The following is a 57,671-nucleotide window of genomic DNA, read 5'->3' as shown; positions in this document are numbered from 1 at the left end:
ATCCCGACCGGGACATCTCGATCTACATCAACTCGCCGGGTGGGTCGTTCACGTCGTTGACGGCGATCTACGACACGATGCAGTTCGTGCGGCCGGACATCTCGACGATCTGCATGGGGCAGGCGGCGTCGGCGGCGGCGGTGCTGCTCGCGGCGGGTACGCCGGGCAAGCGGTTCGCGCTGGAGAACAGCCGGATCCTGATCCACCAGCCGTCCGCGCAGGGCGAGGGCCAGTCCAGCGACATCGAGATCCAGGCGCGCGAGATCCTGCGGATGCGCTCGCTGCTGGAGCGGATGCTGGCCGCGCACACCGGCAAGAAGGAAGAGGAGATCCGCAAGGACACCGAGCGAGACAAGATCTTCAGCGCCGACGAGGCCAAGGCATACGGCCTCATCGACGAGGTCATCAAGACCCGGAAGTCCTCCCGGCTGGCCACCACGAGCTGAGGTGGGTCCCGTCGGTCGCGCGGCCCGCGCCGGGGCGATTGCTGCCCATGTATCTGCTCCGGCGCGGATACCACGCACGGCGCGCCGACGGGATTGAATCCGGCCAGCAGGTTCGACGTGTGACGCGTTGGCCTAAGGGGACGGCGTGGGCGCGCGGGGACGGCCACGGTGACCGTAGGCTGACCGGTATGAGCCGAGCGATAGGGCACTCACCGGGTCGCTTGGCGGGGTACCGTCCCCACGGGGATGGTTGCAGGCAGACACGCGACGACCGGGCGGTGTCAACCGCCCCTGACATGCAGGCGACACCATCGTCTGGGCGAAGGGACTGAGTCCTCGGTGGCACGCATCGGTGATGGCGGTGACCTGCTCAAGTGCTCGTTCTGCGGTAAATCGCAGAAGCAGGTGAAAAAGCTCATCGCCGGCCCTGGCGTCTACATCTGCGACGAGTGCATCGATCTGTGTAACGAGATCATCGAGGAGGAGCTCTCCGAGTCCTCCGAGCTCAAGTGGGACGAGCTTCCCAAGCCTCGGGAGATCTACGAGTTCCTCGACGGCTACGTCGTCGGCCAGGAGACAGCGAAGAAGACCCTCTCCGTCGCCGTCTACAACCACTACAAGCGGGTGCAGGCCGGTGGCTCCGGCAGCGGCGAGGGCGGTAAGGGCGAGGTCGAGCTCGCCAAGAGCAACATTCTGCTGCTCGGCCCGACCGGCTGTGGCAAGACGCTGCTCGCCCAGACGCTTGCCCGGATGCTGAACGTCCCGTTCGCCATCGCCGACGCGACCGCGCTCACCGAGGCCGGCTATGTGGGCGAGGATGTCGAGAACATCCTGCTCAAGCTCATTCAGGCCGCCGATTATGACGTCAAAAAGGCCGAAACGGGCATTATCTATATCGACGAGGTCGACAAGATAGCCCGTAAGTCGGAAAACCCCAGCATTACTCGGGATGTGTCGGGCGAGGGCGTGCAGCAGGCCCTGCTGAAGATCCTCGAGGGCACCACCGCGAGCGTGCCGCCGCAGGGTGGCCGTAAGCACCCGCACCAGGAGTTCATCCAGATTGACACGACGAACGTCCTGTTCATCGTGGGTGGCGCCTTCGCCGGGCTGGACCGGATCATCGAGTCCCGGATCGGCAAGAAGTCGCTGGGCTTCCGCGCCGTCCTGCACGGCAAGGACGACCCGGACGCCACCGACGTCTTTGGCGACATCATGCCGGAGGACCTGCTCAAGTACGGGATGATTCCCGAGTTCATCGGCCGGCTGCCGGTCATCACCAGCGTGTCGAACCTTGACCGCGAAGCGCTGATCCGCATCCTCACCGAGCCGAAGAACGCGCTCGTCCGCCAGTACAAGCGGCTGTTCGAGCTGGACAGCGTGGATCTCGACTTCACCTCCGACGCGCTGGAGGCCATCGCCGACCAGGCGATCCTGCGCGGCACCGGCGCCCGCGGCCTGCGGGCGATCATGGAGGAGGTGCTCCTGTCGGTGATGTACGACATCCCGAGCCGCAAGGACGTCGCGCGGGTGGTCGTGACCCGCGAGGTCGTCCTCGAACACGTCAATCCGACGCTCGTGCCCCGGGACGTCGCCTCGAAGCGGGCGCCCCGTCAGGAGAAGTCGGCCTGAGACCGGCCATCGTCCGCAGCGCCCGCCGCGGGCCGGCGGTCCGCCGGCACCTGAGCGGCGGGCTGCCCTCACTGGCGCATGTCGGCCAGCCCGCGGCGCGCCTCGGTGAGGTGGTAGAAGGACCCGGTCACCAGGATCGCCCCGTCCGCTCCGGCCCGCTCCACAGCGAGCGCCGCCGCGGCCGCCACGGTGGGCGCCTCGACGGCCGGGTGCCCCAGCCGGCGGGCGGCAGCCAGGAGCTGGTCCACCGGGATCGCCCGTAGCGAAGCGGGCTCGCAGCAGACCAGCGCCTCGATCCGATCGCCGGGTAGCTCCGCGAGGGTTCCCTCGAAGTCGTGCCCGCGCAGCGCGCCGTAGACGACCGTCCAGCGCCGCCCGGGAAACTCCTCGGTGAGCGACGTGGCCAGCGCCGCTGCGGCGGCGGGATTGTGCGCGCCGTCCAGCACCCGCAACGGCCCGCGACCGAGGATCTCCAGCCGGCCGGGTGCCCGCACGGCGCCGAGCCCGGCGCGGACGACCGCGGCCGGCAGCGGGCCGTCGAGAAACGCCTCCACCGCCGCCAGCGCGCACGCGGCGTTGGCGTCCTGATAGGTCCCGTGCAGCGCCAGCAGCACATCGTCATAACGGGCCCGCGGCGTGCGCAGGTCGACCCGGCGCCCCGCCGGGTCGGGCCGCCCGCCCGCCGTCCCGAAGTCCGGGCCCAGCCGCAGCACCGTCGCGGCCGGGGTCGCGGTGAACACGTCGTCGAAACGGTCCTCGACGTCGCCGAGGACGAGCCGCGCGCCGGGCTTGACGATGCCGGCCTTTTCCCGGGCCACGCCGGCCATGCTGCCGGCATAGTCGAGGTGATCGGCGCCGATGCCGGTGACGACTGCGACCCGGCCGTCGGCGATGTTGGTGGCGTCCCAGCGGCCGAGCAGGCCGACCTCGACGACCGCGACGTCCACGGCCCGCTCGGCGAACCAGTGGTACGCCGCCGCGGTCAGCAGTTCGAAGAAGGTGGGGCGGGACGTCATCGGCGCGGCGGCGTCCACCGCGGCACCGACGGCGTGGGCGAACTCGTCGTCGTCGATCGGCCGGCCGCTCACGGCGAGCCGCTCGTTCGTTCGTTCCAGGTGTGGACTGGTGTAGAGGCCGACCCGCAGGCCAGCCGCGTCGAGCAGCGCGGCGGCGATCCGGGCCGTCGAGGTCTTGCCGTTCGTGCCGGTCAGATGGATGACGGGGATCCGGCGCTGGGGGTCGCCGAGCCGGCTCGCGAGCTCCCGCATCCGGTCCAGGCTGGGCACCGGCGGCTCAGCGGTGATCGCCTGCTTCTCCAGGTCCACCGATTCGGCCAGTGCGGCGCTCGCCGCCTCGTAGGTCCATGTCACCAGTCACTCCCACCCTCGCTGTCTGGGCTTGACAGTAGCGACCGGCACAACCCGGACGAGCCGAGCTTCCTGCTGACGGAAACGGACGGCCAGGGCGGCGGCTCGGGTGGACGTCGGCCGTCACCGGTGCTCCGAACTCGTAGGATCAACGCCGTGACAGGCACCGCGGCAAACGCCGGAACCACCGCAGGTCCCGGGGAACCCACCGGGGCCGGGCCGCCCTCCTTCGCCGCCGCGTACGCGCAGCGCGCGGGCGTGCGCCCGGGGCCGGGGCTGCCCGGGCTGCGCCGGCTGCTCGACGTGCTCGGCCAGCCGCAACGGACCTTTCCCAGCATCGTCGTCGCCGGCTCGGTGGGGAAGAGTTCCACGGTCTCCATGATCACCGCGCTGCTCGACGAGTTCGGCATCCGGACCGGCTCGCTGAGTTCGCCCGACTGGCTCGGCGCCGTCGCCCAGATCGGGCTGACCGGCGCGGTGATCGAGGCCGACGCGCTCGGTCGGGCCCACGAGGATGTCGCTCCCTACCTGCCGCTGGTGGAGGACGACGGGCCGCTGAGCGCCTTCGAGCTGCTCGCCGCGGTGGCCTTCGCCGCGTTCGCCGACGCCCCGGTCGACCTGGCGGTCATCGAGTCCGGCTGGGACGGCTCCGCGGAACTCGGTGACCTGGCGGACCTGCTCGTCGCCCCGGTGGCCGCGGTGACCCCGGTCTCCGTTCCCGGGGAAGGCGAAGAGGACACCGTCCTCGGCAATGCGGTCCTCGGCAATGCGGTCCCCGGCTGTCCGGACGCCGCTGACGTCATCCCCGGCGCCGAGCACGATCCGGGGAAGGGCCCGGGCGCCGCGGACGGGGAGGCGGCCGCACTCGACCGGATCGCGGCGCGGGTCGGCGCGGCGATCCACGCGGACGCCCTGGTCGTCCTCGCCCAGCAGGCGCTGCCGGCCGCGCGGGCGCTGCTGCGGCGGGCGGCCGGCGTCGGCGCGACCGTCGCCCGGGAGGGCATGGAGTTCGGCGTGGTCGGGCGGCGGATCGCCGTCGGCGGCCAGATGGTCGTGCTCAAGGGTCTCGGTGGCACCTACGACGAGCTGTTCCTGCCGCTGCACGGCGCCCATCAGGCGCACAACGCCGCCGTCGCGCTCGCCACCGTCGAGGCATTCCTCGGCGGTGGCCAGAACCAGCTCGACCTGGACGCCGTCCGCGCCGGCCTCGCCCGGGTGGACGGGCGGGGCCGCCTGGAGATCGTGCGCACCTCGCCGTCGATCGTGCTGGACGTCGCCCGGGACCCGGCCGCCGCGGCGGCGCTCGTGAGCGCCCTGGACGAGGCGTTCACGTTCGAGGTGCTGATCGGCGTCGTCGCCATCGACGGTGACGAGGCGCTCGCCGCCCGCGTTCTGGCCGCCCTGGAACCGGTTCTCACCGCCGTGGTCATCACCTCGGGGGCGGGCCCGGCCGGGCTTCCCGTGGACGACCTCGCGGCCGTCGCCACCGGCGTGTTCGGCGTGGACCGGGTCGAGGTGGCCCCGCGCCTGGACGACGCGATCGACGACGCCGTCCGGCTGGCCGAGCAGGACGCCGACCTGGGCGGCGCGGGCGTGCTGGTCACTGGTTCGGCGCCGGTCGTGGGCCGGGCGAGGGTCCTGCTCGGTTCCTGAGGCGGGAGCCGGTGCGCCCCGAGGTGGCCCGGTCCGGCCATGAACGTGTCGCGGGCACCCTGTAAGTTGACGAGGGGCCCACGGGTTCCCGACTAAGACGACGATGTCGATGATCGTGAAGGAGAACCGTGTCCGCCGAGCGCACCCTCATCCTGGTCAAGCCGGACGGCGTCAGCCGTGGCCTCGTCGGTGAGGTGGTCGGCCGGCTGGAACGCAAGGGACTCACCCTGATCGCTCTCGAACTGCGCACGCTGGAGCGTTCCGTCGCCGAGACGCACTACGGCGAGCACTCCGCCAAGCCCTTCTTCGGCGAGCTCGTCGACTTCATCGTGTCGGGCCCCCTGGTCGCCCTGGTCGCCGAGGGGCCGCGCGCCGTCGAGGCCGCCCGCGGGCTGATCGGTGCCACCGACCCGGTGAAGTCCGCCCCCGGCTCGATCCGCGGTGACTACGCGCTGGAGATCGGTCAGAACCTCGTGCACGGCTCGGACTCGCCGGAGTCCGCGAAGCGCGAGATCGACCTGTTCTTCCCCGGCCTGAGCTGACGTCCGGGCCGGCTGCGTGACGGCTGGCGGGCGTCCGGCGGGGGTGAGTCGATCGAGGTCGGCCACGCTCCGGTAGGAGGCACGGCCGATGCTGGGCGTATCGGCTTCGTGGTTCATCCACCCCCAGTCGAGGTCGATCCCGACCAAGGGTGACACGAGCGTCCCCACCGTCGGTGGGGCCGGCGGTGGGCCGCTCGGCGGTCTACCCTTCAAGTACCTGCCCGGAGCGTGCACGGTGCGTCGCGGCGGTCGACGAGGTCGGTCACCGCGATGCAACCTGGTGGGCGCACCGGGTGACCCCGCCCGAACCACGACCCCTGTCCGTGTTCCACGCGCTTCCCCTGGTTACCTGGTGACTCCGCTTACCGGGTGACTCCGCTACCTGGTGACTCCAGCCAACTCCCGTCGCCGTGCCGGAGGCGGCCAGGACCGCATCCCCCGGGAAGGTCGGTACCCGACGATGTCCAGTTCGCTGTCGTTCCTCGGTCGTGACATGGCCGTCGATCTCGGTACTGCCAACACGCTGGTCTATGTGCGTGGCCGCGGGATTGTGCTCAACGAGCCGAGTGTCGTGGCGATCAACACCACGACCTCGGGCATCCTGGCCGTCGGCACCGACGCCAAGCGGATGATCGGCCGCACTCCCGGCAACGTGGTGGCGGTCCGGCCGCTGAAGGACGGCGTCATCGCCGACTTCGAGACGACCGAGCGGATGCTGCGGTACTTCATCCAGAAGGTGCACCGCCGTCGCCACTTCGCCAAGCCCAGGCTGGTCGTGTGCGTGCCGTCGGGAATCACCGGGGTCGAGCAGCGGGCCGTCAAGGACGCCGGCTACCAGGCCGGCGCCCGCAAGGTCTACATCATCGAGGAGCCGATGGCCGCCGCCATCGGTGCCGGCCTCCCGGTCCACGAGCCGACCGGCAACATGGTCGTCGACATCGGTGGCGGCACCACCGAGGTCGCCGTGATCTCGTTGGGCGGCATCGTCACCAGCCAGTCGATCCGCACCGCCGGTGACGAGCTGGACGTCGCGATCATCTCCTACGTGAAGAAGGAGTACTCGCTGATGCTCGGCGAGCGCACCGCCGAGGAGATCAAGATGGCGATCGGCTCGGCGTACAAGGTCCCGGACGAGCCCAGCGCGGAGATCCGCGGCCGCGACCTCGTCACCGGCCTGCCGAAGACGATCGTGGTGACCGCCGAGGAGATCCGCAAGGCCATCGAGGAACCGGTCAACGCGGTGATCGACGCGGTGAAGGTGACGCTCGACCGCTGCCCGCCGGAGCTGTCCGGTGACATCATGGACCGGGGGATCGTGCTGACCGGCGGCGGCGCGCTGCTGCGCGGGCTCGACGAGCGGCTGCGTCACGAGACCGGCATGCCGATCCACATCGCCGAGAACCCGTTGCACTCCGTGGCGATGGGGTCGGGCAAGTGCGTCGAGGAGTTCGAGGCGCTCCAGCAGGTGCTCATCTCCGAACCGCGGCGGTAGTACGCCGAGCCGGACTCCCCGGCCCACCTGGGGGCTCTCCGGCTGGCATCGCCGCAACGGGGAGTTCGTGTCAGATCCGGGAACGTCGCGGCGACACCGATCGTCCGACCGAAGCGACGGGCCGCGGGCCGTGCCCGGGCCATCGGCCTGTCGTGACCCGGCCATCGTCAGCCCGTCGTGTGCGCGGGCCGTCGTCCCGTGCTGTCCGGCGCCCACCTCCCGGCAGCCCGGGACCTGAGATCATTTTCGGAGGCCGTTGTGGGGCGTGACACGAGGCGAACCCGCCTGGTGATCGCCGCTCTGCTCGTCGTCGCGTTCGCGCTGATCACGCTCGACTACCGCACGGGCCACTCGGCGACCGGGGTCCGCGGCGCCATGCACTCCGCGTTCGGCGGCATCGAGGACGGGGTGACCGCGGTGGTCCGCCCGATCGGCCGCACGGCCTCCTCGCTGACCCATCCCAACCGCTACCACGACCGCGCGGACCGCCTCGCCCAGGACAACGCGCAGCTCCGCCGGCAGCTCGCCGACGACAAGGAGATCACCAGGCTGGCGGGGGAGCTGTCCAGCCTGCGCCTGCTCGCCGACAAAGGCCAGTACTCGATCATTCCGGCGAAGGTCATCGCGATCGGCGACGTCACCGGCACCGACTGGACGGTCACGGTCAACGCGGGGCGCGCCGACGGCGTCGCTGTCGACAAGACCGTGCTGAACGCCGACGGCCTGGTCGGCACGGTCTCGTCGGTGACCGCGCACACCGCGGTGATCCGGCTGGCCTGCGACCCGAACAGCCGGATCGGCGCCCGGCTCGAACGCACCCAGCTGCTCGGGGCGGTGGCCGGTGGCCAGGGCCCGAGCTCGCTCGTGTTCACCCTGTACGACGCGTCGTACCGGGTGCAGAAGGGTGACCGCCTGGTGACCTTCGGCAGCTCCGACTACGTCGCCGGGGTGCCCATCGGCGAGGTCACGAAGGTGACGGACGTCGGCGGCCTGTCCCGCACCGCGGAGGTCAAGCCGTACGTGTCGGTCGGCTCCCTGGACCTCGTCGGGGTGGTGGTCGGCCGGCCGCCGGCCGATCCGGGTGATCGGCTGCTGACGCCCCGCCCGGTCGCGGCCCAGCCGCCGCCCGCCGCCAGCTCCGCGCCGTCAACGGCCGCGCAGCCGTCGGCCGCGCCGGGCGCCGCTCAGGGTGGGGTGGGCTGAGCCGGCATGCTGGACATGTTCGAGTCCGCCGACACCATTCGGCCGCGTACGTTCGCCGCCGCGATCGGGCTGCTCGTGGTGGCCCTGGTGGTGCAGGTCTCCGTCATCGCCCGGCTGGACCTGCCCGGCGGGCGACTCGACCTCGTCCTTGCCCTGCTGGCGGCGATCGCGCTGATCGAGGGGCCGCTCGTCGGGTCGATCAGCGGCTTTGTGGTAGGGCTGTTGGCCGATCTGGCGTCGAGTCACGTCCTCGGTCAGTCTGCTCTCGTTCTGTGCCTGATCGGCTACGCTGTTGGCCTGGTGATGGATGAGGCGCAGCGGTCGGTGGCGGTTCCCCTGGTGGTGATCGGCGGGGCCAGCGTGCTGGGCACCCTGGCCTACGTGGCGATCACCTCGATCCTCGGTGAAGCGGCGCTGACCGGCGGCGAGGCGATCAGCCGGGCGCTGGTCACCGGCGTCTACGCGGCCCTGGTGACCCCGTTCCTGTATCCGGCGTTACTCCTCGGCTCGCGCCGGCTGGCCGGGAAACACCGGCGAGGCGGGCGATGAACGACCGGATGCGGATCCGCGTCCTGCTGCTCCGGGTCCTGGTGCTGTCGCTGCTGGTCACGCTCGGTGCCCGCCTGTGGGTGCTGCAGATCCTCGACGGCGACCACTACCGGCAGGTGGCCGAGACGAACCGGGTCCGCGAGGTGGTGACCCCCGCGACCCGCGGGATGATCCTCGACGACCGCGGCCAGCCGCTTGTGCGCAACCGCACCTCCCTGGTCATCTCGGTGAACCGGTCGACGACGGACCGGCAGCCCGACCACGGCAGGGCGGTGCTGGCCCGGCTCGCCTCGGTGATCGGCAGCCCGGCCGACGATCTGACCAAGCGCATCCGGTTCTGCGCGGCCCAGATCAAGCCGCCCTGCTGGAACGGCTCGCCCTACCAGCCCGTGCCGGTCGCCAAGGACGTCTCCCCGCAGCAGGCACTGGCCGTCATCGAGCATCCCGACCGCTTCCCCGGCGTCTCCGCGGACCTGCAGGCCGTGCGCGAGTACCCGCACGGCTCGCTCGCCGCCCACGAGCTGGGCTACCTCGCCCCGGTGACCCAGGACCAGCTCGACAAACAGGGCGACGAGAAGGGCTACCACCTCAACAGCCTCATCGGCGTCGCCGGGCTGGAGAACACCTACGACGACGAGCTGCGCGGCACCGACGGCGTGGAACGCCTCGAGGTCGACCGGTTCGGCCGGGTGGCCGGGACCGCCTCCACCACCGCCCCGGTCAGCGGCGACCACCTCGTGCTCAACCTCGACCTCGACGTCCAGCAGGCAGCCGAGCAGGCACTGCAGGACACGATCAACTCCCTCGGCGGGGGAGCGCGGACCGCCTCGGCCGTCGTCCTCAACGTGCGCACCGGCGGCGTGGTGGCGATGGCGAGCCTGCCGTCCTACGACCCGTCGGTGTTCGTCGGCGGCGTGTCCGAGCAGGACTACCGGGCGCTGTCCGACCCGGCGAACGGCATCCCGCTGCTCTCGCGGGCGTACCAGGGCTCGGGCGCGGCCGGGTCGACCTTCAAGGCGGTGTCCACCGCCGTCGCCATGCAGAACCTCGGGGCGAAGCCGGACCAGAAGTTCCCCTGCTCGCAGACCCTGCAGATCGGCGACCAGACCTTCCACAACTTCGACGGGGAGTCCGCCGGGCCGATCACCCTGCACCAGGCGCTGGTCATCTCCTGTGACGTCATCTTCGACCAGTTCGCCTATGACGCGTGGCTCGCCGACGGCGGCCTGCGCAACGGCCGCGGCCCCTACGCGCCCCCCGAGGAGTACTTCGCCCGGATGGCCGAGGCGATGGGCTTCGGCAAGGCCACCGGGATCGACCTGCCCGGGGAGACGAAGGGATCGGTCGTCGACCGGGCCGGGGCGAAGGCGATCTGGGAGGAACTGAAGGACTCCTACTGCCGGCGGGCGAAGAACGGCTACCCGGAGGAGCCCGATCCGACGAAGGCGGAGCGGTTCCGCAAGTACGCCGCCGAGGCCTGCGTCGACGGATACCTGTACAACGGCGGTGCGGCAGCCCAGTTCGCCATCGGCCAGGGCCAGTACCTGGCGGTGAGTCCGCTGCAGCTGGCCAGCGCCTACGCGGCCATCGCCAACGGCGGCACACTGTGGAAGCCCACGCTGGCCAAGGCGGCGGTCTCGCCCGACGGCAAGGTCGTGCGGACCTACCCGCCGACGAAGACCGGCACCCTACCGGTGTCCCAGGACGTCCTCGCGTACCTCCGCGACGGCCTGCACGGCGTGGCCAGTGAACCGGGCGGCACCGCCACCGGCGTCTTCGCCGACTGGCCGAACGACCAGATCCCGATCGCGGCGAAGACCGGCACCGCCGAGGTCGAGGGCAAGGGCGACACCTCCTGGTTCGCGTCGTTCGCCCCGGCGAACAACCCACAGTTCGCCGTCGTGGTCACGATCCCGGACTCCGGCCAGGGTGCCCAGTACGCCGGCCCGGTCGTCAAACGGATCTACCAGGCCATCTACGGGATCGGCCAGCAGGCGGCGATGCCCGGCGGCAAACCGCCGGCGGCGTTGCCGCGGATCAACGCCGACGGCACGATCGCCGCGTCCCCGGCCGTCGGCGCGCTGACCCCGGCCGCGCCGACCTCCCCGGGCGCGCCGATCACCGCGACCCCGGCCTCGACGATCACCACCGCGACGACACCCACCGTGGCGGCGCTGGGATCCGGGGCGGCCACCCCGGTGTCCGCGGTGGCGACGTCGCCGCGGGTGATGCCGCCGGTGTCGACGTCACCCATGGCGACGTCACCCACGGCGGGTGCGCTGGCGCCGAGCCGCGCGCCGCCCTGAGCCGGCCCCGGCGAGCCGCCGGGCCGTTGCCCAGGCCCCGTCCCGGGTGGTGCGTCGCGCACCACCCGGGACGGGGCGCCGGTTGGAGGAGGAGACGGCGTGACCCAGGAGGCGGGACCGACCGCGCTGCGCTCGTCCCCGGTGCCGATCCGGGGACGGATCGGGCAGTTGCGGGACCGGGCGTCCGGGCGGCACTCGCCGCTGCGGCGCCTCGACTGGACGCTGCAGCTGTGTGTGATCGCCCTGTCCGTCATCGGCGCGCTCCTGGTCTGGTCGGCGACCAGACAGCGTCTCGACGAGGCCGGCGGCGACCCGCAGACGTTCCTCAAGCGCCATCTGCTGAACCTGGCCATCGGACTGGTGCTCGGCGCCGTCGCCACGGTGGTCGACTACCGGGTGCTGCGCGCCTACGCGCCGTTCGTCTACCTGGGCTCGCTCGTCGGACTCGTCGCGGTGCTCGTGCTGGGCTCGACGATCAACGGCGCGCACTCGTGGATCGTGCTGCCCGCGGGCTTCCAGCTGCAGCCGTCGGAGTTCGCCAAGGTGGCGCTGGTCGTCGGCGCGGCGATGATCCTGGGGGAGAAGGGCGAGAACCGCAACACCGGCATCCGGCGCAGCGCGCCCGGGCATGGTGACGTCCTGCTCGTCCTCGGCCTGACGGTGGTGCCGATCGGGCTGATCATGCTGCAGCCGGACTTCGGCACGGTCATGGTGCTGGTCTTCACGATCCTCGGCATGCTGGCGATCAGCGGCGCGCCGCGGCGCTGGGTGCTGGGACTGGTTCTCTGTGGGGTGCTGTTCGGCGGCGCGATCCTCGAGTTCCACCTGCTCCAGCCATACCAGGAGGCCCGGCTCACCTCGTTCGCCTCGGGCAACAAGGCATCGTCCGGGACCGGCTACAACGTCTCCCAGGCGATGATCGCGATTGCGAACGGCGGGTTCACCGGCCGGGGCCTGCTGCACGGTCAGCAGACCCAGGGGCAGTTCGTCCCGGAACAGCAGACCGACTTCGTGTTCAGCGTCGCGGGGGAGGAGCTGGGGTACCTCGGCGCCGGCGGGATCGTCGTGCTGCTCGGTGTGGTGCTGTGGCGGGCGCTGTCGATCGGCTTCGACTCCCAGGACTCCTTCGGCGCGCTCATCGCGACCGGGGTGGTCTGCTGGTTCACCTTCCAGTCCTTCGTCAACATCGGAATGTGCCTCGGGATCATGCCGGTGACCGGGTTGCCGCTGCCGTTCCTGTCCTACGGCGGATCGTCGATGTTCGCGAACATGATCGCGGTCGGACTGCTGCAGAACGTGCGGCTGCGGTCCCGGTCCGACCCCTACGCCATGTAGCTTCGTCGTAGCTTCGTCGGGTTTTGCCCCGGTTCCGTCCCCGGCCGGAGACGGACGGCGGCGGAGTACCCGCGTGCCGTGCCGTAGGCTCGCGTGCATGTCCGGACAGTCGCTGTTCGCTCGCCTGGAGCCGCTGCTCCCGCGGGTGCGAAGGCCCGTGCAGTACGTCGGTGGCGAGGGGAACTCCATCGTCAAACCCTGGGACGCCGCCGTCGTCCGCTGGTGCCTGATGTATCCGGACGCCTACGAGGTCGGCCTGCCGAACCAGGGGCTGCAGATCCTCTACGAGATCCTCAACGAGCAGCCCGACGTGCTCGCCGAACGTACCTACTCGGTGTGGCCCGATCTCGAGGCGTTGCTGCGCGAGCACGACCTGCCCCAGTTCACCGTGGACGCCCACCGCGCCGTCGGCGACTTCGACCTGTTCGGCGTCAGCTTCTCCACCGAGCTGGGCTACACCAACCTGCTCACCGCGCTCGACCTCGCCGGCATCCCGCTGCACGCCGATCAGCGCACCGATGCCCACCCGCTGGTCATCGCGGGCGGCCACGCCGCGTTCAACCCCGAGCCGATCGCCGCGTTCGTCGACGCGGTCGTGCTCGGCGACGGAGAACAGGCCGTCCTCGGTATCTCCGACGTCGTGCGGGCCTGGAAGTCCGAGGGTGCGCCCGGTGGGCGCACCGAGCTGCTCGCCCGCCTCGCCCGTCGCCAGCTGGTCTACGTCCCGGCGTTCTTTGACGTCTCCTACCGCGCCGACGCGCGGATCGAGGCGGTCCGGCCGAACCGGTCCGACATCCCGGCCCGGCCGAGCAAGCACACCCTGTCCGACCTCGACTCCTGGCCCTATCCGAAGGCGCCGCTCGTCCCGCTCGCCGAGACCGTGCACGAGCGGATGAGCGTCGAGATCTTCCGCGGCTGCACCCGGGGCTGCCGGTTCTGCCAGGCCGGGATGATCACGCGCCCGGTGCGCGAGCGCAACATCGAGACGATCGGTGCCATGGTCGACGCCGGGCTGCGGGCCACCGGGTTCAACGAGGTCGGCCTGCTGTCGCTGTCCAGCGCGGACCACACCGAGATAGGCACGATCGCGACCGCTCTGGCCGACCGCTACGAGAACGACAAGGTCTCGCTCAGCCTGCCCTCCACGCGGGTCGACGCCTTCAACGTCACGCTCGCCAACGAGTTCTCCCGCAGCGGCCGGCGCAGCGGGCTCACCTTCGCCCCCGAAGGCGGCTCGGAGCGGCTGCGCAGGGTCATCAACAAGATGGTCAGCGCCGAGGACCTGGTGCGCACGGTCAGCACGGCCTACGCGCACGGCTGGCGGCAGGTGAAGCTGTACTTCATGTGCGGGCTGCCGACGGAGACCGACGAGGACGTGCTCGAGATCGCCGATCTCGCCCGGCAGGTGATCCGCGCCGGCCGTAAGGCCAGCGGGCACCGCGACATCCGCGCGACCGTGTCGATCGGCGGGTTCGTGCCCAAGGCACACACCCCGTTCCAGTGGGCCGCGCAGGCCTCGCCCGAGGTGATCGACGCCCGGCTCAAGCTGCTGCGCGACACGGTCCGCGCCGACAAGGAGATCGCCCGCGCCGTCGGCTTCCGCTACCACGACGGCCGGCCCGGGGCCATCGAGGGCCTGCTGGCCCGCGGTGACCGCCGCGTCGCCAAGGTGATCGAGCGGGTGTGGCGCGAGGGGGGCAGGTTCGACGGCTGGACCGAGCACTTCTCGTTCGAGCGGTGGGAGCAGGCCTGCGCGGCCGAGCTCGAACCCCTGGGTGCCTCGTTGGACTGGTTCACCACCCGCGAGCGGGAGGAACGCGAGGTGCTCCCTTGGGACCACCTCGACGCGGGCCTCGATCGTGACTGGCTATGGGCCGACTGGCAGGAGGCGCTGCGGGGCACCGAACTCGACGACTGCCGGTGGACGCCCTGCTACGACTGCGGGGTCTGCCCGACGATGGGGACCGACACGCAGATCGGACCGACCGGGCGTTCGCTGCTGCCGGTGATCGGCGTGAGCGCCGGTGGCCCGGCGGTCGGCGGCGACCCGAGCCCGGTGGACGGCGGCGACCCGAGCCCGGTGGGCAGTGCCGCGCCAGCCTGAGGGGCCGCCGCCCCCGCCGGTCGTCGCGCGGGTGCGGGTGCGCTTTGCCAAGCGGGGCCGGCTGCGCTTCCTGTCCCATCGGGACGTCGCCAGGGCCTTCGAGCGTGGGCTGCGCCGGGCCGAGGTGCCGATGGCCTACTCCGCGGGCTTCAACCCGCATCCGCGGATCTCCTGGGTCGGCGCGGCGCCCACCGGTGCCGCCAGTGAGGCCGAGTACGTCGAGTTCGCGCTGTCCGCGCCGGCGGAGCCCGAGCGGCTGCGGTCCGCGCTGGACGCGAGCCTGCCGCCGGGCCTGGACGTGCTGCGCGTCGTGCCGGCCGGCGGTGCGGCGCTCGCCGAGCGGATCAACGCCTCGCGGTGGCTGGTCCGGCTGCCGAGCGTCGCCGAGCCGGCACTGCGGGACGCCGTGGCCGAGTTCCTGCGGAGAGACAGCGTCGAGGTCGAGCGGGCGACCAAGGACGGTCGTCGCCGGTTCGACGTGCGTCCAGCCGTGATCTTGGCCGACTGTCGTGCAGGGAACGACACATGTGCGATACTGGATTTGGTCGTGCGGCATACGACGCCCGCTGTGCGACCAGACGACGTGCTGACTGCCTTGGATGTGGTGGCCGGTCTGCGCCCGTCGGCGCCTCCCGAGCCCATTCGGCTGGAACAGGGCCGGCTGCTCGAAGACGGGACGCTGGCGGACCCGCTGGCTCCGGACCGCAATGACGCTGGCCGGCTGGTGGGTTAGTCCTCGGCGTGATGCTGCTGGGCGTCGCAGGATTTACCGGCGCGGTAACCGCGTCGGCCGAGACAGTGGCTTCTGCGCGGCCGCGACTGCACCAGGCAGCGCGCCCGGGAGCCCGAGAGGCTTCTTAACCCGTGCCCGACGATGACCTGACCACCCAGACAGAGACCGAAACCACCCGCCCCGCGCCGCGGCGGCGCCGGGCCGCGGGACGGGCCGCCGGCCCGCCCCCCGATCAGCCCGACAGCGTGACCAGCCCGGAAGCAGCCTCGCCCGCGGGTGAGGCCGAGCCGGCAGCGGCCAGTCCGCCGCCCGCTCGTCGGCGCACCCGGGCCACCAGCGGCGCCAAGGCGCCGTCGAGCCGGCCAAGCCGCGCGAAGTCCGGCGACGCGGTTGACGCCCCGACGGAGCCATCCGGCCCGGCCTCCTCGGCGCAGCCCACCACCGATCCGGCGGTTCCCGCCGGGGCCGTGGCGGACGCAGCCGCCCCGCCACCCATCGACGCGACACCCGGGTCGGCGACCGCCGACCCGGCCCAGCCAGAGGTGCCGCCGCGCCGTGCCCGCAGCCGCCGTGCGGTCCGGGACACCGCGCCGGCCGATCCGGCACCCGTCGGCGCCTCGACCACCGGCACCGACGGGGTCGGCGCCGCCATGCCCAGCACTGACGGTGCCGGCGAGGCACCCGCGGTTGTCTCCGCGGCCGAGCCGGCGACGCCGCCGGCCGAGGAAACCCCCCGGCCGCGCCGCACCCGGGCCCGTCGGGCCACCTCCGGCCCGGTCAGTTCGCCGACCGCGCCGGACGCGGGCCTCGAGCCGCCGGCCGTGGAGCAGATCGAGTCCGCACCGGACGCCGGGACTGTTCCGGCCGCGGCGACCGGGTCGGACATGCCCGAGGCCGGCGGCGAGACCGCTCCCGCGCCCCGGACCAGGGCGCGCACCACCCGGCGTCGCGCGTCGAGCGCGAAGGCCACGACGGACGGCTCGGCCGCGGACGCCGGGCCGGCGCCGACGGTCGCGGAGTCGAGCGGATCAGCGCCGGTGGCCGGTGCCGCGGATGCCGGGCCGACGGATTCCCCGGCCGGTGACGCGGTGCCGACGGAGGCCGGCGCCGTCCGTGCCGGCCACGCATCGGCGATGGACGAGGACGACCTCGCCGACCAGCCGGGCGTAGCGACGGCGGAGCCGGTTGTCGAGGCCGTGACGTCCGGCCCCGACGCGGGCCCCGCCCCGGCCGCGGACGGTGACGCCGCTCCCGCCTCGACCGGTGGCCGCTCCCGGACGCGAACCCGGCGGGTGGCCGCCCCCACCTGGACCGGTGTCGGGGAGGAAACGCCGGCTCCGGCGGCCCGCCCGGCGGCCCGGCGTCCGGTGGCCATGGTCACCTTCCAGGCGCCCGTGCCGGCCGCGGCCGAGCCGCGCTGGACCCGTGGCGAGCCCGAACGCCAGGTTGACGAGGCGTCCGACCTTGACGTCGCCGCTGCCGACGAGCAGCCGGTCGACGCCGCACCCAGCACCGCGCCTGACGACGACACGCTGGTCACCACGGCCGACAGCGCGCCGACGGAGCTCCCCGCGGCGGAGGAGGACGGCGAGTTCGACGAGGACGACGAGGGCGGTGGCGCCTCCGGGTCGACCCGCCGTCGTCGCCGCGGTCGCCGCGGTCGGGGCCGCGCCCGTGAGAACGAGGACGGCTCCGAGCCCTCGGCCGATGCGGCCGAGGGCGATGGGGCCGAGGGCGATGCCGGTGAGTCGACGGACGCCGACATCGACGACTGGTCCGCGGAGTCGGACCCGATGGCCGAGGCGACCGGCAGCGACGACGCGACCGACTCCGACGGCGAGGCCGGTGCCGATTCCGACGCGGACTCCGACGCGGATGACGAGCGGGGCAGCAACTCGCGCCGACGGCGTCGGCGGCGCCGCCGGACCGGCGGGGACGAACCGGCCGTGGTGGACGATCCGCCCAACACGGTCGTGCACGTCCGCGAAACGCGGCGCGATGAGGATCTTGTCCGCGGTCTGAGCGGTTCGACCCGGCTGGAGGCCAAGCGCCAGCGTCGGCGCGAGGGCCGGGACAGCGGGCGGCGCCGTCCGCCGATCGTCACCGAGGCCGAGTTCCTGGCGCGCCGCGAGGCGGTCGAGCGCCGGATGGTCGTGCGCCATGCCGGCGATCGCACGCAGATCGCCGTCCTCGAGGACGGCGTGCTCGTCGAGCACTTCGTCACCCGGGCCAGTTCCGCGTCCTACGCGGGCAACGTGTACCTCGGCCGGGTGCAGAACGTGCTGGCCAGCATGGAGGCGGCCTTCGTCGACATCGGCAAGGGCCGCAACGCCGTGCTGTACGCGGGTGAGGTCAACTACGACGCCTCCGGGCTCGACGGCCGGCCCCGCAAGATCGAGCAGGTGCTCAAGTCCGGGCAGTCCGTGCTGGTGCAGGTCTCGAAGGACCCGATCGGTCACAAGGGCGCCCGGCTGACCAGCCAGATCAGCCTGCCGGGCCGCTACCTGGTCTACGTTCCGGACGGCCAGAACGCGGGCATCAGCCGCAAGCTGCCGGACACCGAGCGGGCCCGGCTGAAGAGCATCCTCAAGAAGATCACGCCGGAGGACGGCGGCGTCATCGTGCGCACCGCCGCCGAGGGCGCCAGCGAGGCCGAGCTCTCCCGCGACGTCGAGCGGCTCGCCGCGCAGTGGGAGGACATCCAGCGCCGGTCGAAGAAGGCGTCCGCGCCCTCGCTGCTCTCCGGCGAACCCGACCTCGTCGTCCGGGTGATCCGCGACATCTTCAACGAGGACTTCACCGAACTGGTGGTCCAGGGGTCCGGCGAGGCCCAGACGATCGAGGAGTACATCGACACCGTTGCGCCCGACCTGCGACCCCGGATCCGCCGCTACGCCGGCACCGGCGACCTCTTCGCCGACTACCGGGTCGACGAGCAGCTCGCCAAGGCACTCGACCGCAAGGTGTGGCTGCCCTCCGGCGGATCGCTGGTGATCGACCGGACCGAGGCGATGACCGTCGTCGACGTCAACACCGGGAAGTTCACCGGCAAGGGCGGCAACCTCGAGGAAACGGTCACCAAGAACAACCTCGAGGCCGCCGAGGAGATCGTCCGTCAGCTGCGGCTGCGGGACATCGGCGGAATCATCGTCATCGACTTCATCGACATGGTCCTGGAAAGCAACCGGGAACTGGTCCTGCGCCGGCTCACCGAATGCCTCGGCCGGGACCGGACCCGCCACCAGGTCGCGGAGGTCACCAGCCTCGGGCTGGTCCAGATGACCCGCAAGCGCGTCGGGCAGGGTCTCCTGGAGGCCTACAGCGAGTCGTGCATCCACTGCAACGGCCGCGGGGTGGTCATCCACCTGAACGGCAGCTCTGCCAACGGCAACGGCTCCGTCAGCGGCAACGGCTCGGCCAGTGGGAACGGCTCGGCCAACGGCAGTGGCCACAGCGGGCACAGCCACCCGGTACCCGCCGCGGTGACCGGCGGCGGCAACGGGCAGTCCGAGCCGGCGGCCGGTGGGTCCACGCCGAGCGGCTCAGGCCGGCGCTCGCGCGGTGCTGCCACGCGGTCGGCCGGTGGCCCCGCGCCGACGGCAACGTCGAGCCAGGCCGGGGGCGGGTCCGCCACGGTAACCGAGGTACCCGAGGCCGGCGGTACCGACTCCGGCACTGTGCTCACCGTGCCGGAGACCTCCGTGCTGCCCGAGTCCTCCGTGCTGCCCGAGAGCTCCGTGCCGGAGAGTTCGGCGCCGGAGAGTTCGGCGCCGGCCAGCGAGCAGCCAGCCGCCGCGGTGAACGACAGCGTGGACCTGCCCGCTGCGGCGGCGGAGCAGGACGCCCCCGCGCCGGTCTATGCCAACTCCGACGACCCCGACAGCGTCGCCGTCGTGGACGGCGGGGCGGAGGCGGTCAAGCCGGCGAAGGGCCGGCGACGCCGGGCTTCCCGGCCGGTCTCCCAGCCGGGTGCGGAAGCGCCGCCGGGGCCGTCGCCCGCGGAGAGCACCAGCGGATGAGCCGCGCCGTCGGTACCGGTCCATCCCGACCGGTACCGACGGCCGAACGGCCGTGGCGGACGTCGGGCGTCGAAGACGCCGCGACAGTGCGGGTGTGCCTCGGGTGGCGTCTTCGACGGTCAGGCGGGTTGGTCAGGGCGCCGGCTCGGAGAGGGCGCCGGCTCGGTCAGGCGGCGGTCGGACCCGCCGGGGTCTGCGCGGCCGGAGCGGAGCGGACGAAGCCGCGCCCGGAATCCTCGCGCAGCAGCACGTCCAACGTCGCCCGGGAGCGGGACAGCGCGACCTCGACGGCCTGCCGGGCGCGACCGGCATCACCCATCTGCAACGCGTACGACGCGATGGTCAGTGACTGGACCAGGTCGTCCTGATCGGCCAGATCGGCGCTCATCCGCTCCCGGGACACCACGCGGACCGGCTCCGGCGCCATGAGCCCCCACGCGGCCGGGTCGCGACGCCGCACGGCGATCCACCCGGCGGCCGCCGCGGTGCACAGCAGCCAGCAGGCGCCCGCCCAGGCGGCCAGCCCGGCGAAGGCGGTCAGGACCACGCCGATGACGGCGAGCACGGCGAGCGCGCCGGTGGCGGCCGGCACCGTTCCCGGCACCGAGCCGTGACGACGGGCGACCGCGGCAGCCGGACGGCACGCGATGGCCAGGGCAAGGGCCGTCCCGACACCCGCCGCGCCGACCAGCAGTTGCCAGATCATTCCTCGTCACCCCCGATGTGCCGTCGTTTCCAGCGCGGTGCCCGCTCACGTTGTCCTGGGTCCACGCCTGGTGGACGGTCCATGTTTCTCTCTGACGAGGGCGGTTCACCATGGCCCGTATGGGTCATCCGCCTACATGGTCCGTCCGCGTGGGACATGTCCCACGCGGACGGACCGGCGCGCGGCCGGTGTCGCCCCGCCGGCGGAGGGCGGGTCGGATCGCTGGCCGGGCAGCCGACGCCGGGGACTCCCGATCGTCACCGGAGTGCCGATGACCTGTAAGGTGGAGGCCGCATGTTCCTCCGGGCTGGGCTCGGCCCGCCCGGGAGTCTCCGGCCGGCCGCTGTGCGGCCGCAGGTCGGGGCATGCGCACCCAAAGCTCCGTGGGCGGCCTCGTCGCCCACGGTTACAGCGGCAAAACAACAGCAGGGAGATCTGGTGTACGCGGTCGTTGCCAGCGGCGGCAAGCAACACAGGGTCGCCGTCGGCGATGTCGTCGACGTCGAACTCCTTCCCGGAGAGCCGGGTGTGGCCGTGAACCTTCCGGCGCTCCTGCTCGTCGACGGTGACTCGGTCACCCATGCGGCTGACGCCCTCGCGTCGGTCGCGGTGACCGCCGAGGTTGTCGGCGTCGTCAAGGGTCCGAAGATCCGGATCCACAAGTTCAAGAACAAGACCGGCTACCACAAGCGTCAGGGCCACCGCCAGAAGCTGACGCGGCTCAAGGTGACCGGCATCGACACCGGGAAGGCCTGACGCAATGGCGCACAAGAAGGGCGCGAGCTCCTCGCGCAACGGTCGGGATTCCAACGCACAGCGCCTCGGCGTGAAGCGTTTCGGCGGTCAGTTCGTCAAGGCCGGCGAGATCATCGTCCGCCAGCGGGGGACCCACTTCCACCCGGGCGAGCTGGTGGGGCGCGGCAAGGACGACACGCTGTTCGCGCTGTCGCCCGGGCACGTGCAGTTCGGCCGCAGCCGCGGCCGGCGGGTTGTGAACGTGGTCATCGAGGCGGCGCCCGCGGCCTGATCGTCCGGCCGGACTTGACCAGGCGGCGGAGCGCGGGCTCGCCCGCAGCCTCCGTTGTGGCAGGTTCGGCTACCCACACCGCGCGCACCATCCCGCTCCGGGGTCCGGTGCGCGCGGTTTTGGTTGTATGCCCGGGTGCCGTGTCCGGCCCGCCGGGTGGTGCTGGGCGCGGCTGCCGGTGGGTGCGGAGGTCCAACGGCCGGCCGAAGGTCATCGACGCGCCAGGTGCCACCGACCCGGTGGAGGCCACAGACGGGGTAAGGGAGGCGGCGGCAGTGCCGAGCTTTGTCGATCGGGTAATCCTGCACGCGGCGGCCGGGGACGGTGGCCACGGCTGCGCGTCCATCCACCGGGAGAAGTTCAAGCCACTCGGCGGCCCGGACGGTGGGGACGGCGGGCGGGGCGGTGACATCCGGCTCATCGTCGACCCCAGCGTCACGACGCTGCTCGACTTCCACTTCCATCCCCATCAGCGGGCCTCGCGCGGTCGGCCCGGGCAGGGGTCCAACCGGCACGGCGCCGACGGGGAGGACCTCATCCTGCCGGTGCCCGACGGCACCGTCGTCCTCGACGGCGACGGCGAGCAGGTCATCGACCTGGTCGGGGCCGGCAGCGCCTACGTGCTCGCCCGCGGTGGCCGCGGCGGCCGCGGCAACGCGTCGCTCGCGTCGGCCCGCCGCAAGGCGCCCGGGTTCGCCGAACTCGGCGAACCCGGTGAGCAGCTCGACGCGACCCTCGAACTCAAGACGGTCGCGGACGTCGCCCTCGTCGGTTTCCCCAGCGCCGGCAAGTCGTCCCTGGTGTCGGTGCTCAGCGCGGCCCGGCCGAAGATCGCGGACTATCCGTTCACCACGCTCGCGCCGAACCTCGGCGTCGCCCAGGCCGGCGACCACCCGCCGTACACGGTGGCGGACGTCCCCGGGCTCATCCCCGGCGCCAGCCAGGGGCGTGGACTGGGCCTGGAGTTCCTGCGGCACATCGAACGCTGCTCGCTGATCGTCCATGTGCTCGACTGCGCCACGCTGGAGCCCGGCCGTGATCCGCTGACCGACCTCGACGTCATCGAGGCCGAGCTCGCCGCCTACTCGGCCGACCTGTCCAACCGGCCCCGGCTCGTCGTGCTGAACAAGATCGACGTTCCCGACGCGGCCGAACTCGCCGAGATGGTGGCGCCCGAGCTGCGGGTCCGTGGTCTCCCGGTGTTCGCGATCAGCAGCGCCACCAGGCGCGGCGTCCACGCGCTGTCGCTGGCCCTGGCGGAGAAGGTCGCCGAGCACCGGGCGGCACAGCCGACCCAGGTCGCGACCCGGGTCGTCCTGCGCCCGCGCGCGGTGAACGAGCCGGACTTCACCGTGTCCACGCACGACGACGGCTTCCTGATCAAGGGCCGGAAGCCCGAGCGCTGGGTCCTCCAGACCGACTTCACCAACGACGAGGCAATCGGTTTCCTCGCGGACCGACTGGCCCGGCTGGGCGTGGAGAAGGAGCTCGCCCGGCTCGGCGCGACCGCCGGTGTCGATGTCACGATCGGGGCGGTCACCTTCGAATGGGAGCCGACGCTGAGCGGCGGCGCCCTGGCCGCGGAGATCGCGGCGGCGGGCGCGGCCGCGGCGGACGCCGAGGACCAGCCGGACGGTGCGCAACCCACGAGCCCGACCGGCGCGACCCTCGGCCCGCGTGGCAGTGACGACCGGTTGCGGACCTCGGTCCGGCTGACGCGCGCCGAGCGGATCGCCCGCTCCCAGCGCGGTCGCGTCCTCGGCGACATCCAGGACGGCGCGCCCGACCTGGCCGTCGGCACCCTGGAGCGGAACCCGGACTCCTGACGCCGGCACAACAGAAGATCGGTACGGAGGGTGGGGAAGACGTGCGTGCGTTCGTGGCCGACGCGCAGCGGGTCGTCGTCAAGGTCGGTTCGTCGTCGCTGACGACGGCCGCCGGCGGGCTCGACGTCGAGCGACTCGACCGGCTCGTGACGGCACTGCTGCCCAGGGCGGGCCAGCTTGTGCTCGTGTCGTCGGGTGCGATCGCCGCGGGCCTGGCTCCGCTCGGGCTGACCAGGCGGCCGCGCGACCTCGCCACCCAGCAGGCCGCGGCCAGCGTGGGGCAGAGCTCGCTGGTCCACAGCTATGCCGAGGCCTTCGGCCGGGCCGGGTTCCGGGTCGGCCAGGTGCTGCTGACCGCCACCGACGTCGTCCGCCGCACCCACTACCGCAACGCGCGGACCACGCTTGACCGGCTGCTCGAACTCGGCGTCGTCCCGATCATCAACGAGAACGACGCCGTGGCCACCCAGGAGATCCGCTTCGGCGACAACGACCGGCTCGCCGCGATCGTCGCCCACCTCGTCTCGGCCGACCTGCTCGTGCTCCTGTCGGACGTCGACGGCCTCTACGACGCCAATCCCCGGCAGGGCCCGGCGAACCTGGTCCGCGAGGTCCGCTCGGACGCGGATCTGGCCGGGCTGACCGCCCGCGGCACCGGTACCGCCGGCGTCGGCGTCGGCGGGATGGCGACCAAGATCGAAGCTGCCCGGATGGCGGCCTCCGGTGGCCTTCGTGCGATCATCACGTCCGCGGCGAACGCGGCCCCGGCGCTGCGGGGCGACGAGGTCGGCACGGTCTTCCACCCCACGGGCCCGCGCCGGGCCTCCCGGCTGCTGTGGCTCGCGCACGCCAGCGCCGCCGAGGGCCGGCTCAGGCTGGATGCCGGCGCGGTCACCGCGGTCGTCCGGCGCCGGGCGTCGCTGCTGCCGGCGGGGGTCACCGCCGTCGACGGTGACTTCGTCGCCGGGGACCCGGTCGACCTGGTCGACCCCGAGGGCCGACCGGTTGCTCGGGGGCTGGTCGCGTTCGACGCCGCGGAACTGCCGGCGATGCTGGGCCGGTCCACCGGTGAGCTCGCCGCGGAACTCGGCCCTTCCTACGAGCGCGAGGTCGTGCACCGCGACGACCTGGTGCTGCTCCTGCCGGCGCGCTAGCCGAACGTCGTCTCGACGTGACTGCCGGTGGTTCCCTTCACGACCCGGATCTGGTTCGGGATGCGCTGGCGCAGCTCGGCGACATGGCTGACCAGGCCGACGAGCCGCCCGCCGGAGCGTAGCTCGTCGAGGACGGTCATCACCTCGTCGAGGCTGTCCGCGTCCAGCGAGCCGAAGCCCTCGTCGATGAACAGGGTGTCCAGGCGGCGCCCGCCGGCCTCCGCCGTCACGACGTCGGCGAGACCCAGCGCGAGCGACAGCGCGGCCTGAAACGTCTCACCGCCCGAGAGCGTGCCGGTCGGCCGGCGCCGGCCGGTCCAGGCGTCCTCGACGAGCAGGCCGAGGCCGGCCCGGCGCCGGCGGTCGCGGCGTTCGGTGCTGTCGTGGACGAGGGTGAACCGCCCGCCGCTCATCGCGGCGAGCCGACCGCTGGCCGCGACCGCGACCTCCTCCAGCCGCGCGGCGAGCACGAAACTCGACAGCGGCATGCCCTCGGTGTTCCCACCGCGGCCGGCGGCGAGCTCGGCGAGCTGGTGCAGCTCGTCCGCGTCCGCCTGGAGCGGGCGCAGCTGCGCGTATCCCTCGGCGTAGCCGTTGTGCAGGTCGGCCAGGTCATCCGCCTGCTTCGTCGCGGGCGCGCAGAGCGTCACGGCGGCCTCGTGTGCCGCGCGGGCCGCCGCGGCTGCCGCGGTGTGCTCGGCGATCGGCACGGGGCTGTCCGGGTCGACGGCGAGATCGTCATCGGCGAGGGCGGCGGCGACCGCGGCGGTCTCCTCCCGGTGCGCCCGGACCTCGGCGTCCGCCGCGGTCAGCCAGGCCGGGTCGCCCCCGGCGGCGACGACGGCGTCCTGATCGGCGAAGCCGGCCTGGCGGACGAGGTCGAGCGCGGTGCGCAGGGCCCGCCGGAGGGACTCGCCGGCCCGCTGCGTGGCGACGAGGGCGGTGTGTGCGGTCTCCTGGTCGGCGGCGAGCGTCGCGACCGCGGCCTGCCGTTCGGCCAGCGCCGCGCCGTCACGCAGGTCGACCGGGATGCCCGCGAGCCGCTGGGCGGCGCGCTCGCGGGCCTGCGCCGCCGCGCGCAGCGCCGCGTCGACGCCCGCCCGGCTCGCCGCGGCCCGGGCGGTTGTCTCGGTCTCGTCATGGCGCAGGTCGGCCACGGCCCGTTCGGCGTCGGCGAGGTCGCCCGCGGCGGCCGCACACCCGGCCACCGCCGCGTCCAGGGCGTCGGCGAGCTCGCTGAGCTGGGTCAACGCCGCGGGCACCGCCGCGAGCAGCCCGCCGAGCGCCGGCGCTGTGCGGGGCAGGTCGGCCTGGTCGGTCTGGTGGGTCTGGTGGGCCTGGTGGGCCTGGTCGGCCTGGTCGGCCTGGTCGGCCTGGTCGGCCTGGTCGGCACCCGGGGTCGGCCGGGTCAGCTCGGCGTGCGCGGAGCGCACTCGTTCGTGGGCGCGGTCGGCGCCGCTACGCGTGGTGGTGGCCTCGGCCAGCAGCCGGTCGGCCTCCCGGCCGGCGGCGAGCTCCTCGTCCTTGCTCACCTGGTGGGCCCGCACCTTGGCGGGATCAGGGTGCTCGAGGGACCCGCACACCGGGCATGGTGTGCCCTGGTCGAGCAGCGCGGCGAGTTCCGCGGTGATCGCGTCGAACCGGTCGCGGCGAAGCCGGTCCGCGTGCTCGCGGGCGGCGCGGGCAAGCCCGTCCGCCGTGTCCGCCGCCGCCCGTGCGGTGGCGTGCTCGGCGGCGGCCCCGGCGAGCTCCCGCGCCCGGCGGGCCTGCTCGGTGAGCCGGGAAAGGTCCGCGCCGGCCACGCGTCCCGCGACGACGCGGGCGTCGGCGTCGGCGCGCGCGGCCGGCAGCTCGACGGTCAGCCGGTGTGTGAGGACGTCGACGTCACGGCGATGAGCAGCGGCGTTGTCGTCGGCCTGCTGCGCGTCCTGCTCGTCCCGCTCGGCATCGGCGAGCAGTCCCGCGAGCCGCTCCAGCCGTCCGCTCTCGCGGTGCGACCGGCCCAGCGCCGCGGTGAGCCGCCGGATCCGAGCCGGCCCGTCCCGCTCGCCGCCGTCGTCGTCGGCCGAACCGGCGCTGTCGGCCGCGCCGAGATCGTCCGTCGCCGCGTCGTCACCGTCCGGGGGCTGCGGCCCGGACGGCACCAGCCCAGCCGGATGGCCGTCCAGTCGGTGCTGGGCGGCCTGGGCCAGTTCCCGTGCGCGGTGCGCGGCGTCGGTGAGTGCGCGCAGGTCGGCGAGGGCGGGGAGCACCAGCGCCGCCCGTCGGGCCGCCTCGGCCTCGGCGGCGAGCAGATCCATCGCCGGGCGGGCCGCGTCCAGTTCGTCGCGCCGCGCGGCGAGTTCCCGGCGCCGTTCGATGCGACGCCCGAGCTCGACGGTGCGTCTGAGCGTTTCCTCTGCCCTGTCGTGGTCCGTCCGCGCTGCGTCGAGTGCCCTCGCCGCCGCTCCGGCAGCCGCCGCGGCGGCGCCGGCCAGGCCGGCGGCCCAGTCGGGTGACGCCGGCCGGGCCGCGTCGGCGGTCGGCAGGGGAGCGGCGGCGACCTGGGCGATGCGCGCGGCCACACGATCGAGCGCGGCGCTCGCCTCGGCGAGATCCTCCCGGCTGATCTTCGCTCGATCCCGCAGCCACTGCTCGGTGAACTCGAACCGGCTGACCCGGAACAGTCGTTTGAGCAGCTTCTCCCGGTCGTCGTGGCCGGCCTGCAGGAAGTCCGCGAAACGTCCCTGCGGCAGCATCACGACCTGGAAGAACTGCTCGTCGGACATGCCGAGGAGCTGGCCGATCTCGTGGCCGACATCCTGCGGCCTGCTGGCGAGGGTCTCCCAGTCGTCCGCGTGGTCGCGCGTGCGGGTCTCGCCGGTGCGCCGGCGCAGGGTCGCGGTCGGGTGCTCGCGGGTCGATCCACCGCCGCGCCGGGGCCGCTCCCAGGCGGGGGTGCGGGTGATCCGGTAGCGGTCCGGACCCGACGTGAACTCGAGGGTCACCGAGGGCCAGGTGTCCGCCGCCGCGTGGTGGGAGCGCAGGTCGGGCCCGCCGTCGATCTTGCCTCGCAGGCCGGGGACCTTTCCGAACAGGGCGAATCCGAGCGCGTCGAGCAGCGTGGTCTTGCCCGCGCCGGTCTCCCCGCACAACAGGAGCAACCCGCCGCTGCCCAGCTGGTCGAAGTCGACGTCGATCCGCCCGGGGAAGGCGCCGAAGGCCGCCAGGCTCAGCCGGTGCGGGCGCATCAGGCCGCGTCCTCGGCCAGCCGGGCCGCCCCGAGCGCCTCGGCGAGCAGCGTCCGTTCGCGGCCCGACGGCGCGCCGCGGACATGGCCGACGAACGCGGTGGCGATCTCCAGGTCGGAGCGACCCCGGGTGCGCTCGCCGAAGGAACGGGTCTCCGCGGTGCCTGGCGGCGGCTCGTGGGACAGGCGCAGCGCATGCGGGAACCGGCGACGCAGCGTCGTCATCGCGTCGAGCGGGCGAACCGGATCGGTGAGCACGGCGGCGACGAAGTCGGCCTCGTGCTGTCCGTACGCCGGTGCGGTGAGCAGATCGGCGAGGGTGCCGCGCAGCACCGCCAGGCGGCGCTGCGCGGGCACCGGTATCCCGCGCACGCCGACGAGGCCGTCCTGGCCGAGCTCGACGAGCAGGGTCTGCTTGGGGTCGGTAGCCTCGGAGAAGGAGAAGGCCAGCGGCGAACCGCTGTAGCGCACCGCGGGAGTGATCGACTGCGGGCGGTGCAGGTGGCCCAGCGCCGTGTAGGTGATGCCGTCGAACAGGCCTGCCGGCACGTTGCCCACGCCGCCGACGGAGATGTCGCGCTCGCTGTCGCTGGCCGCGCCGCCGGTGACCCAGGCGTGGGCGAGCACGACGGCCCGGCCTCCCGGCCGGCGGGCGAGGTCGGCCCGCACCGCCCGCATGGCCCGGTGCATCGTCGCGGCCTGCGACCGGCCGCCCACCGCCTCGGTGGGCGGATCGTCGGCTGGCCGGCTCGGGGAGGCCGCCGAACCCGCCTGGCCGCCGTCGGCAGCGGCGCCCGGGTTGTCCGGCAGCAGGCCGTGGGCCGTCGTCGGCTCCAGGTAGGGGATCGGGTAGACGCGCACCGGTCCGTCGGCGTCGGCCAGGACGACGGGCGTGGCCACCGCGGCGGGATTCGTCCGGATGCTGATCCGCTGGTCGAGCAGCCCGGACTTGTCGCCCAGGCGGCGGGCGGCGTCATGGTTGCCACTGATCACCACGACGTGGGCGGCCGCGTCGCGCAGGCGCGAGAGTGCCTCGTCGAACAGCTCCAGCGCGCGCACGGGCGGGATCGCCCGGTCGTGCACGTCCCCGGCGACGAGGACGACGTCCACGGACTCCGCCCGGACGACCTCGACGAGGTGGTCCACGAACGCGGCCTGGGCCGCCAGCAGGTCGTGGCCGTGCAGTCCGCGGCCGAGATGCCAGTCGGAGGTGTGCAGGGCGAGCATGGGAGCACGGTAGGCAGGCGGGCGGCGCCGGCCGGCAACGGGGGTCGGCACCGGTCATCTCCGTGACGGTCGCGGGCCCCGGCGTCGGTGGTGTGGCGGCGCGGCGCGCTGCATGGCCGACCTGTTCGGCGAGCCGGACGGCAGGCTCGCCGAGCGCCCGGCGAGTGCCGTCTGTCGCCGGTAGCCTCGCAGGAGTGGGTTGCGCCGCAGCGCCCGCACTTACGGAGGATCCCGAGATGAACACCTCTGCGGAGGCTGTCCGAGACGTGGCGGTACGCGCCCGGGCGGCGGCGGCCGAGCTGGCCCCGCTCAGCCGTGAGCGCAAGGACCGCGCCCTGCTGGCGATGGCGGAGGCGCTCCCGGTCCGGTCGGCGGAGATCCTCGCCGCCAACGCCGAGGACGTCGAGACCGCGCGGGCCGCGGGGACGGCGCCCGCGATGGTCGACCGGCTCACCCTCACCCCGGCCCGGCTGGCCGGCATCGCCGACGGGCTGCGCCAGGTCGCGGCGCTGGACGATCCGGTCGGCGAGGTGGTGCGCGGCCGGGTGCTGCCCAACGGAATGGAGCTGCGGCAGGTCCGGGTTCCCCTCGGCGTCGTCGGGATCATCTACGAGGCCCGGCCGAACGTCACCGTCGACGCCGCCGGGCTGTGCCTGAAGAGCGGCAACGCGGTGCTCCTGCGCGGCAGCGCCTCCGCCGCGCGGTCCAACGCCGCGCTGGTCGGAGTCCTGCGGGACGCGGCCGTGGCGGTCGCTCTGCCCGCCGACGCGGTCCAGCTCGTCCCCGGGCTCGACCACGAGTCGGTCAAGCACCTGATGCGCCTGCGGGGCCTGGTCGACGTGCTCATCCCGCGCGGCGGCGCCGGGCTGATCCGGGCCGTCGTCGAGGAGTCGACGGTGCCGGTGATCGAGACCGGGGTCGGTAACTGCCACGTCTACGTCGACGCGCAGGCCGATCTCGACCAGGCCGTGGCGATCACGCTGGACGCGAAGACCAGCCGGGTCTCGGTCTGCAACTCCGCGGAGACCCTGCTGGTGCACCGGGACGTGGCCGGGCGGTTCCTCCCCCGGGTGCTCGCGGCGCTGCACGGTGTGGGCGTCACCGTGCACGGCGACGACGCGGTGCGCGCCGTCGACCCGCGTGCCGTGCCCGCCACCGAGGACGACTGGGCGGCCGAGTACCTCTCGCTCGACCTGGCCGTGCGGGTGGTGGACTCGCTCGACGACGCGGTCGCGCACATCCGCCGCTGGGGGAGCGGGCACACCGAGGCGATCGTGACCCGCTCGCTGAGTGCGTCCCGGCGTTTCGCCCTGGCCTGCGACAGCGCGGCGGTGATGGTCAACGCCTCGACCCGGTTCACCGACGGAGAGCGGTTCGGGATGGGCGCCGAAATCGGCATCTCCACCCAGAAGCTGCACGCCCGTGGCCCGATGGGCCTCGCCGAGCTGACCTCGACGACCTGGATCGGCGTGGGTGACGGTCATCTCGTGAGCTGACCGCACACCGGCCCGTAGCGTGGGCCCGCGGGCGCATCTCGTGCGGGCGCCCGCTCGGCCCGCGACACTGGAGGGCGGAGTGCGGCGCCGACGGTGAGGGGATGGGCATGGGCGGGTTGGTCGGGGTGAGCACGCAGGGTGTCTCCGTCGTGCGGGACGTGCCGGGGCTGACCGGGGATCAGGTCGACGCGGTGCTCTCCGACGAGGCGATCGCCTTCGTCGCCGGCCTGCACCGCACCTTCGCTCCCCGGCGCGCGGAGCTGCTCGCGGCCCGCGCCGCCCGGCGTGCGGCCATCGCCGCCGGGGCGAGCCTCGACTTCCTCGCCGGGACGGCGCCCGTGCGCGCCGCGCAGTGGCAGGTCGCGCCGCCGGCGCCCGGCCTGGAGGACCGCCGCGCGGAGATCACCGGGCCGACCGACGCGAAGATGCTCATCAACGCGCTCAACAGCGGCGCGAAGGTGTTCATGGCCGACCTGGAGGACGCCAACGTCCCGACCTGGTCGAACATGGTCATCGGCCAGCACAACCTCAGTGAGGCGATCGCCGGCACGATCAGCCACGCCAACCCCGACGGCCGGCGCTACACCCTGAACGAGACCACCGCCACCCTCGTCGTCCGCCCGCGAGGCTGGCACCTGCCCGAACGGCACGTCACCGTCGACGGCGAGCCGATCGTCGGAGCACTGTTCGACGCCGGGATGTACCTGTTCCGCAACGCGCTCGCGCTGCGCGCCCTCGGCCGCGCGCCGTACTTCTACCTGCCCAAGATGGAAAGCCACCTCGAGGCGCGGCTGTGGAACGACGTGTTCACCGCCGCGCAGGCCGAACTCGGTCTCCCGGTCGGCACCATCCGCGCCACCGTGCTCATCGAGACGTTGCCCGCGGCCTTCGAGATGGAGGAGATCCTCTACGAGCTGCGGGAGCACTCCGCCGGCCTGAACGCCGGCCGCTGGGACTACATGTTCTCCACCATCAAGACGTTCGCCTCCCGGCCGGGCGAGTTCCTGCTGCCCGACCGCAACAGCGTGACGATGACCGTCCCGTTCCTGCGGGCATACACGGAACTGCTCGTGTCGACCTGTCACCGCCGCGGTGCCCACGCGATCGGCGGCATGGCGGCGTTCATCCCGTCGCGCCGTGACCCGGAGGTCAACGCCGCCGCCCTGGCGAAGGTCCGCGCCGACAAGGAGCGCGAGTCCGGCGACGGGTTCGACGGCAGCTGGGTGGCCCACCCCGACCTGGTCCCGGTGTGCACCGAGGTGTTCGACGGGGTGCTCGGGGACGCGCCGAACCAGCTCGGCCGCCAGCGCGACGACGTCTCGGTGACCGCCGCCGACCTGCTCGCCGTGCGCGCCACCCCCGGCTCGGTCACCGCCGCGGGCCTGCGCGGGAACATCAGCGTCGGCGTGCGCTACCTGGAGAGCTGGCTGCGCGGCACCGGCGCGGTCGGCATCGACAACCTGATGGAGGACGCGGCCACCGCGGAGATCTCCCGCAGCCAGATCTTCCAGTGGATCGCCGCCGGGGTCACCCTCGACGACGGCCACCCGGTCACCGCGGAGCTCGTTCGCGCCATGCTCGCCGAGGTGCTCGCGGAGATCCAGAGCACCATCGGGGGAGCCGCGTTCGACGGCGGCAGGTGGAAGGACGCGGCGGCGGTGTTCGAGGAGACCGCCCTTGGTGCGGAATTTGTCGAGTTTCTCACACTGCCTGCCTACGAACGTATCGACTAGCGCCGCCGTTCGCGCGAAAATGTTTCCGGTCCGGTGACACCGCGGCGCCACGCGCCGCGGGTCGACCGCGATGTGCTGGACGCGCCTTGGCCAGCGTCCTGGCACTATGGACGTGGCGATGCTTGACATGCGAACGGAAGGTGGCCATGTCGCTGCAGGAACACGCATTCGCGGATGTCGCCGAGGTGCGGGAACGTCTGGGCGCCACTGGCTATCTCGCGGACGAGGCGATCGCCACCACCGTCTTCCTGGCCGACCGGCTCCGTAAACCGCTGCTTGTCGAAGGGCCGGCCGGCGTCGGCAAGACAGAACTGGCCAAGGCACTGGCCAGCGCCGTCGGCGCGGAACTGATCCGCCTGCAGTGCTACGAGGGCCTCGATGAGGCGCGAGCCCTGTACGAGTGGAACTACAAGAAGCAGCTCCTGCGTATTCAGGCCGGCTCCGGTGAGGCCGGCACGCAGGGCTGGCAGCAGGCTCACGACGACATCTTCAGCGAGGAGTTCCTGCTCTCGCGGCCGCTGCTCACCGCGATCCGCCGCGAGGAGCCCACCGTGCTGCTCGTGGACGAGACCGACAAGGCCGACGTCGAGGTGGAGGGGCTGCTGCTGGAGGTGCTGTCCGACTTCCAGGTGACGATCCCGGAGCTGGGCACCATCACCGCCACCCGCAAGCCGTTCGTCATCCTCACCTCGAACGCGACCCGCGAGCTGTCCGAGGCTCTCAAGCGGCGCTGCCTCTACCTCAACCTCGACTATCCCTCGGCCGAGCGAGAGAAGGAGATCGTGCTCTCCCGCGTCCCGGACCTGCCGGAGAAGCTCGCCGAGGCGTTGGTGCGCGTCGTGCGCGCGCTGCGCGCGATGGAGCTGAAGAAGGCGCCGTCCATCGCGGAGTCCATCGACTGGGCGCACACCGTGCTCGCGCTCGGCTTCGACACCTTCGACGAGGCCGCGGTCGCGTCCACTCTCGGGGTTGTGCTCAAGCACGCCAGCGACCAGGCACGCGCTATCGACCAGCTCAAACTCGGCTCGAACTGACCCGATCCCAGCACGGACCAGACCGCGAACCAGACCGACAGGGGGGGCGCCAGCGTGAACCTGCTGGACCGCACCGTCATGTTCACCGCGGCGCTGCGCCGGGCCGGCATCCCGGTCAGCAGCGCCGAGACGGTGGACGCCGCCGCCGCCGTCGGGGCCCTGGGCTGGCTGGACCGGGACGCCGTGCGGGCGGCGCTCGCCGCGACGCTGTGTAAGCGCCCGCTGTACCGGCCGGCCTTCGACACGCTGTTCGACCTGTACTTCCCGCCCCGCATCGGGGATGGCGTCTCGCTGGACGACCCGGACGCCGACCAGTCCGCCGATGGCGCGCTCGGCGAGGACGCCACGGCGGAGCCCGGCGAGCTGACCCCCGAGGACCTCGAGGCGCTGCGCCGGGCCCTGCGCGACGAGCTGCGCGACGCCCTGCGCGACGGGGACGACGAGTCGCTGCGCTCGCTGGCCCGCCGAGCGGTGAACGCGTTCGGTTCCGCGCCGGGCAGCTCGGGGCGGTCCTGGTTCCTCTACCGGGCGCTGCGCGCGATGTCCGCCGAGACCCTGATCGCGGAACTGCTGGCGGCACTGCTCGGTGACCAGGAACGCGGCGGCCTCGCCGAGCGGGCGGCCCGGCAGACGATCGCCGACCGGATCCGGTCGTTCGAGGAGATGGTCGCCGCCGAGGTGCGCCGCCGGATGGCGGAGGAACGCGGCGTCGAGGCGATCGAGCGCACGGCGGTGCGGCCCCTGGACGACCAGGTCGAGTTCCTCCGCGCCTCCCAGCGTGACCTGGTGGAGCTGCGCCGGCAGGTGTATCCGCTGGCCCGGCGGCTGGCGACCAGGCTGACCGCGCGGCGCCACCTCGGCCGCGACGGTCGGCTGGACTTCCGCCGCACCGTCCGCGCGTCGCTGGCGACCGGCGGGGTGCCCGTCGAGACGAAGCACCGGCCGCGCAAGCCGCACAAGCCCGAACTGGTCGTGCTCTGCGACGTCTCCGGTTCGGTGTCGTCGTTCGCCCACTTCACGCTGATGCTGACCCACGCCCTGCGCGAGCAGTTCACCAAGGTCCGCGCGTTCGCGTTCATCGAGAGCACCGACGAGGTCACCCGGTTCCTGCGCGGGCTCGACCTCGGCGACATGATGGCGCGCATCGCCCGGGAGGCCGACCTCGTCTACTACGACGGGCACAGCGACTACGGCCGGGCCATCGAGGTGTTCGCCGAGCGCTACTCCGACGCGGTGGGCCCGCGGACGTCGCTGCTCATCCTCGGTGACGCGCGCAACAACTACCGGGCGACGTCGGCCAACGTCTTCCGCCAGCTGTGCGGGCAGGCCCGCCACTCGTACTGGCTCAATCCGGAGCCGCGCGCCTACTGGGGTTCCGGCGACTCGGCGTCGGAGATCTACGCCGAGCTGGTCGACGAGATGGTCGAATGCCGCAACGTCGACCAGCTCCAGCAGTTCATCGAGCGTCTGCTGCCGTCCTGACCGGGCTGGCCGCGGCCGGCGGGACGCCGGCCGGGCGCTGGCGGGGGAGCCGGCCGGAACCAGGGTTCGTCCAGGCGGGCCGGCGCCGCTGCACCGGCCGCTCCACCAGGTGGTACGACGCGCTCGCGAGGCCGAGGCTGATCATCAGGGCGGCGCCCGCGGCGGGCACCCGGCCGACCCGCGGCATGACCTTGTCGAGCGCCGTGCCGGTGACGGGAAAAGGCAGGCTGTGTTGCCCCGACGGCCGGTGCGTCGCCACTTTCCCCGGCACGGCGGCCACTGAACCGATTAGAGGAGGACCACCGAACGCAGCACGTCGCCGGAGTGCATCCGGGCGAACGCGTCCTCGACGCCGTCGAGGGCGATCTCCTCGGTGACGAACGCGTCGAGGTCGAGGCGGCCCTGCCGGTAGAGGTCGATGAGCAGGGGGAAGTCCCGTGACGGCAGGCAGTCGCCGTACCAGGACGACTTCAGCGCGCCGCCGCGGCCGAACACGTCCAGCAGCGGCAGCTCGAGCGTCATGTCCGGCGTCGGCACCCCGACGAGCACGACCGTGCCGGCCAGGTCGCGGGCGTAGAACGCCTGCTTGTACGTTTCCGGCCGGCCGACGGCCTCGATGACGACGTCCGCGCCGAACCCGTCGGTGAGCGCCCGGATCGCCTCGACCGGGTCGCTCTCCTTCGCGTTGACCGTGTGGGTGGCGCCGAACCCGCGGGCCCAATCCAGCTTGCGCGGGTCGGTGTCCACGGCGATGATCTTCGCGGCGCCGGCGAGGCGGGCCCCGGCGATCGCGCCGTCCCCGACGCCGCCGCAGCCGATGACCGCGACCGAGTCGCCGCGGCCGACGCCCCCGGTGTTCACCGCCGCGCCGATGCCCGCCATCACGCCGCAGCCGAGCAGCCCCGCCGCCGCCGGCCGGGCGGCCGGGTCGACCTTCGTGCACTGGCCGGCGTGCACCAGTGTCTTCTCGATGAACGCGCCGATCCCGAGCGCCGGCGACAGCGTCGTGCCGTCCGTCAGGGTCATCGGCTGGGTGGCGTTGTGCGTCGCGAAGCAGTACCAGGGACGACCCCGCCGGCACGCCCGGCAGTTCCCGCAGACAGCGCGCCAGTTGAGCACCACGTAGTCACCCGGCGCCACATCGGTGACGCCGTCGCCGACCTCCTCGACGATCCCGGCGGCCTCATGGCCGAGCAGGAACGGGAAGTCGTCGTTGATGCCGCCCTGGCGGTAGTGCAGGTCGGTGTGGCAGACCCCGCAGGCCTGGATCCGCACGACCGCCTCGCCCGGGCCGGGCGCCGGCACGAGGATGGTGGCCACCTCGACCGGCGCCCCCTTGGCACGGGCGATCACTCCACGGACTTCCTGCACGGACATCTCCTCCTCGAGACAGTTTCGGCTTCGCGACGGGACCCGCCCGTGAGACGTCGGTCAGCCGCCGGCGAGCGCCGCGTCCACGATCGTCTGGGCCTCGGCGATCACTTCGTCGAGATGGTCCGGCCCACGGAAGCTCTCAGCGTAGATCTTGTAGACGTCCTCGGTGCCGGACGGGCGGGCGGCGAACCACGCGTCGGCCGTGACGACCTTGACCCCGCCGAGCGGCGCGTCGTTGCCCGGCGCGTGCGACAGCGCCGCCGTCACCGGCGAGCCGGCGACGATGGTTGCGCCAAGGCTCGCCGGGGTCAGCGCGGCCAGTACCTTCTTCTGCGCCGCCGACGCGGGTGCGTCGACGCGGCGGTACGCCGGCGCGCCGTAGCGCGCGGTCAGTTCCTCGTAGAGCCGGCCCGGATCGCGACCGGTGACCGCCGTCATCTCGGCGGCGAGCAGGCAGGCGATGATGCCGTCCTTGTCCGTCGTCCACACTCCGCCACCGCGGCGCAGGAACGAGGCGCCCGCGCTCTCCTCCCCGCCGAAACCCAGCGTGCCGTCGGTGAGCCCGGCGACGAACCACTTGAAGCCGACCGGCACCTCGACAACGGGCCGGCCCAGACCCGCGCCCACCCGGTCGATCATGCTGGAACTCACCAGCGTCTTGCCGATCGCCGCGCCCGCCGGCCAGCCGTCGCGGTGGCCGAACAGGTAGTCGATCGCCGCCGACAGGAAGTGGTTCGGGTTCAGCAGGCCCGCGCCGGGGGTGACGACGCCGTGCCGGTCCGCGTCGGCGTCGTTGGCGAGCGCCACGTCGAACGAGCCGGCCAGGCGCAGCAGCGAGGCCATCGCGTACGGCGAGGACGGATCCATCCGGATCTTGCCGTCCCAGTCGGTCGTCATGAAGGCGAACGTCGGGTCGACGGCGGTGTTCACGACCTCCAGGTCGAGCTTGAACCGCTCGGCGATCGCCTGCCAGTAGACCAGGCTCGCGCCACCGAGCGGATCGACGCCGATCCGCACGCCGGCCCCGCGGATCGCGTCGAGATCGACGCCGTCGGCCAGGTCCTCCACGTACGCGCTGACGTGGTCGTGCACCACGGACGCGGCCCGTGCCTGCGGGTACGCGACCCGGGCGACCCCGGCGAGACCGGCCTCCAGCAGGGCGTTCGCCCGGTCCTGGATCACCTTCGTGACGGCCGTGTCCGCCGGGCCGCCGTGCCTCGGGTTGTACTTGAACCCGCCGTCGGCCGGCGGGTTGTGCGACGGGGTGACCACGATGCCGTCGGCGGCCCCGCGACCCGTCCCGCCCGCCCGGTTGTGCCCGAGGATCGCGTGCGAGATCACCGGGGTCGGCGTGGCCTGCCCGTCCGGCGCTATCCGCACGTCCACCCCGTTGGCGACGAGCACCTCCAGGGCGCTCTCCAGCGCCGGCGCGGACAGCGCGTGGGTGTCGACACCGATGAACAGCGGCCCGTCGACCCCGGCGGCCGCGCGGAACTCGCAGATCGCCTGGGTGGTGGCGAGAATGTGGTCGGCGTTGAACGAGCCGCGCAGCGCCGAACCCCGATGCCCCGAGGTGCCGAACACGACCCGCTGCGCCGGGTCGGCGGGATCGGGATGGCGGTCGTGGTAGGCGGCGACGAGCGCGTCGACGTCGATGAGGTCCTCGGCGGCGGCGGGCTGGCCCGCGCGTGGGCTGGTCGGCATGGGCGGCGCCTCTTCGCGGTCGGGAGCGGGGCTGGCCGGCGGCCTGCCTTCAGCCTAGCGGGATCGCCTGCCGCGCGGCCGGTCCGTCCCGGTCCGCCGCCGCGGATCGGGAGGGTCTGCGCTGGTGACAGCCATCGTCTCCGGTGACGGTCGGTGTGGGACATCTCCTGCCCGGCCGCGGGTGGCAGGCGTGTGCCACACACGCGGGGTTAGGGTCCGACAGGTGCGACTCGGTGTGATGGGCGGGACCTTCGACCCGGTCCACAACGGCCACCTGGTGGCCGCGAGTGAGGTGGCCGCGTTGTTCGACCTGGACGAGGTCGTCTTCGTGCCGAGCGGGCAGCCCTGGCAGAAGGTCCACCGCGTCGTGTCCGCGGCCGAGGACCGCTACCTGATGACCTTCCTCGCGACCGCCGGGAACCCGCAGTTCACCGTCAGCCGGATCGAGATCGACCGGCATGGCGCGACCTACACGATCGACACGCTGCGGCACCTGCGCGGTTCCCGGCCGGACGACGAGCTGTTCTTCATCACCGGCGCGGACGCGCTCGCGCAGATCTTCACCTGGCGCGACCACCGCGAGCTGTTCGCCCTGGCCCACTTCATCGGTGTCAGCCGCCCCGGCTACCAGCTCGCGCTCGACGCCACCCTGCCGCCGGACACGGTGAGCCTGCTGGAGGTGCCCGCCCTGGCGATCTCCTCGTCCGACATCCGGGAGCGGGTCGGGCGCGGTGCGCCGATCTGGTATCTCACCCCGGACGGGGTCGTGCGTTACATCGCCAAACGGCATCTCTACCAGTCCCCGGACTGACCGGTACGCGCCGACTGACGTGTATCGCAGGCCCGTATAGCACGGGTTTCGGTGCATCGCCGGCCTGATGGGTGCCCTGCCCGCGCGCGGATGTGTCACGCTGGACCCAGCCGCCCGATCCGCGGGCGGCGCGTGGGCAGCCCGACGTGACCCGCCCGCGCACGCCGGCATCCAGGAGAGAACCCGAGCGTGACCGCTTCCCCGCGAGCCGTCGAGCTTGCCCTCGCCGCCGCCCAGGCCGCGGCCGACAAGCTCGGCCACGAGCTGCTTGTCCTCGACGTGAGCGAGCGCCTCGCCATCACCGACTGCTTCGTGCTGGCCTCCGCCGCCAACGAACGCCAGGTCAAGGGCATCGTCGACGAGGTCGAGGAGAAGCTGCGGCAGCTCGGCGCCAAGCCCGTGCGGCGCGAGGGCGAACGGGAGGGCCGCTGGGTCCTGCTCGACTTCGTCGACATCGTCGTGCACGTGCAGAGCGACGAGGAGCGCGTGTTCTACGCGCTGGAACGGCTGTGGAAGGACTGCCCGGTGATCCCGTTCACCGACGCGACGGTCGGTGCCGCCGCCGGCGCCTCGGCGGCGGGCGACCCGCGCGGCGGGGCGACAACCACCCCATGAGGCTGCTCCTCTGGCGGCACGGCCGGACGACCTGGAACGACGCCGGCCGGTTCCAGGGGCACGCCGACGCGCCGCTCGATGTCACCGGCCGCGCCCAGGTCGCCGCCGTGGCCCCGCTGATCCGCGCGATGAACCCGGAGCTCGTCGTCTCCTCCGACCTGCAGCGCTGCCGCGACACCGCGGCCGGTCTCGAGCTTCCGTTCCGCACGGACGCCCGGCTGCGCGAGATCGACCTCGGTGGATGGTCCGGCCTGACCGGCGCCGAGGCCGCCGAGCGCTTCCCGGCGGAGGACCGCGCCTGGCGCGCGGGCGAGGACGTGCGGCGCGGCGGCGGCGAGACCTACCGGGAGGTCGCCGCCCGGGCCGGGGCGCTGCTCGACGAGATCCGCGCGGACGGGCTGCCCGCGGCCCCGGACGGCCTCATCGTCTTCGTGTTGCACGGTGGCACCGGCCGATCCCTGATCGGCCACGTGCTGGGGCTGCCGCCGGAGCTGTGGTGGCACTTCGGACCGCTGGCGAACTGCCGGTGGTCCCTGCTGCGCCTCGTCGAGGGCGGGTTCCGCCTCACCGAGCACAACGCCGGTCCGCTGCTGCCTGGTAAGGTCGGCGCCACCGGATCGGGACTGTCCGAGTCCATCCTGCCCAGTCAGGGGGGCTCGGCCGGGTCCGACACGGAGCCTGTACACTTGCCGAAGTAGCTTCCGGGCGCTGCGGTTCGGCCCCGGAACCGGCAAAACACCGAGGTCGTCTCGGTCTGATATAAAAGAACAGTAGTTGGGGCTGTGGCGCAGTCTGGTAGCGCATCACACTGGCAGTGTGAGGGTCAGGGGTTCGAATCCCCTCAGCTCCACGAGAGTGGTGAAGTTCGGAACACGATCTTCCCCCCTCTGTCCCTGGAAAGGCGTTGCGCCGTTCGGATAGATGCCGAGCGGCGCTTCTGTCTGCCCGCGGCGTGGCCCGTCGTCGCCGTAGGCGGACGTAGACGGTTCGTTGGTGGGGATGTGTAGGTCTGGGTTTTCTGGAGCTTCTGTGGCGTTCTGAGCTTTGATCATATTCTCGGTTTCCTGGTTCAGCAGTGCAGCAAGATCGTCGCCGAGGAGTTGGGCTAGTGGGGGAAACAGATCCGCTCCGTGAATCCCCTTGTCGATGATCCAGAAGCGCCGGAAAACGGCTTGGTTGAGTTGGCGTTGCACGACTGCGGGTGCGGTGGTGTAAAGAGTGTGGCTGTCGTCGCAGAGGCTCAGCAGCCGGTCGAGGATTCCGCCGATCGCCTGCCATTCCCCTTGGCAGGAATGGAGCATGGCGCGTGCCTTGCCAAGGTCGCTGTCTATCCGCCATTGCTCTTCCTTGAGAAGTTCTTCGCCGATGGCGCCGTTGTAGTAGGCGCGTAGGCATGACCGTCGTTCGTTTTCCAGCTCGTTGATGCGGCGTTTCTGTCGGTCGGCCTGTTCGGTGCCGTTCGTCACGAGGGTCTGCGCGCTGTCGAGGACGATGTCACGAATGCGGGCTTTCTGCCGTGAGGTGATCTCGACGCGGCGCCACCAGTCCGCGACGAGTTTCTCCACGACGTCGATCATCACATAGGGCTGCCTGCATTTTCCGCGCTGCCGGCCAAGGCAGTAGAAGTAAGGGTATGTACCGCCGTGCCGTCCGGTCGCCTTCGTGATGCCGAAAGCCGATCCGCAGTGGCCACAGAACAGGCTGCCCTTCAGTGGATGGAAATGCTTGCTCGGCTTGTCGCCGGCGGTCGCCCGGGACTTCAGTATTCCCTGCACCCTGGTGAACGTTTTCTCCGCCACGAAGGTAGGATGCCGGCCGCCCGGATATTCGACTTTGTCGAAGGTGACAATGCCGACGTAGTAGCGGTTCGTCAGCATCTTGTGCACATGCGAGGATTGCAGGGGACGTTTCGGGCGTTTCCCGCTGGCGCGGTTCGTCAGGCCGCGATGGTTGAGTTCACCGGTCAGGCTGTCCACCGTCCACGCACCGGTCGCGAACCGCTCGAAAGCCCATTGCACAAGTCGCCACCGGTCCTCGTCAAGGATCACGTCCGCGATGTTCCGCCCGTCGCTGCGGATACGGACGTTGAGATAGCCGATCGGCGCGAGACCAGGGGTTCCGCCATTCGCGGCTTTCTGCCGCATCTTGTAGGAAATATCTTTCCCGCTGGCAGCGGACTGATACTGGTTGATCACGGCCAGCATCCCGTGGAGAAGCTCACCGGCCGGTGTCTCGTCAATGTTCTCCGTTGCGGACACGAGAAGAACACCGAGGTTCCGCAGTCGCAGCGTGAACGCGGCGTCTTCGTACCGGTCCCGCGCGAAACGGCTGAGTTGATAGACGATCACGATATCGACGTCGCGGTCCCGCTCAATGCGGTTGACCATCGCCCGGAAAGCCTCGCGGCGTTCCAGGTTCTTGTGCGCGGACACGCCCGGCTCGACATACTCACCGACCATGTCGGCATTCGATGCCTCGGCTTTCGCCCCGCACGCGACCCGCTGCGCAGGAATCGAGATGCCTTCCGGATCATAGTCGGTGCGGACCTGGGATTTCGTCGACACCCGAAGGTAGAAAACGGCACGTAGTCGACGGGCGGTAGATGCCGGCACTGGCACAGGAGATCCCGCGATATATTTCGGGGGCATGGGTGTACCTCATTTCCGTGGTGATCGTCGCGGGCATGGTAGCACAGCGCGACCCTACGAAATTCGGCTTTTTGATTACCGTTTCCTCGCTCGCCCTTCTTTCTTTCGGGGCGGGGCGGGAGCGTCCATTTTGCCGTCCGCTTTTTCGTGGATGAGGATGTCAACCCATGCTGTTATCGCGGCTGCGAAGTCGTCGCAGTCGATTTCTGGCTGATGTTCGGCGAGGACTTGAACTTTTTCACGGCGTGCCGCGTCCAACGAGCCGATACCCGTTTCTCTCGCGTGATCCGGATCATCCAAGAAACGTCGAAACCGACCGGGTGGCAGTAGCGGCGCCCCGGCCCGTCGCCCCCCGCCCTACGCGGGCACGCGCGGCAGCGACCCAAGGCCGCTACGGCTACCCTCAGACATTTGCCCAGCTCAAACAGGCCGCAGGGTCCCGCGACCAGACAGCGATGCCGCTACCTGGTCGCGGACATCCCGCTACTGTCACGCTGAGTGAATAGCGTGACAGCTATGGTGATCCACCGTGTCGCGTGATGGCGGTTTTCACGACAGCTACCGCCTGACGTCCGGGTTCGACAGCGGTCGCAAGAACGTGCCTGCCGCGCAGCGTCAGACAGCCGTGCATGTGCCGCATTGACGCATCCTGCCGATGTCCCCAACGGCCAGCGAAGATCCACAGAGATGTCATAGCCACCCCACTCTCACGAGCTGCACTGACGATCACCCGAGTCGGCGTGTGGCAAGACACGCCTATCGCACCCTAATTATCTCATGGCTGCGAACCGAAGAACACCCCTGAAAGGCAGGACGAAAATCATGGTTTGAACGCGGAAAGTCGATTTCCGATAAAAGGCATTCGTGATTGCGGGTGTTCGTGCCCCGGCAGGTCGCTGCCAGACGGCCGACCGGTGTGCACGAGGGTGTGCACGGGGCTTTGCAACCGGCGTGCACGGGGTGTGCACCGAGGTGTGCATGCACAGCGCCAACGCGCGCACGCGCGTCTGCGCGCGTTGGCGCCCAGCGGCCACCGGAGCGTGCACACCGGCCGGACGGCAGCCTCCGACGGCCAGGGCGCGCGCTACCCGACAGCCATGATCACGATTCCGCCGGGCGCCGGGAGGCAGCACGCGGAATGGGGTTCGGCGCGCTCGTCACGCTGCCTCCGCGAGCCTCGGTCTGTGCGCCACGTCGCCGTATCCTGGAGTTGACCCCCGTACGTGGGCGAGAAGAGGGCGTCATGACAGGCGAGCTGGCACCGGGAATCCATCTCCAGAACCTGCGTCATCGGCGCGGCCTCACTCAGGAAGCTCTCGCCCACACGGCCGAACTCAGTGTTTCCACCGTCCGTAAGATCGAACAGGGCGGAAGTGCTCGGATCGAAACGCTACACGCGCTGGCTCGGGCGCTCGATGTCGAGACTTCATCACTTTTCGGCTCTACTTCCCCCGGTCCGGTGCCGGATGCGGAAGAGGGAGACAAGCTGAATCTCCTTCCGCTGCGTCAGGTATTGACTCCGGTCGTCGGCATCCGTGGAATCGTGACCTTCGGCGCGGAAACGTCTGGCGACGTTCAGGAAGCTGACCTACGGGCCGCGCTGTCCGAAGCGGTCCGCCTTTACCATGCCGATGACTTCGACGCGGTCGCGATGATGCTCCCCCGCATGGTTCGCGACAGCCACCAGTTGATCGACCGGGCCACCGTCGAAACACGATCCCCGCTGCTGCGGCTACGCGCCGAAATCTACCAACTTGCCGGCTGGTTCCTCACGCAGGTGCGCCAATACGATTTGGCCTATGCCGCGATTCGCGACGCGATACAGGACGCGACCAGCGCGGGAGACAGCCTTACGGCAGCATCGGGCGCTATTTCTCAGGCATGGCTGTTCATCCGGCAAGGCCGGTTCGGCGACGCCGAGAATCTTGCCCGGAACACCGCCGAGGCTATCGAGCCACGCATGTCCACTGCCAGCGACGCGGAGCTTTCGGCATGGGGTTGGCTGCTGCTGCGCGGTTCGGCCGCCGCAATACGCGACAACCGCCGTGATTCCTCCGACGAATTCCTGTCACTCGCCGAGACAGCAGCCACCCGCGTATCGATGGCCCGACCACCGGACGGCTATCACCAGTACCTGACGACGTTTGGCCCGGCCGTCGTGGCCATGAAACGCGCCGAATCCCTGATGATCATGGGTGACGCGCGGGGTGTCCTACGGCTTGCGGATCGCATACCCGCGCCACGGTCGGACCGCTACCGGTCCGACAACCTCAGTCGGCATCTCCTCGACGTCGCAGCCGCCCATGCCGCGCTTCGTGACCATCGCGACGCGGCGGATGTTCTCGTTCACCTGCGGCAGAACTCGCCCGAATGGCTCCGGCATCAGCGCAAGGGAAAAGACGTCCTGTCGGCGATCCTGCGGAGCCGCAAGCGCCCGTTGAGCCAGGAACTCCGTTCCCTTGTCGATTTCATGGAGCTGACCGACTAGGAAGCAGGCGACTACCACGCTACGTGGTAGTCCAAAGGCGAGCGGACCGGCAACTGCCATGCGCCGCGTCTCGCGTCGTTCATCCGTACACTCTAGATTTCTTCACAGGCGCCCGGGTTCGGTCGACGCGAGGGGCTCCCTCGCTCAATCCCCTCGATTCCCGGACCCGGGCAGCCGCTCCCGGACATATCAATTCCGAACGGCGACACCTGGAAGATCAGGAGCGGGTGAATCTACGTATGGGCGCCACACCGATCACAGCAGCGAATCACGAGGCTCCGGAACCATGGGAGCCCAAAGACATCCGTCTTCGGTCAATGCCGGGAACCGCTGCCCGCTACCGCGACAACGCGGCCACGCTCGACGTCGACAATGGCATTCGAGCGTCGGATCTCACCTCCGCCATTTCTCTCCTCATTCCTGCCGACGCGCGACTCACCGGGGTCACTGCCAACAAGACAAAAGCCACACTTACCTTCAAGCTCTACGTCGCCGCCCACGCGACACAGCAAAACGACGATCAGGGCCACCAGGAAACGACGTGATCCTGATCGTGAACTACACCGATAAAGCGTCATCTCGCCTCATCGTCGACGACGGATTCGGCGGAGGACGAGAACTCATCGACATTGCCAGACGACTACACCACATGATTCCCGGCGCTGTGCGGGTGCGATGGCTCTACCAAGGCGGCTGCGTGGACACCGCCGACGATGGCATCCCAGCATCCGAAGAAGCTCCGAAAGCCATCACCGCGCACACACCAGCCACCCGCGCAGCCAACGACCAGAAGTAACCCCGAACGCGGAACGCGCCCGCGAGGAAGACCCCCACGGGCGCGTTCCAGGTCACCCGAACCCATCCCACACCACGGCCGTCCGTCGCCGAACGTGACGAACAGCCACTCTTAGTATTAGCTCAAGCTCCGCCGACGCCATTCCCGCAGGTAGAGGTCAAGATCGGGGTTCAATGTCCATCCTCGTAGCTCCACCCAACTCTGGTTATGCCCGACTCTGTCGGGTGGGCATTTTTGTCACGACATCTTTCGCCGTGAGTCCAGGCTAACCCACACTGGTGTTGGGGCCGGGCCGAGCGCCGCTCTGGCTCCCGTAAGTGTCGAGCCCCATCTCCGGGCCAACGGAGCGGGCAGGCCGCCATGATTGGGTGGCCAGGCCGGCTGGCTTGGCGCAACGAGAGCAGGCGTTACGGCGGAGGTCAGGGCAGGCGGCGCGCCAGCTGGCGGGCCAGGAAGCGGCCGAACTTCGTGGACATGAAGAATCACCGCTGTAGCCGAAAATGAGGCGCCCAGCGCCACCGAAACCGGAACCACGCCATTCGCGCCGATGATCTGGACGATGCCCAGCGTGACGCCGATCGGGAGCCCGAGCACTGTGATGACGCCCAGGGCCGCGCTCACCTGCTCGTTTCCCCGGGCCTGGACGACCCGGGCCAGCTCTGAAATCTCGTTGACCACCAGGTGGAACCGAGCGTCCAGATCATACTGGCCTTGGTAGGCGGCGAGAATCTGGGTGGCATGCCCATGGTCGCCGGTGTCCCGCAGCCAGTACATCGCTCGGAAGTGCGCTGCCCGGATCTCCAGCTCCATGAGGTGGCTGGCAAGATCACGGCTTTGGAAAGATCGAGCAGCGCTGTCAGTCAACTGGTCGATGCTCAGCCGCTGGGTCATACCCAGGAGCAGGGCATCGAGGTACACCGTGTGCATGTAAACCTTCGCGAACCCGAAATAGGGGTCGCTGGCGCCGAGGTCTCGGCGCAGTCCGAGAAAGGCGGCACCGTCCCGGTTGATCAGAGCGCGCCAGTCCGCGGAGAGCCTCACCAGACCAGCGAGGAGCGCATCGGCGTCGTCGGGATCGGGCGGATAGTCCGAATGCGCAGACCGCGAGGCCAGCAACCACAGCCATCGCTCGACAGGCGACCAGTGCGGGACCTGCGCCGCTTCATCCGGGTCGGCGAGTCGAGCGGCACCGCGCGTCATGAAGGCCAGTGTGTAACGCTTTCCAGTCGTGTGAACACTGACCCCGGCAGGTAGAAGTGCCTCCGGCGCGGTATCGATGTCGACTGTGCCGCGGCGTCGGGCCACCGCGCGGAGTACTGGAGCGATGGTCGCAGCCGTGGCTTCCAGGTGAGTAACGAGGAAACCCTGGGAGGAAGCCCGGCCAGGGTCAGGCAGGAAAAGCTCCAGTCCAGGCGTTCCGTGTCCTGCGGCCGGGCGGGGTGTTCGCGGGCAGCGACGGCGTGGCAAGCGCTGTCTTTCGGCTTCTGCACCTGCGGGACACCATGGTCGTGGTCGATCCCGACCGCCTGCCCGACCGGCTCGCCGCGGTCGGGTTCGAGCAGGTCACCGTGGACCGGGAGGCCGGCAGCTTCCGCTTTCGCGCGAAGCGGCCGGCCGCCTGAGCATCCCCGGCCGGGCTCAGAAATCTCTTTCGCGCGAGTACAGCAGGACGTTCGGTGAGCCCGCGCCGATGTTGCTGAGCACGCCCCTGGTGCCGGCCTCGACGATGGCGTCGCGGACCTGGTCGGGACCGGCGTGCGGATGCCGTTGCAGGTACAGCGCGGCGACGCCGGTGACGTGCGGGGCGGCCATGGAAGTGCCGGTCTCGGATTTGGTCGCGGTGTCGGAATCGATCCAGTCCGAGGTGATGTCGGTGCCGGGGGCGAACAGGTCGACGCACCGGCCGTAGTTGGAGTATCCGGTGTCCCGGCTGTCGGCGGAGGTCGTCGCGCCGACGGTGATGGCCCGGGGAACGCGCCCGGGTGAGGAGTCGCACGCGTCGAGGCCACCGTTGCCGGCCGAGATGGAGTAGACCAGTCCACTGCCGATCGACTGTCGGACGGCCTGGTCGAGGGCCCGCGACGTGCCGGCTTCGAGGCTCAGGTTCACCACCGCCGGCCGACTGGCGTTCGCGTTGATCCAGTCGATGCCGGCGATGACGCCGCTGATGGTTCCGAATCCGTCGCAGTCGAGCACGCGTACTCCGACGAGGCGCACCTGCTTGGCGACGCCCTTGTCGGTTCCTCCCACGGTGCCGGCGACGTGGGTGCCGTGGCCGTTGCAGTCGTCGGTGCCGTGGCCGTCGTCGACGACGGAGAAGCCGCCGCTGGCGCGCCCACCGAAGTCACTGTGGGTGGCTCGGATACCCGAGTCGACGAGGTACACGCTGACGCCTGCGCCGGTGGACCGGTAGGTGTAAGCGCCGTCCAGGTTGCCCCGGCGCTGGTCCACGCGGTCCAGGCCCCAGGTGGCCGGTCGCTGGCTGACGTCGGCCTGGACCGGCCTGCCGCCGGCCGCCCCGACCTGCGCATCGTCGGTGGATGCGGGCTGCGCGGGGGCAGCGCCGGAATCCGTTTCCCCGGCGTTGGCGCGCACGATCTGGTCTGGCTCGACGTAGGCGACGTCGGGATCGTTGCGCACCGACTCCAGCTGGGAGGCGTCGAGCTGCGCCACGTAGCCGCTGATGACGTGCCGGAACTCGCGGGTGATGCGGACGCCGCGGGTCCGGGCCCGGGTGAGGGCGGCGGGCGTGCCGCTGGCGGACGGTGCTGACGCGAGCACGACGATGTAGCGGCCGTTGGGAGCCGGCGGCGCGGCGTGCGCGGTTGCGCCCGCGGCCAGTTGCAGCGGCACGAGTTGCACTGCGGCGGCGGCGACCGTCGCGACCACGCGGGCGGTGCGCACCGGCGGTCGCCGTCGGCCCCATGGCCGTTGACGCTGTGGCCGTTGACGCTGTGGCCGTTGACGCTGTGGCCGTCGGGGCTGGGATGGTCGAAGCTGGGGCCGTCTCATGCCGGTGGTCTCCTGTGGTCGGTCAGCGCAGGTCGAGGCCGCGGACGACGCGCAGCTCGGCGTCGTTCGCCCGCAGCAGCGTGTCCAGCGCGTCGCGGTGAGTGGCGATCGCGGGGCGCTGCAGGTCGGCTTCGAGGGTGGACCAGACGCCGACCAGGTTGGCCCGCGCCTTGCAGTCGATGTCGGTCGTCGCTGTGGCGATCTCGGTGGGCGTCACCGGGCCGGCGCGGAAGCGCGGATCGGCGGCGGCGGCCAGCGGGGTGGGATAGGTGAATCCGTGTTCTTGCATGCAGATCGACCAGGCACGCATCGCGGCCTGCACCCGCCGGTCGCTCTCGGCGCGGAAGTAGCTGTCCCGGCTGAGTCGCTCGGCCAGGAACCGGTCGGCACCGGCCGGCGCGCCGGCACCCAGGCGCCGCTTGGCCTCGCCGGAGCAGCCACCCGGCGGAACGGGCTGGCCGTCGACGACCCGGCGGCCCTCGCCGCTGAGCACGTCCAACGTGCGGGGGTCCGCCGGCTCGGTCGGTTTCGGCACCGTGACAGGGCCGTTGGCCGACACCCGGAAACCGGCGGTGGCGGCCAGCGCGCGGTCGGTGATGCCGTAGCGGCGCTCGTTCAGCGTTCGCGGCCCGGCCGTCGCCGGGGGCTCGGGCGGCCCGGTGATCCCGAAGCGCTGTTCGCAGCGGCGGAGCAGGACGCGGTGGGCGCGGGCCACCAGGTCCGCGTCGTGCGGGGTGAGCAGGTAGCGGTCCAGCGGGAGCCGCAGGTGGGACGCGTCGGTCAGGGCCGGCGCGACGCCTGTGGCGGGGTTCGAGGTCGCCCCGCCGCATCCGGCGCCGACCGCCGCGGGCACGGTCAGCGCCGCTGCCAGTGCCCACCTCACGGCGGCGCTGGAGCGTGCCGTCCTGGTCCGGCGGCGCGATCCGTCGCGCCGGTGTCCGCGACCCATCCGAGATGGCATTGGAAGTCCTTTACGTACTGCCGATCCGCCCGCCACCGAGGCTCCGCGAGACGCGCGGACACACCGCGACCGGTTCCCGCCGCAAGGGCGGGAACCGGCCGGCAGGTCGGCCCGTTACCGGTGGAGCGGTGTGGGACGGTCAGTCGTCGTAGGGGCGGGGATCAGACCCAGTAGAACGACTCGACATTGTTGCGGAAGGTGGAGTTGAAGTTTCCGCCGGTGTACGGCGCGATATCACCGGCGACACCGGTGTAGTTCACCCCGGTGAAGACACGGGCGGTCAGGTGCCGGTCGTAGTTCCAGTCCGACTCCGAGTTGTTGCCCACCCGCTGACCCTGGCCGGCGCCCGGGCTGTTGAAGTAGTTGTCGTTCAGGTTGCCGTCGCCGAAGTAGAAGTCGGCGTGGCTGCCGGTGTAGTTCTGCAGATACCACAGGCAGAGGTCGCCGTATCCGCTGCTGTACGTGTTGCAGACGCCGTCGAGGTGCGACGCCCGCACGCCGCCGCCCTGGTTGCGGGCGGTCGCCGACGTCTGGGCAGCGCTGGCGGCGCCGACCGCGGAGACCGCCGCGGGCGGGACCGGCCCGGACGTGTTCACAGGGCTTGCGGCGCTGGCGGGCTGTCCCACGGCCACGACGCCGGCGAGCGCCAGGCCGCCGAAGGCAACAACCAGGCCACGGCGCATTGCGGTGCTGTTCATGTAGGCTCCTTGGAATGTTGAAAGGTGAATAACCGCCGCTCCCCAGGGCGGCGCAGTGGGCGCCCGGCCATCACGTCCGAGTAATGAGTGGCGATTCATTGGCGTGATGGCTGTGGGCGCGCACTCACACCGCATTCCTGCTGCCCGGCTGCGTGTTTGGCTGGAATCCGTTGCCTGGCGGCTGGGTGGTGTGTGAATTGAAAATATGGCGGGGGAGGGTCGGTGTCCAGGAAGGCAGCTGGAAGCGTGTCGACGTGGATCGGTGGTGGAATGCCCCGGTCGCGGATGCTGTTTCCGATCGGTCGGATTGTTCCGGTCTCAGTGGGTCCCGCTCCGTCGACGGTCCGCCGCCCAGCGGCGCCGATCTCGTGCTGCCGCAGGGCTTTCGGCCCACGGAAAACATGTCGCGGCCTCGGAAGTGCGGCTCTGGTGGGGCCATGAAACCGGTCGTGTGCCGCCTTCGCGGAATCCCGCGACCCGCGCATGACGGATAGCCGACACCTCGTTGCGGGTGGGCTGGCGCGGCTGTCCCGTCGGGACGGGCCACTCTTCGGCGCCGGCCGGAGCCGGACTGCAGGCGGAATCCCCACCCCCGGTAATCGGCAGCCGGCTGTCTTGGCGGGGAAACTCCCCTCCGGGTCGCTGCCGGCGCGATGGCCGGCCCGCCGGGCATCACGCCTCGTTGTCTGGCCACCCTCGACCGTCAGCGCCTGCGCGCGGTGTGGGTGGCGTCCCTGCTGGTTCTGATCGGCCTGGTGGACGGCCCTCCGGGCGCGGGCGGCACCGGGTCGGCCCACCCCGGGGACAGGGCGCTGCCCGTCGCCGCGGCGGTCGCTGTGCCGATCGGGCCGGCCGAGACCACGGCCGCGCGGATGGATCCGCGGCCTGACGGCAGCCTCGGACGGACGCGTGCACTCCGCATTCGAATGGGACCGCATCCTCATCGCCACGGCGATGCTTGCGGCCATGTTTCTGGTGCTGGCCCTGGTGATCTGGCGCGATCAGCTCCGGGACCGGCGCCGGTTCGGCACCACGGCGTTGTCCCGCCCCGTTCGCTACGGAACGGACGGCCGGACCTTCCGGGAGGGCGTCACCCCGGCGACGATCACCCTGGCCTCGATGGCGCCGGGCGCGGATGCCGTCGGTGCGGCGGGTTCCAGCGCTGCCGCGGGCGACCCGCGGGCGGGGCTGCCGGTGGCGGCAGGGCAGCGGGGGCGCGGAACCGGTGGTGGCCCAGGCCGGTGGTCCGGCGCGGATCGCCGAAGGCGTCCCGCTGCGCGGTGCCGTGGCGGCCACGTGTGTCGTGGCGACCGGCGCGGCGGGAGCCGGCGCCCACTGGGCGACCCTCGCCCCGATCGCCGTGCCCGCGGTCCTCGTCGGACCGGCGCTGCCGTGGCGGCGCGCGGCCCGGCTGGCCGGGTTCGCCGTCGTCGCGGCCGTGCTCGTCGGCGGCGTGCGGCGCGCCGCCGGGACCGATGCCCCGGCGGCGGCCCGCCTCGCGTGGAGCATCGGCCATTCGGTGTTCCTGGCGGCCGTCTGCGTCGCCGCGGCGGCGGTGCGGGACCGGTGTGCCCGCGCCGGGGTGCGCCCGCGCCGGTCCCGGTCCGCCGGGCCCGGTCGGTGACGTCCGGATCCGGTCGTCCGTGGTGCGTGGGAGTGCCTTCCCGCGCGGCCGGCCCCGCGGGGATCGGCCCCGCGGGGATCGGCCGGGTTCCCGGCGGTCGGTGGGGTCAGGCGAAGGCGTCCGCGAGCTCGGCGCGCAGCACCCGGCGCAGCAGCTTGCCGCTCTCGTTGAACGGCAGTTCCGCGCGGAACTGGATGCGGTCGGGGGTGCGGCTGGAGCGCAGTCGGGTGCGCACGTGCGTCCTGAGTTCCTCTTCGGTCACCTGACCCGAGGTGACGACGGCGGCGGCGACTCCCTCGCCCCACTCCTTGTCGGGGATGCCGACGACCGCGGCCTCGAGCACCGCCGGATGTTCGAGCAGCACCGCCTCGATCTCACCCGGGGACAGGTTCTCCCCGCCGCGCACGATCACGTCGTCGAGACGGCCGTGGACGAACAGGAAGCCCTCGGCGTCCAGATGGCCTTCGTCCCGGGTGGGGAACCAGCCGTCGGAGTCCAGCGTGGTGCCTCGGCCGAGGTACTCGCCGGACACCTGGCTGCCGCGCACCCAGATCTCCCCACGCTCGTCGACCGGGACCTCCTCGCCGGCGAGGTCGCGGATCGACACCTCCAGCGTGGGCAGCGGCCGGCCGACGGAGGCGAGCCGGGCCCGCACCGCCGGTTCGTCGCTGGCGAACGCCGCCTGGTGGTCGTCCGGGCCGAGCACAGCGATCGTGCTGGACGTCTCGGTCAGGCCGTAGGCGTTGACGAAGCCGACGTCCGGCAGCATCCCGACGGCGCGCTCGATGACCGACAGCGGCATCGGCCCGCCGCCGTAGGACAGCGAGCGCAGCGACGGCAGGCCCGCGCCGTCCGCCTCGACGACGTCGAGGATGCGGCCGAGCATCGTCGGCACGACCATGGCATGGGTGATCGACTCCGACCGGACGGTGTCCACCCAGGCGTGCGGCTCGAACGCCTCGAGCTGCACCACCCGGCGCCCGGAGTAGGTCGAGGACAGCACGGCCGAGATGCCCGCGATGTGGTACGGCGGCACGCTGACGATCGCGGCCTCGTCCTCGGTGGATCCGGCGTACTCCACCGTCGAGATGATGTATTCGGCGAGGTTGCTGTGCCGCAGCACGGCGGCTTTGGGCTCACCGGTCGTGCCGCTGGTGAACAGCAGGACGGCGATGTCCTCCGGCTCGCCTGCCCACCCGTTGGCCTGCACGCCCGCCGGGTCCTCGGCCAGCGCCAGCGCCTGTGCCCGGCTGAGGAACTCGATGCCGTCGATGGGTCCGACCCGGTCGGCGACACCCTCGCCGACGATGATCGTGGCCGGCGCCGTGCGGGCGACGATCGCCCGCAGCTGCGGGTCCGCCAGCCGGTAGTTGATCGGCACGAACGGTCTGCCGGCGATCGCCGAGCCGAACAGGGTCAGCGGGACGGCGGAGGAGTTCAGGTCGATCAGCCCGACCCGCTCGCCCGGGCGTAGCGCGAGGGCGGCGCCCAGGCGGCGGGCCCGGCGGGCCAGCTCGGCGAAGGTGAGGCCGTCGGCCAGCGGTCCGAGCGCGACCCGGTCCGCCATCCCGTCGGCGGCCATGTCCAGCAGCATTCCGAGGTGCATCGGCAGGAACCCTTCAGTCCGAGGAGGGCAGCGGCTTGGCGTCCTTGAGCGGCAGCGGGGTCTCGCCGATCGACAGCGCTCCCTCACCGCCCTTCGTGCACAGCAGCTCCAGGCCGGAGTCCGCGTCGGCGAAGCGTTTGCCCAGCTGCGTGCCACCGGCGAAGGCGGGGTCCAGGGTGAGGCTCCCGGGGACCTCCGTGCCGATCGCGACGACCGGGTGGCCGCCGCAGCGTAGGTCGACCGGCTCGCTCGCCGGCCGCACGACGATGATCTCCGTCTGGTCGACGGCGGACCGGAAACGGGCACCCGATTTCGTCTGAACACCCATGATGTTGAACCTCCTGTTCCGTCGACTGAGTGAGACGTACCACCTGCTCTGTTTGTACCGTCCCGGACGAACGAGGCGCCACCGACCGGGGCGCGACCTGTCTCCGCGAAGCAAAATGTGCGCACTCAATTCGGAGATATAACTCTTTTTCCGTGGTGGTCAGGACCCTACCGGCTCCGGTCGGGGCGAGCGCGGGTCGCCGAGCCGGGGCAGGCGCGCCGTCGGGCCGCCCACCGCAGGACCGAAGACGAGGTCGCACCGCGATGCCCGCAGCGTCGCCAGCTGCGTGGCGGTGGCGACGTCCCCGGCGATCGTCCCAGGGCGATCATCGTGCTCTCGTCGCCGACGATCTCCGCCGTGGCGATCTGGAGACACAACCGGTAGCGGGCCAGAGGCGCTGCTGTGCCACAGATCCTCACTTCACCCCACCCGTGCGGCTCACCGGCGGTCATACCCGAACGGCCCGTGCGCATGCCGTCCGGGGCGGTCGCCGGCCGGTCGCGTGGTTGGGTGGACGCAGGTCGGTGCGGACCGACGTCGACGGGAGCGGGATGGACCTTCAACTTTCGCAGCGGGTGGTGCTGGTCACCGGTGGGTCCGACGGCCTGGGAGCGGCGCTGGTGCGCACGCTTGCCGCCGAGGGGGCCCGGGTGGCGTTCTGCGGACGGGACGAGACGCGGCTGCGCGCCGTCGCGGTCCAGGCCGCCGACGGCCCGGGGGAGGTGCTGCCGATCGTGGCCGACGTCCGCGACCCGGCGGCGCTGAGCCGGTTCGTCGCCGCCGCGACCAACCGGTGGGGCGCCGTGCACGCCCTGGTCAACAACGCCGGGGCGAGCTCCGCCGGACCGTTCGAGCAGCACACCGACGAGGTCTGGCAGGCCGACCTGGACCTGAAGCTGCACGCGGCGATCCGGGCCAGCCGGCTGGTGCTGCCCCTGCTGCGCGAGGCCGGCGGCGGCGCCATCGTGAACTCGTTGGCGGTGGCGGCCCGCGCGCCGGGCGCGGGCTCCATGCCGTCGTCGGTGACCCGCGCCGCCGGGCTCGCGTTGACGAAGGCTCTGTCGAAGGAGTTCGGGCCGGCCGGGGTGCGGGTCAACGCGGTGCTCGTGGGGCTGGTCCGCAGCGGCCAGTGGGAGAGGGCCGCGGCGGCGCAGGGCATTCCGGTCGAGCAGCTGTACGAGCAGCAGGGCGCCGCGGCGGGCATCCCGCTCGGTCGTTTCGGGGCGGCCCAGGACTTCGCCGACCTCGTCGCGTTCCTGCTCTCCGCGCGGGCCGGGTACATCACCGGGGCGGCGATCAACCTCGACGGGGGCCTCAGCCCGGTAGCGTGACCTCACGCGGCGCGACGAACGGAAGCCTGACCTGGAACCGGGTGTTGCCGGGAGCCGACTCGACGCGCAGGTCGCCGTGGTGCTTCTTCACGACGATCCGCCACGAGATGTCCAGGCCGAGCCCGGTGCCCTCGCCGACCGCCTTCGTCGTGAAGAACGGTTCGAAGATCCGTCCCTGGATCTCCGCGGGGATACCCGGCCCGGTGTCGCCGATCTCGACGATGAGGCTGTCGTGGTCGGCGAACGTGCGCACCGAGAGGACTCCCCGGTGGGCCATCGCGGACACCGCGTTGTCGATGAGGTTCGTCCAGACCTGGTTGAGCTCCGCGGCGTAGGCCGGGATCGGCGGCAGCGACCGGTCGTAGTCCCGCCGGATGTCGACATCATCGCCGATCTTGCGGCCGAGCATGATCAGAGTGCTGTCGAGCAGCTCGTGGATGTCGACGGTCTGGTAGGGCGCCCGGTCCATCTGCGAGTACTGCTTGGCTGCGGTGACCAACGAGGAGATGCGGCTGGTCGAGTCCTCGATCTCCCGCATCAGCATCTCGCTCTCGACCGTGTACGTCAGCCAGCGCAGCGCGCCGCCGAGCACGCTCGGGGGCACCGAGGCGGCCACGTGCTCGAGCCAGTCGACGTCGAAGCCGGCCTGGACGAAGATCGGCGCGATGTCCCACGCGTCGCCGATCTCCCGCTCGTCCAGCCAGTCGCCGAGGGTGTCCTCGCGGTCCGTCGCCTCCATCGGACTGAGCGTCGGCGCCTTGGCGACCCGCTCCACCGCCTCCTCCTGCAGGCGGACGAGGGATTCCAGCTCCGGACGCTCGTACGGGCCGGACGCGATCATGCCGAGCTTGTGGCGCATGCCGGCGACCCGTTCGCGCAGCGCGGCGGTGGCCCGCACGGCCGCGGCGGCCGGGTTGTTCAGCTCGTGGGTCAGCCCTGCGGACAGCGAACCCAGCGCGAGCAGGCGTTCCCGCTGGCCGACGACCTGCTGGGTGCTCTGCATGCCGAAGAACAGGCCTTCGAGCAGGTGCAGGGCCATCGGGAACCACTCGCGCATCATCATCGCGACGTCCTCGGCGCCGAGAACGAAGAAGCGACTGAGCTCGGTCACCCGCAGCGAGTTCTTGTAGAGCTGGGGGACCCGGTCGCCGAGATAGGCGTGCCACGCGCCGGCGTAGACGCCGCGCTGGTCGGTGCGCAGCACCTCGACGTCGTCCGCGCCGACCCGGGCCGACATCACCACCGCGCCCTCGATGAGCACGTAGAAGCACTCCGCCGGATCACCCTCGGTGTAGACCGGGCCGGGCCGCATCTGCTCGACGTGCCCACGCTCGCACAGCCAGGCCAGCTGGTCGTCGGCCAGCTTCTCGAACAGGAACAGGGTGCGCAGCTCGCTGGCGCTGCACGGAACCTGAGTCATCGTCGATCTCCCGTCTCGACCCACCGCCTCGGCTGCTCCACGCCGGTCAGCGCTTCTCCAGATACCGGTGGACCAGCGCGATCGCCATCGCGCCCTCGCCGACCGCCGAGGCCACCCGCTTCACCGACTCCGCCCGCGCGTCCCCGGCCACGAACACGCCGGGGACGGATGTCTCCAGGTGGTACGGGTCGCGGTCCAGCGACCAGCCGGCCGGCCGGCGCCCGTCGACGAGCAGGTCCGGGCCGGCCAGGACGAATCCGCGCTCGTCGCGGACGAGCACTCCGTCGAGCCAGCGCGTGCGCGGCGCGGCGCCGATGAAGATGAACACCCACTGGGTGTCGACCATCTCGGTCTGGCCGGTCGAGTTGTCCCGCAGGGTGAGTTGTTCCAGGTGGCCGTCGCCCTCGGCCGCGATGATCTCGGTACAGGTCCGCACGGTGATCGTCTCCACCGCGGCGATCTGCTGGATCAGATAGTGCGACATCGACGCTTCCAGCGAGCTTCCCCGCACCACCAGGGTCACCCGCCGGGCGTGGCGGGCGAAGTGCATCGCGGCCTGCCCGGCGGAGTTCGCCCCGCCGACGATGTACACCTCCTGCCCGGCGCACGACGGGGCCTCCGTCAGCGCCGACCCGTAGAACACCCCGCGACCGGTGAACTCGTCGAGCCCCGGGGCCGTCAGCTGCCGGTACGACACCCCGGTCGCGAGAATGACGGCGTGCGCGGAGATCTCCTGCCCGTCGTCGAAGCGCACTGTGCGGGCGGGTCCGTTGACCTCCAGCGCGACGGCGTCGCGGGTGGTGAGCACCTCCGCGCCGAACTTGATCGCCTGCCGGCGGGCCCGGTCGGTGAGCTGGGCGCCCGACACGCCGTCCGGAAAACCGAGGTAGTTCTCGATCCGCGAGCTCTGCCCCGCCTGGCCGCCGGTGGCCATCCGCTCGACGAGGACCGTGCGCAGCCCCTCGGACGCGGCGTAGACCGCCGAGCCGAGCCCCGCCGGCCCGCCGCCGATCACCACGACGTCGTAGAAGTCCGCGGTCGGCGTGGTGCTCAACCCCACCCGGCCGGCGAGCTCCGCGTCGGTCGGATCGGTCAGGGCGACGCCGTCGGGCGTGATGACGACGGGCAGCGTGTCGGCGGAGGCCTGCGCCGCGGTCAGCAGCCGGGCACCCTCCGGCTCGTCGGACAGGTACCAGCGGTAGGGCACCTGGTTGCGAGCCAGGAAGTCGCGCACCTCGTGCGAGCGTGCCGACCAGCGGTGGCCGACCACCCTGGTCTCGGCAACGGGGGTGTGGTCGGTGGCGAGCCAGGCATCCAGCAGGGCGTCGACGACCGGATAGAGCTTCTCCTGCGGCGGATCCCAGGGTTTGAGCAGGTAGTGGTCGAGATCGACCAGATTGATGGCGTCGATCGCCGCGGTGGTGTCGGCGTAGGCGGTCAGCAGCACCCGACGCGCCGCTGGATACAGGTCCATCGCCTGTTCGAGGAACTCGATGCCGTTCATCTCCGGCATCCGGAAGTCGGCGAGCAGCACCGCCACCCGGTCACCGCGCAGCTTCATCTCCCGCAGCGCGTCGAGCGCCTGCGGCCCTGACTCCGCGCGCACGATCCGGTACCGTTCGCCATACTGCCGTCGCAGGTCGCGCGCGACCGCGCGGGAGACGCTCGCATCGTCGTCGACGGTGAGGATCGCCGGGCGGGCTTTCCCCCGGGGCTCCGCGGCGGGGGCGGTCGCGTTCGACGCGCCGGACGTGGGCGATTCCGCTGGGGTCGTCGTCAAGGGTGCCCCCCGATGATCGTTTGCTCAAACGGTGCGGGTTCCGCGGGCGCGCCGCGCGCCGGACCCGATCGACGGACCAGTCGATCGGGTCGGTGGGCGGCGCGGTCGCACGGGTCGGCCGGTGGTCGGGTCGATCGGTGTCGGGCCGGAGTGGCGGTTGGTGGCGTGGGACCGGGCCCCGGC

Annotated in this window: 45 protein-coding genes, 1 tRNA gene and 2 pseudogenes (1 of these 48 running past the window's edge); 31 read left to right on the top strand and 17 right to left on the bottom strand. The window is 71.7% G+C overall.

The window, feature by feature from the left end; all coding sequences use genetic code 11:
- Both MXD60_RS12265 and clpX read left to right on the top strand, forming a co-directional pair.
- Positions 1-446, top strand: partial view of an ATP-dependent Clp protease proteolytic subunit gene (locus tag MXD60_RS12265; RefSeq protein ID WP_248819160.1) — the 3' portion only. The gene continues 238 nt to the left of window position 1, outside the view; 446 of the gene's 684 nt are visible here — the last part of the coding sequence; the start codon falls outside the window, past its left edge; its stop codon occupies positions 444-446.
- A 339-nt stretch (positions 447-785) separates the two neighbouring features.
- Positions 786-2,075, top strand: a complete 1,290-nt coding sequence (clpX, locus tag MXD60_RS12260) for an ATP-dependent Clp protease ATP-binding subunit ClpX (protein ID WP_248819159.1) — start codon at positions 786-788, stop codon at positions 2,073-2,075.
- A gap of 68 nt (positions 2,076-2,143) precedes the next feature.
- Here clpX and MXD60_RS12255 read toward each other — a convergent pair whose 3' ends face one another.
- Positions 2,144-3,445 carry a bifunctional folylpolyglutamate synthase/dihydrofolate synthase gene (locus tag MXD60_RS12255; protein WP_248819158.1) on the bottom strand — a complete coding sequence of 434 codons (1,302 nt, stop codon included), beginning with the start codon at positions 3,443-3,445 and terminating at the stop codon, positions 2,144-2,146.
- Between the two features lie 153 nt (positions 3,446-3,598).
- On the opposite strand from MXD60_RS12255, the gene MXD60_RS12250 reads away from it, so the two are divergent.
- The 10 genes and pseudogenes from MXD60_RS12250 to MXD60_RS12205 all read left to right on the top strand — a co-directional run.
- On the top strand, positions 3,599-5,095 hold the full coding sequence (locus MXD60_RS12250; protein ID WP_248819157.1) for a glutamate ligase domain-containing protein: 1,497 nt from the start codon (positions 3,599-3,601) through the stop codon (positions 5,093-5,095).
- A 128-nt stretch (positions 5,096-5,223) separates the two neighbouring features.
- Positions 5,224-5,637, top strand: coding sequence for a nucleoside-diphosphate kinase (gene ndk / locus MXD60_RS12245; RefSeq protein ID WP_248819156.1), 414 nt, complete (start codon positions 5,224-5,226; stop codon positions 5,635-5,637).
- Positions 5,638-6,097: 460 nt separating this feature from the next.
- Positions 6,098-7,129 carry a rod shape-determining protein gene (locus MXD60_RS12240; protein WP_101835586.1) on the top strand — a complete coding sequence of 344 codons (1,032 nt, stop codon included), beginning with the start codon at positions 6,098-6,100 and terminating at the stop codon, positions 7,127-7,129.
- Positions 7,130-7,387: 258 nt separating this feature from the next.
- A complete protein-coding gene (gene mreC, locus MXD60_RS12235) occupies positions 7,388-8,332 on the top strand; it encodes a rod shape-determining protein MreC (protein ID WP_248819155.1) in 945 nt (314 codons plus the stop codon).
- A 6-nt stretch (positions 8,333-8,338) separates the two neighbouring features.
- On the top strand, positions 8,339-8,881 hold the full coding sequence (mreD, locus tag MXD60_RS12230) for a rod shape-determining protein MreD (RefSeq protein WP_248819154.1): 543 nt from the start codon (positions 8,339-8,341) through the stop codon (positions 8,879-8,881).
- Complete coding sequence (mrdA, locus tag MXD60_RS12225; protein ID WP_248819153.1) at positions 8,878-11,187, top strand: penicillin-binding protein 2; 2,310 nt, start codon at positions 8,878-8,880, stop codon at positions 11,185-11,187. Before mreD ends, mrdA begins: the two co-directional genes overlap by 4 nt.
- Before the next feature lie 99 nt (positions 11,188-11,286).
- Complete coding sequence (rodA, locus tag MXD60_RS12220; RefSeq protein ID WP_248819152.1) at positions 11,287-12,522, top strand: rod shape-determining protein RodA; 1,236 nt, start codon at positions 11,287-11,289, stop codon at positions 12,520-12,522.
- 97 nt (positions 12,523-12,619) lie between these two features.
- On the top strand, positions 12,620-14,626 hold the full coding sequence (locus MXD60_RS12215; RefSeq protein WP_248819151.1) for a TIGR03960 family B12-binding radical SAM protein: 2,007 nt from the start codon (positions 12,620-12,622) through the stop codon (positions 14,624-14,626).
- Positions 14,610-15,359, top strand: coding sequence for a TIGR03936 family radical SAM-associated protein (locus tag MXD60_RS12210; protein ID WP_248819150.1), 750 nt, complete (start codon positions 14,610-14,612; stop codon positions 15,357-15,359). The genes MXD60_RS12215 and MXD60_RS12210 overlap by 17 nt, the downstream gene beginning before the upstream one ends.
- A gap of 650 nt (positions 15,360-16,009) precedes the next feature.
- Positions 16,010-18,667, top strand: a pseudogene (locus MXD60_RS12205) (Rne/Rng family ribonuclease); the annotation flags it as partial.
- 8 nt (positions 18,668-18,675) lie between these two features.
- Here MXD60_RS12205 and MXD60_RS29865 read toward each other — a convergent pair.
- Together MXD60_RS29865 and MXD60_RS12200 are read right to left on the bottom strand one after the other, a co-directional pair.
- Positions 18,676-19,137 carry a hypothetical protein gene (locus MXD60_RS29865; protein ID WP_368861223.1) on the bottom strand — a complete coding sequence of 154 codons (462 nt, stop codon included), beginning with the start codon at positions 19,135-19,137 and terminating at the stop codon, positions 18,676-18,678.
- A 407-nt stretch (positions 19,138-19,544) separates the two neighbouring features.
- Positions 19,545-20,084: an MFS transporter gene (locus MXD60_RS12200; protein ID WP_248819148.1), complete on the bottom strand. Its 540-nt coding sequence runs from the start codon at positions 20,082-20,084 to the stop codon at positions 19,545-19,547.
- Positions 20,085-20,522: 438 nt separating this feature from the next.
- Here MXD60_RS12200 and rplU point away from each other — a divergent pair, with 438 nt between their 5' ends.
- The 4 genes from rplU to proB all read left to right on the top strand — a co-directional run bounded on the left by rplU (position 20,523) and on the right by proB (position 24,091).
- Complete coding sequence (rplU, locus tag MXD60_RS12195) at positions 20,523-20,840, top strand: 50S ribosomal protein L21 (RefSeq protein ID WP_248819147.1); 318 nt, start codon at positions 20,523-20,525, stop codon at positions 20,838-20,840.
- 4 nt (positions 20,841-20,844) lie between these two features.
- The gene (rpmA, locus tag MXD60_RS12190) at positions 20,845-21,111 is read left to right on the top strand and encodes a 50S ribosomal protein L27 (RefSeq protein ID WP_248819146.1); all 267 of its coding nucleotides are present in this window, start codon (positions 20,845-20,847) and stop codon (positions 21,109-21,111) included.
- A 275-nt stretch (positions 21,112-21,386) separates the two neighbouring features.
- Positions 21,387-22,937, top strand: a complete 1,551-nt coding sequence (gene obgE, locus MXD60_RS12185) for a GTPase ObgE (protein WP_248819145.1) — start codon at positions 21,387-21,389, stop codon at positions 22,935-22,937.
- Between the two features lie 41 nt (positions 22,938-22,978).
- Positions 22,979-24,091 carry a glutamate 5-kinase gene (gene proB, locus MXD60_RS12180; protein ID WP_248819144.1) on the top strand — a complete coding sequence of 371 codons (1,113 nt, stop codon included), beginning with the start codon at positions 22,979-22,981 and terminating at the stop codon, positions 24,089-24,091.
- Here the strand turns inward: proB and MXD60_RS12175 are convergent.
- On the bottom strand, positions 24,088-27,321 hold the full coding sequence (locus MXD60_RS12175; protein WP_248819143.1) for an AAA family ATPase: 3,234 nt from the start codon (positions 27,319-27,321) through the stop codon (positions 24,088-24,090). The two genes, proB and MXD60_RS12175, sit on opposite strands and share 4 nt — an antisense overlap.
- On the bottom strand, positions 27,321-28,547 hold the full coding sequence (locus MXD60_RS12170; RefSeq protein WP_248819165.1) for an exonuclease SbcCD subunit D: 1,227 nt from the start codon (positions 28,545-28,547) through the stop codon (positions 27,321-27,323). The genes MXD60_RS12175 and MXD60_RS12170 overlap by 1 nt, the downstream gene beginning before the upstream one ends.
- A gap of 236 nt (positions 28,548-28,783) precedes the next feature.
- On the opposite strand from MXD60_RS12170, the gene MXD60_RS12165 reads away from it, so the two are divergent.
- The 4 genes from MXD60_RS12165 (at position 28,784) to MXD60_RS12150 (ending at position 34,292) form a co-directional block, all read left to right on the top strand.
- Complete coding sequence (locus tag MXD60_RS12165) at positions 28,784-30,043, top strand: glutamate-5-semialdehyde dehydrogenase (protein ID WP_248819142.1); 1,260 nt, start codon at positions 28,784-28,786, stop codon at positions 30,041-30,043.
- Between the two features lie 107 nt (positions 30,044-30,150).
- On the top strand, positions 30,151-31,776 hold the full coding sequence (gene aceB / locus MXD60_RS12160) for a malate synthase A (protein ID WP_248819141.1): 1,626 nt from the start codon (positions 30,151-30,153) through the stop codon (positions 31,774-31,776).
- Positions 31,777-31,922: 146 nt separating this feature from the next.
- The gene (locus tag MXD60_RS12155) at positions 31,923-32,810 is read left to right on the top strand and encodes an AAA family ATPase (RefSeq protein WP_248819140.1); all 888 of its coding nucleotides are present in this window, start codon (positions 31,923-31,925) and stop codon (positions 32,808-32,810) included.
- Positions 32,811-32,864: 54 nt separating this feature from the next.
- Positions 32,865-34,292, top strand: a complete 1,428-nt coding sequence (locus MXD60_RS12150; protein WP_248819139.1) for a vWA domain-containing protein — start codon at positions 32,865-32,867, stop codon at positions 34,290-34,292.
- On the opposite strand, the gene MXD60_RS12145 is transcribed toward MXD60_RS12150, so the two are convergent.
- From MXD60_RS12145 to pgm, 3 genes are read right to left on the bottom strand one after another with little or no spacing between them, the layout of a single operon-like run.
- On the bottom strand, positions 34,267-34,551 hold the full coding sequence (locus MXD60_RS12145; protein ID WP_248819138.1) for a hypothetical protein: 285 nt from the start codon (positions 34,549-34,551) through the stop codon (positions 34,267-34,269). The genes MXD60_RS12150 and MXD60_RS12145 overlap by 26 nt on opposite strands.
- A gap of 29 nt (positions 34,552-34,580) precedes the next feature.
- Positions 34,581-35,669 carry an S-(hydroxymethyl)mycothiol dehydrogenase gene (locus MXD60_RS12140; protein WP_248819137.1) on the bottom strand — a complete coding sequence of 363 codons (1,089 nt, stop codon included), beginning with the start codon at positions 35,667-35,669 and terminating at the stop codon, positions 34,581-34,583.
- Between the two features lie 54 nt (positions 35,670-35,723).
- Positions 35,724-37,370, bottom strand: a complete 1,647-nt coding sequence (gene pgm / locus MXD60_RS12135; RefSeq protein ID WP_248819136.1) for a phosphoglucomutase (alpha-D-glucose-1,6-bisphosphate-dependent) — start codon at positions 37,368-37,370, stop codon at positions 35,724-35,726.
- A 238-nt stretch (positions 37,371-37,608) separates the two neighbouring features.
- Here pgm and nadD point away from each other — a divergent pair, with 238 nt between their 5' ends.
- From nadD to MXD60_RS12110, 5 genes are all read left to right on the top strand, one after another.
- Positions 37,609-38,181, top strand: a complete 573-nt coding sequence (gene nadD / locus MXD60_RS12130) for a nicotinate-nucleotide adenylyltransferase (protein ID WP_248819164.1) — start codon at positions 37,609-37,611, stop codon at positions 38,179-38,181.
- 189 nt (positions 38,182-38,370) lie between these two features.
- The gene (rsfS, locus tag MXD60_RS12125; protein ID WP_248819135.1) at positions 38,371-38,796 is read left to right on the top strand and encodes a ribosome silencing factor; all 426 of its coding nucleotides are present in this window, start codon (positions 38,371-38,373) and stop codon (positions 38,794-38,796) included.
- Positions 38,793-39,494, top strand: coding sequence for a histidine phosphatase family protein (locus MXD60_RS12120; RefSeq protein WP_248819134.1), 702 nt, complete (start codon positions 38,793-38,795; stop codon positions 39,492-39,494). Before rsfS ends, MXD60_RS12120 begins: the two co-directional genes overlap by 4 nt.
- Before the next feature lie 78 nt (positions 39,495-39,572).
- Positions 39,573-39,646, top strand: a tRNA-Ala gene (locus tag MXD60_RS12115).
- Between the two features lie 280 nt (positions 39,647-39,926).
- Positions 39,927-40,187, top strand: a complete 261-nt coding sequence (locus tag MXD60_RS12110; RefSeq protein ID WP_248819133.1) for a hypothetical protein — start codon at positions 39,927-39,929, stop codon at positions 40,185-40,187.
- Between the two features lie 159 nt (positions 40,188-40,346).
- On the opposite strand, the pseudogene MXD60_RS29860 reads toward MXD60_RS12110, so the two are convergent.
- A pseudogene (locus MXD60_RS29860) lies at positions 40,347-41,444 on the bottom strand (recombinase family protein); the annotation flags it as partial.
- A gap of 1,243 nt (positions 41,445-42,687) precedes the next feature.
- Between MXD60_RS29860 and relB the strand changes: the two are divergent.
- The 3 genes from relB to MXD60_RS12090 all read left to right on the top strand — a co-directional run bounded on the left by relB (position 42,688) and on the right by MXD60_RS12090 (position 44,728).
- Positions 42,688-43,932: a type II toxin-antitoxin system RelB family anti-toxin gene (relB, locus tag MXD60_RS12100; protein WP_248819131.1), complete on the top strand. Its 1,245-nt coding sequence runs from the start codon at positions 42,688-42,690 to the stop codon at positions 43,930-43,932.
- 239 nt (positions 43,933-44,171) lie between these two features.
- A complete protein-coding gene (locus MXD60_RS12095; protein WP_248819130.1) occupies positions 44,172-44,477 on the top strand; it encodes a hypothetical protein in 306 nt (101 codons plus the stop codon).
- The gene (locus MXD60_RS12090) at positions 44,474-44,728 is read left to right on the top strand and encodes a hypothetical protein (protein WP_248819129.1); all 255 of its coding nucleotides are present in this window, start codon (positions 44,474-44,476) and stop codon (positions 44,726-44,728) included. Before MXD60_RS12095 ends, MXD60_RS12090 begins: the two co-directional genes overlap by 4 nt.
- Before the next feature lie 237 nt (positions 44,729-44,965).
- Here MXD60_RS12090 and MXD60_RS12085 read toward each other — a convergent pair whose 3' ends face one another.
- Positions 44,966-45,928: a hypothetical protein gene (locus MXD60_RS12085; RefSeq protein WP_248819128.1), complete on the bottom strand. Its 963-nt coding sequence runs from the start codon at positions 45,926-45,928 to the stop codon at positions 44,966-44,968.
- Positions 45,929-46,188: 260 nt separating this feature from the next.
- Between MXD60_RS12085 and MXD60_RS12080 the strand changes: the two genes are divergently transcribed.
- Positions 46,189-46,350 carry a hypothetical protein gene (locus MXD60_RS12080; protein ID WP_248819127.1) on the top strand — a complete coding sequence of 54 codons (162 nt, stop codon included), beginning with the start codon at positions 46,189-46,191 and terminating at the stop codon, positions 46,348-46,350.
- 16 nt (positions 46,351-46,366) lie between these two features.
- Here MXD60_RS12080 and MXD60_RS12075 read toward each other — a convergent pair whose 3' ends face one another.
- From MXD60_RS12075 to MXD60_RS12065, 3 genes are all read right to left on the bottom strand, one after another.
- The gene (locus tag MXD60_RS12075) at positions 46,367-47,632 is read right to left on the bottom strand and encodes a S8 family peptidase (RefSeq protein ID WP_248819126.1); all 1,266 of its coding nucleotides are present in this window, start codon (positions 47,630-47,632) and stop codon (positions 46,367-46,369) included.
- 130 nt (positions 47,633-47,762) lie between these two features.
- Positions 47,763-48,623: a hypothetical protein gene (locus tag MXD60_RS12070; RefSeq protein WP_248819125.1), complete on the bottom strand. Its 861-nt coding sequence runs from the start codon at positions 48,621-48,623 to the stop codon at positions 47,763-47,765.
- Positions 48,624-48,862: 239 nt separating this feature from the next.
- Positions 48,863-49,399: a peptidase inhibitor family I36 protein gene (locus MXD60_RS12065; RefSeq protein ID WP_248819124.1), complete on the bottom strand. Its 537-nt coding sequence runs from the start codon at positions 49,397-49,399 to the stop codon at positions 48,863-48,865.
- A 1,144-nt stretch (positions 49,400-50,543) separates the two neighbouring features.
- Here MXD60_RS12065 and MXD60_RS12060 point away from each other — a divergent pair.
- On the top strand, positions 50,544-51,023 hold the full coding sequence (locus MXD60_RS12060) for a hypothetical protein (RefSeq protein WP_248819123.1): 480 nt from the start codon (positions 50,544-50,546) through the stop codon (positions 51,021-51,023).
- A gap of 106 nt (positions 51,024-51,129) precedes the next feature.
- Here MXD60_RS12060 and MXD60_RS12055 read toward each other — a convergent pair whose 3' ends face one another.
- On the bottom strand, positions 51,130-52,629 hold the full coding sequence (locus MXD60_RS12055) for a class I adenylate-forming enzyme family protein (RefSeq protein ID WP_248819122.1): 1,500 nt from the start codon (positions 52,627-52,629) through the stop codon (positions 51,130-51,132).
- Positions 52,630-52,642: 13 nt separating this feature from the next.
- On the bottom strand, positions 52,643-52,957 hold the full coding sequence (locus MXD60_RS12050) for a hypothetical protein (RefSeq protein ID WP_248819121.1): 315 nt from the start codon (positions 52,955-52,957) through the stop codon (positions 52,643-52,645).
- Between the two features lie 551 nt (positions 52,958-53,508).
- Between MXD60_RS12050 and MXD60_RS12045 the strand changes: the two genes are divergently transcribed.
- Positions 53,509-54,288 carry an SDR family oxidoreductase gene (locus tag MXD60_RS12045; protein WP_248819120.1) on the top strand — a complete coding sequence of 260 codons (780 nt, stop codon included), beginning with the start codon at positions 53,509-53,511 and terminating at the stop codon, positions 54,286-54,288.
- Here MXD60_RS12045 and MXD60_RS12040 read toward each other — a convergent pair.
- Positions 54,272-55,708 carry an ATP-binding protein gene (locus MXD60_RS12040; RefSeq protein ID WP_248819119.1) on the bottom strand — a complete coding sequence of 479 codons (1,437 nt, stop codon included), beginning with the start codon at positions 55,706-55,708 and terminating at the stop codon, positions 54,272-54,274. The two genes, MXD60_RS12045 and MXD60_RS12040, sit on opposite strands and share 17 nt — an antisense overlap.
- A 46-nt stretch (positions 55,709-55,754) precedes the next feature.
- Positions 55,755-57,488, bottom strand: coding sequence for an FAD-dependent oxidoreductase (locus tag MXD60_RS12035; protein WP_283098231.1), 1,734 nt, complete (start codon positions 57,486-57,488; stop codon positions 55,755-55,757).
- Positions 57,489-57,671: the final 183 nt, after the last annotated feature.

It is taken from the genome of Frankia sp. AgB32 (genome assembly GCF_023243045.1).
In the GTDB taxonomy this organism is placed as follows: Bacteria; Actinomycetota; Actinomycetes; order Frankiales; family Frankiaceae; genus Frankia.
The sequence above is the reverse complement of the archived record's forward strand: the minus strand, read 5'-3'. Positions and strand labels throughout refer to the sequence as shown.

What these genes read in the sequence shown, in the direction of transcription:
- MXD60_RS12240 (WP_101835586.1), top strand. Translation starts at nt 6,098, where the DNA reads ATGTCCAGTTCGCTGTCGTTCCTCGGTCGTGACATGGCCGTCGATCTC.
- mreD (WP_248819154.1), top strand. Translation starts at nt 8,339, where the DNA reads ATGCTGGACATGTTCGAGTCCGCCGACACCATTCGGCCGCGTACGTTC.
- mrdA (WP_248819153.1), top strand. Translation starts at nt 8,878, where the DNA reads ATGAACGACCGGATGCGGATCCGCGTCCTGCTGCTCCGGGTCCTGGTG.
- MXD60_RS12215 (WP_248819151.1), top strand. Translation starts at nt 12,620, where the DNA reads ATGTCCGGACAGTCGCTGTTCGCTCGCCTGGAGCCGCTGCTCCCGCGG.
- MXD60_RS12200 (WP_248819148.1), bottom strand. Translation starts at nt 20,084, where the DNA reads ATGATCTGGCAACTGCTGGTCGGCGCGGCGGGTGTCGGGACGGCCCTT.
- rpmA (WP_248819146.1), top strand. Translation starts at nt 20,845, where the DNA reads ATGGCGCACAAGAAGGGCGCGAGCTCCTCGCGCAACGGTCGGGATTCC.
- MXD60_RS12175 (WP_248819143.1), bottom strand. Translation starts at nt 27,321, where the DNA reads ATGCGCCCGCACCGGCTGAGCCTGGCGGCCTTCGGCGCCTTCCCCGGG.
- MXD60_RS12170 (WP_248819165.1), bottom strand. Translation starts at nt 28,547, where the DNA reads ATGCTCGCCCTGCACACCTCCGACTGGCATCTCGGCCGCGGACTGCAC.
- MXD60_RS12165 (WP_248819142.1), top strand. Translation starts at nt 28,784, where the DNA reads ATGAACACCTCTGCGGAGGCTGTCCGAGACGTGGCGGTACGCGCCCGG.
- aceB (WP_248819141.1), top strand. Translation starts at nt 30,151, where the DNA reads ATGGGCGGGTTGGTCGGGGTGAGCACGCAGGGTGTCTCCGTCGTGCGG.
- MXD60_RS12155 (WP_248819140.1), top strand. Translation starts at nt 31,923, where the DNA reads ATGTCGCTGCAGGAACACGCATTCGCGGATGTCGCCGAGGTGCGGGAA.
- MXD60_RS12140 (WP_248819137.1), bottom strand. Translation starts at nt 35,669, where the DNA reads ATGTCCGTGCAGGAAGTCCGTGGAGTGATCGCCCGTGCCAAGGGGGCG.
- pgm (WP_248819136.1), bottom strand. Translation starts at nt 37,370, where the DNA reads ATGCCGACCAGCCCACGCGCGGGCCAGCCCGCCGCCGCCGAGGACCTC.
- nadD (WP_248819164.1), top strand. Translation starts at nt 37,609, where the DNA reads ATGGGCGGGACCTTCGACCCGGTCCACAACGGCCACCTGGTGGCCGCG.
- MXD60_RS12120 (WP_248819134.1), top strand. Translation starts at nt 38,793, where the DNA reads ATGAGGCTGCTCCTCTGGCGGCACGGCCGGACGACCTGGAACGACGCC.
- relB (WP_248819131.1), top strand. Translation starts at nt 42,688, where the DNA reads ATGACAGGCGAGCTGGCACCGGGAATCCATCTCCAGAACCTGCGTCAT.
- MXD60_RS12095 (WP_248819130.1), top strand. Translation starts at nt 44,172, where the DNA reads ATGGGCGCCACACCGATCACAGCAGCGAATCACGAGGCTCCGGAACCA.
- MXD60_RS12085 (WP_248819128.1), bottom strand. Translation starts at nt 45,928, where the DNA reads ATGACGCGCGGTGCCGCTCGACTCGCCGACCCGGATGAAGCGGCGCAG.
- MXD60_RS12065 (WP_248819124.1), bottom strand. Translation starts at nt 49,399, where the DNA reads ATGAACAGCACCGCAATGCGCCGTGGCCTGGTTGTTGCCTTCGGCGGC.
- MXD60_RS12055 (WP_248819122.1), bottom strand. Translation starts at nt 52,629, where the DNA reads ATGCACCTCGGAATGCTGCTGGACATGGCCGCCGACGGGATGGCGGAC.
- MXD60_RS12050 (WP_248819121.1), bottom strand. Translation starts at nt 52,957, where the DNA reads ATGGGTGTTCAGACGAAATCGGGTGCCCGTTTCCGGTCCGCCGTCGAC.
- MXD60_RS12045 (WP_248819120.1), top strand. Translation starts at nt 53,509, where the DNA reads ATGGACCTTCAACTTTCGCAGCGGGTGGTGCTGGTCACCGGTGGGTCC.
- MXD60_RS12040 (WP_248819119.1), bottom strand. Translation starts at nt 55,708, where the DNA reads ATGACTCAGGTTCCGTGCAGCGCCAGCGAGCTGCGCACCCTGTTCCTG.